The sequence below is a fragment of the Stenotrophomonas sp. YJH_SMC_106-19 genome, assembly GCF_059368375.1.
In genome coordinates, this window is the sequence record NZ_JCAFRQ010000009.1 from 1 (window position 1) to 43,517 (window position 43,517).

General features: G+C 67.1%; 42 protein-coding genes. 24 read left to right on the plus strand and 18 right to left on the minus strand.

The genetic code is table 11. The features are described from left to right. Positions 1–2,076, minus strand: a 2,076-nt coding sequence (locus AC5P5M_RS17875) for an autotransporter outer membrane beta-barrel domain-containing protein (protein ID WP_495206221.1), incomplete at its 3' end; no start/stop codon positions are given. A gap of 429 nt (positions 2,077–2,505) precedes the next feature. On the opposite strand from AC5P5M_RS17875, the gene AC5P5M_RS17880 reads away from it, so the two are divergent. From AC5P5M_RS17880 to treA, 4 genes are all read left to right on the plus strand, one after another. Next, a complete protein-coding gene (locus AC5P5M_RS17880) occupies positions 2,506–2,985 on the plus strand; it encodes an RNA polymerase sigma factor (protein WP_229765781.1) in 480 nt (159 codons plus the stop codon). Next, a complete protein-coding gene (locus tag AC5P5M_RS17885; protein ID WP_495206222.1) occupies positions 2,982–3,950 on the plus strand; it encodes a FecR family protein in 969 nt (322 codons plus the stop codon). The genes AC5P5M_RS17880 and AC5P5M_RS17885 overlap by 4 nt, the downstream gene beginning before the upstream one ends. A 14-nt stretch (positions 3,951–3,964) precedes the next feature. Continuing rightward, positions 3,965–6,754, plus strand: a complete 2,790-nt coding sequence (locus AC5P5M_RS17890; RefSeq protein ID WP_065181121.1) for a TonB-dependent receptor plug domain-containing protein — start codon at positions 3,965–3,967, stop codon at positions 6,752–6,754. A gap of 73 nt (positions 6,755–6,827) precedes the next feature. After that, entirely contained in the window at positions 6,828–8,447 is a 1,620-nt protein-coding gene (gene treA, locus AC5P5M_RS17895; protein WP_495206223.1) for an alpha,alpha-trehalase TreA, read from the plus strand. Here the strand turns inward: treA and AC5P5M_RS17900 are convergent, their stop codons facing one another. The 7 genes from AC5P5M_RS17900 to murJ form a co-directional block, all read right to left on the minus strand. Then, positions 8,448–9,113 (minus strand): lysoplasmalogenase, encoded by a 666-nt coding sequence (locus AC5P5M_RS17900; RefSeq protein ID WP_495206224.1) that lies wholly within the window; start codon positions 9,111–9,113, stop codon positions 8,448–8,450. After that, on the minus strand, positions 9,110–10,993 hold the full coding sequence (locus AC5P5M_RS17905) for a M61 family metallopeptidase (RefSeq protein ID WP_495206225.1): 1,884 nt from the start codon (positions 10,991–10,993) through the stop codon (positions 9,110–9,112). The genes AC5P5M_RS17900 and AC5P5M_RS17905 overlap by 4 nt, the downstream gene beginning before the upstream one ends. Positions 10,994–11,195: 202 nt before the next feature. Next, complete coding sequence (ispH, locus tag AC5P5M_RS17910; protein WP_495206226.1) at positions 11,196–12,146, minus strand: 4-hydroxy-3-methylbut-2-enyl diphosphate reductase; 951 nt, start codon at positions 12,144–12,146, stop codon at positions 11,196–11,198. A gap of 27 nt (positions 12,147–12,173) precedes the next feature. After that, entirely contained in the window at positions 12,174–12,698 is a 525-nt protein-coding gene (gene lspA, locus AC5P5M_RS17915; RefSeq protein WP_065174616.1) for a signal peptidase II, read from the minus strand. Next, positions 12,698–15,529 carry an isoleucine--tRNA ligase gene (gene ileS, locus AC5P5M_RS17920; RefSeq protein ID WP_065174615.1) on the minus strand — a complete coding sequence of 944 codons (2,832 nt, stop codon included), beginning with the start codon at positions 15,527–15,529 and terminating at the stop codon, positions 12,698–12,700. The genes lspA and ileS overlap by 1 nt, the downstream gene beginning before the upstream one ends. Next, the gene (locus AC5P5M_RS17925) at positions 15,526–16,473 is read right to left on the minus strand and encodes a bifunctional riboflavin kinase/FAD synthetase (protein WP_197600837.1); all 948 of its coding nucleotides are present in this window, start codon (positions 16,471–16,473) and stop codon (positions 15,526–15,528) included. The genes ileS and AC5P5M_RS17925 overlap by 4 nt, the downstream gene beginning before the upstream one ends. Positions 16,474–16,548: 75 nt before the next feature. Beyond that, a complete protein-coding gene (murJ, locus tag AC5P5M_RS17930) occupies positions 16,549–18,153 on the minus strand; it encodes a murein biosynthesis integral membrane protein MurJ (RefSeq protein ID WP_197572075.1) in 1,605 nt (534 codons plus the stop codon). A gap of 117 nt (positions 18,154–18,270) precedes the next feature. On the opposite strand from murJ, the gene rpsT reads away from it, so the two are divergent. Beyond that, the gene (gene rpsT / locus AC5P5M_RS17935) at positions 18,271–18,540 is read left to right on the plus strand and encodes a 30S ribosomal protein S20 (RefSeq protein ID WP_005408560.1); all 270 of its coding nucleotides are present in this window, start codon (positions 18,271–18,273) and stop codon (positions 18,538–18,540) included. A gap of 190 nt (positions 18,541–18,730) precedes the next feature. Here rpsT and cgtA read toward each other — a convergent pair whose 3' ends face one another. From cgtA to rplU, 3 genes are all read right to left on the minus strand, one after another. Then, positions 18,731–19,783 (minus strand): Obg family GTPase CgtA, encoded by a 1,053-nt coding sequence (gene cgtA / locus AC5P5M_RS17940; RefSeq protein ID WP_065181115.1) that lies wholly within the window; start codon positions 19,781–19,783, stop codon positions 18,731–18,733. A gap of 178 nt (positions 19,784–19,961) precedes the next feature. Continuing rightward, on the minus strand, positions 19,962–20,225 hold the full coding sequence (gene rpmA / locus AC5P5M_RS17945; protein ID WP_053516127.1) for a 50S ribosomal protein L27: 264 nt from the start codon (positions 20,223–20,225) through the stop codon (positions 19,962–19,964). An 18-nt stretch (positions 20,226–20,243) separates the two neighbouring features. Further along, complete coding sequence (rplU, locus tag AC5P5M_RS17950) at positions 20,244–20,552, minus strand: 50S ribosomal protein L21 (protein ID WP_006424709.1); 309 nt, start codon at positions 20,550–20,552, stop codon at positions 20,244–20,246. Positions 20,553–20,870: 318 nt separating this feature from the next. On the opposite strand from rplU, the gene uvrA reads away from it, so the two are divergent. Beyond that, complete coding sequence (gene uvrA, locus AC5P5M_RS17955; RefSeq protein WP_053516129.1) at positions 20,871–23,855, plus strand: excinuclease ABC subunit UvrA; 2,985 nt, start codon at positions 20,871–20,873, stop codon at positions 23,853–23,855. Next, positions 23,855–24,262 (plus strand): acyl-CoA thioesterase, encoded by a 408-nt coding sequence (locus AC5P5M_RS17960; RefSeq protein ID WP_053516131.1) that lies wholly within the window; start codon positions 23,855–23,857, stop codon positions 24,260–24,262. Before uvrA ends, AC5P5M_RS17960 begins: the two co-directional genes overlap by 1 nt. Before the next feature lie 105 nt (positions 24,263–24,367). Here the strand turns inward: AC5P5M_RS17960 and AC5P5M_RS17965 are convergent, their stop codons facing one another. Continuing rightward, positions 24,368–24,808: a copper chaperone PCu(A)C gene (locus AC5P5M_RS17965; protein ID WP_459062767.1), complete on the minus strand. Its 441-nt coding sequence runs from the start codon at positions 24,806–24,808 to the stop codon at positions 24,368–24,370. A gap of 34 nt (positions 24,809–24,842) precedes the next feature. Here AC5P5M_RS17965 and AC5P5M_RS17970 point away from each other — a divergent pair, with 34 nt between their 5' ends. From AC5P5M_RS17970 to AC5P5M_RS17985, 4 genes are all read left to right on the plus strand, one after another. Continuing rightward, positions 24,843–25,619 carry an enoyl-CoA hydratase/isomerase family protein gene (locus AC5P5M_RS17970; RefSeq protein WP_053516135.1) on the plus strand — a complete coding sequence of 259 codons (777 nt, stop codon included), beginning with the start codon at positions 24,843–24,845 and terminating at the stop codon, positions 25,617–25,619. Positions 25,620–25,706: 87 nt separating this feature from the next. Continuing rightward, the gene (tesB, locus tag AC5P5M_RS17975) at positions 25,707–26,627 is read left to right on the plus strand and encodes an acyl-CoA thioesterase II (RefSeq protein WP_414487809.1); all 921 of its coding nucleotides are present in this window, start codon (positions 25,707–25,709) and stop codon (positions 26,625–26,627) included. A 4-nt stretch (positions 26,628–26,631) separates the two neighbouring features. Continuing rightward, positions 26,632–27,123 carry a pathogenicity-like protein gene (locus AC5P5M_RS17980; RefSeq protein WP_495206227.1) on the plus strand — a complete coding sequence of 164 codons (492 nt, stop codon included), beginning with the start codon at positions 26,632–26,634 and terminating at the stop codon, positions 27,121–27,123. A 142-nt stretch (positions 27,124–27,265) separates the two neighbouring features. Beyond that, on the plus strand, positions 27,266–28,483 hold the full coding sequence (locus tag AC5P5M_RS17985; protein ID WP_065182362.1) for an RNA polymerase sigma factor: 1,218 nt from the start codon (positions 27,266–27,268) through the stop codon (positions 28,481–28,483). Positions 28,484–28,533: 50 nt separating this feature from the next. Here the strand turns inward: AC5P5M_RS17985 and AC5P5M_RS17990 are convergent, their stop codons facing one another. After that, positions 28,534–29,097: an EF-hand domain-containing protein gene (locus AC5P5M_RS17990; RefSeq protein WP_065182363.1), complete on the minus strand. Its 564-nt coding sequence runs from the start codon at positions 29,095–29,097 to the stop codon at positions 28,534–28,536. 155 nt (positions 29,098–29,252) lie between these two features. Between AC5P5M_RS17990 and AC5P5M_RS17995 the strand changes: the two genes are divergently transcribed. Further along, positions 29,253–30,008: an arginyltransferase gene (locus tag AC5P5M_RS17995; RefSeq protein ID WP_495206228.1), complete on the plus strand. Its 756-nt coding sequence runs from the start codon at positions 29,253–29,255 to the stop codon at positions 30,006–30,008. A 38-nt stretch (positions 30,009–30,046) separates the two neighbouring features. Beyond that, entirely contained in the window at positions 30,047–31,252 is a 1,206-nt protein-coding gene (locus tag AC5P5M_RS18000) for an endonuclease/exonuclease/phosphatase family protein (protein WP_495206229.1), read from the plus strand. A gap of 66 nt (positions 31,253–31,318) precedes the next feature. Here AC5P5M_RS18000 and purT read toward each other — a convergent pair whose 3' ends face one another. After that, on the minus strand, positions 31,319–32,506 hold the full coding sequence (gene purT, locus AC5P5M_RS18005; RefSeq protein ID WP_053516148.1) for a formate-dependent phosphoribosylglycinamide formyltransferase: 1,188 nt from the start codon (positions 32,504–32,506) through the stop codon (positions 31,319–31,321). A gap of 130 nt (positions 32,507–32,636) precedes the next feature. On the opposite strand from purT, the gene AC5P5M_RS18010 reads away from it, so the two are divergent. From AC5P5M_RS18010 to AC5P5M_RS18035, 6 genes are read left to right on the plus strand one after another with little or no spacing between them, the layout of a single operon-like run. Continuing rightward, the gene (locus AC5P5M_RS18010; protein WP_053516150.1) at positions 32,637–33,518 is read left to right on the plus strand and encodes an SPFH domain-containing protein; all 882 of its coding nucleotides are present in this window, start codon (positions 32,637–32,639) and stop codon (positions 33,516–33,518) included. Between the two features lie 45 nt (positions 33,519–33,563). Then, on the plus strand, positions 33,564–33,743 hold the full coding sequence (locus AC5P5M_RS18015) for a type II toxin-antitoxin system antitoxin (RefSeq protein ID WP_053516152.1): 180 nt from the start codon (positions 33,564–33,566) through the stop codon (positions 33,741–33,743). Continuing rightward, positions 33,740–33,919 carry a DUF4177 domain-containing protein gene (locus tag AC5P5M_RS18020; RefSeq protein WP_053516154.1) on the plus strand — a complete coding sequence of 60 codons (180 nt, stop codon included), beginning with the start codon at positions 33,740–33,742 and terminating at the stop codon, positions 33,917–33,919. The genes AC5P5M_RS18015 and AC5P5M_RS18020 overlap by 4 nt, the downstream gene beginning before the upstream one ends. Positions 33,920–33,921: 2 nt before the next feature. Next, positions 33,922–35,211 (plus strand): alpha/beta hydrolase, encoded by a 1,290-nt coding sequence (locus AC5P5M_RS18025; RefSeq protein ID WP_495206230.1) that lies wholly within the window; start codon positions 33,922–33,924, stop codon positions 35,209–35,211. After that, complete coding sequence (locus AC5P5M_RS18030; RefSeq protein WP_053516158.1) at positions 35,208–35,801, plus strand: PH domain-containing protein; 594 nt, start codon at positions 35,208–35,210, stop codon at positions 35,799–35,801. The genes AC5P5M_RS18025 and AC5P5M_RS18030 overlap by 4 nt, the downstream gene beginning before the upstream one ends. A 9-nt stretch (positions 35,802–35,810) precedes the next feature. After that, positions 35,811–36,620: a M15 family metallopeptidase gene (locus AC5P5M_RS18035; RefSeq protein ID WP_053516160.1), complete on the plus strand. Its 810-nt coding sequence runs from the start codon at positions 35,811–35,813 to the stop codon at positions 36,618–36,620. 19 nt (positions 36,621–36,639) lie between these two features. On the opposite strand, the gene AC5P5M_RS18040 is transcribed toward AC5P5M_RS18035, so the two are convergent. The 4 genes from AC5P5M_RS18040 to AC5P5M_RS18055 form a co-directional block, all read right to left on the minus strand. Next, complete coding sequence (locus AC5P5M_RS18040; protein WP_065182368.1) at positions 36,640–37,011, minus strand: DUF423 domain-containing protein; 372 nt, start codon at positions 37,009–37,011, stop codon at positions 36,640–36,642. Between the two features lie 108 nt (positions 37,012–37,119). Continuing rightward, a complete protein-coding gene (locus AC5P5M_RS18045) occupies positions 37,120–38,193 on the minus strand; it encodes a polyketide cyclase (protein WP_065182369.1) in 1,074 nt (357 codons plus the stop codon). A gap of 233 nt (positions 38,194–38,426) precedes the next feature. After that, positions 38,427–39,068: a response regulator gene (locus AC5P5M_RS18050; protein WP_053516165.1), complete on the minus strand. Its 642-nt coding sequence runs from the start codon at positions 39,066–39,068 to the stop codon at positions 38,427–38,429. After that, complete coding sequence (locus AC5P5M_RS18055; protein WP_053516166.1) at positions 39,068–40,270, minus strand: sensor histidine kinase; 1,203 nt, start codon at positions 40,268–40,270, stop codon at positions 39,068–39,070. The genes AC5P5M_RS18050 and AC5P5M_RS18055 overlap by 1 nt, the downstream gene beginning before the upstream one ends. Before the next feature lie 138 nt (positions 40,271–40,408). Between AC5P5M_RS18055 and AC5P5M_RS18060 the strand changes: the two genes are divergently transcribed. The 5 genes from AC5P5M_RS18060 to AC5P5M_RS18080 are packed head-to-tail and all read left to right on the plus strand — an operon-like array spanning position 40,409 to position 43,436. Next, entirely contained in the window at positions 40,409–41,005 is a 597-nt protein-coding gene (locus AC5P5M_RS18060; RefSeq protein WP_053516169.1) for a GNAT family N-acetyltransferase, read from the plus strand. Next, positions 40,951–41,799, plus strand: a complete 849-nt coding sequence (minC, locus tag AC5P5M_RS18065; protein ID WP_193396414.1) for a septum site-determining protein MinC — start codon at positions 40,951–40,953, stop codon at positions 41,797–41,799. Before AC5P5M_RS18060 ends, minC begins: the two co-directional genes overlap by 55 nt. 37 nt (positions 41,800–41,836) lie before the next feature. After that, complete coding sequence (gene minD / locus AC5P5M_RS18070) at positions 41,837–42,646, plus strand: septum site-determining protein MinD (RefSeq protein ID WP_053516174.1); 810 nt, start codon at positions 41,837–41,839, stop codon at positions 42,644–42,646. A 2-nt stretch (positions 42,647–42,648) separates the two neighbouring features. Beyond that, a complete protein-coding gene (minE, locus tag AC5P5M_RS18075; protein WP_053516176.1) occupies positions 42,649–42,909 on the plus strand; it encodes a cell division topological specificity factor MinE in 261 nt (86 codons plus the stop codon). A gap of 47 nt (positions 42,910–42,956) precedes the next feature. After that, entirely contained in the window at positions 42,957–43,436 is a 480-nt protein-coding gene (locus AC5P5M_RS18080) for a hypothetical protein (RefSeq protein ID WP_065182371.1), read from the plus strand. The last annotated feature ends 81 nt before the right edge of the window (positions 43,437–43,517 follow it).

The following is a 43,517-nucleotide window of genomic DNA, read 5'->3' on the forward strand; positions in this document are numbered from 1 at the left end:
ATGGCTGGCGAAGCCGCGTGCCCACAGACCGTGGCCACGCTGGCCATCACCGCTGGCCCCCGCACCTGCTGCCGTCGGCTCGACCAGATGCATTGCCAGCTGGTTGAACAGGGTGCCATGGCGCATGCCCGGCTGTGCCGACATCGACTGCGCGACCTGCGCGGCCAGGCCATCGGCATCGCCACCGGCACTGCGCATCGCCGCCTGATGCTGCTGGACCACGTTGCCGATGCTGCCCAGCAGGGCGTTGTCGGCCAGGCGCAGGGTGGCGTGCGCGTCGCCACGCAGCGCACCGGCCTGCTGCGCGACCACGTCGCGGTCGGCGAACTGCAGTACGCCCAGCAGCGGCTTCAGGCCACTGTCCTGGCGATCGGATGCAGCTCCCAGCACACGCCCCAGGTCATCACCGGACGGGCCGTTGGCGAACAGATCCCGCTGGTCGAAGCCCGGGTTGGCGGTCAGCCACAGACCATCGGCCGTCTGCCTGACATTGAAACTCAACAGCGAGTTGTGGCGCGGACGGAACACCTCACCGCCGCTGATGCTGGCGCTGTAGCCAGGGTCGCCCAGCCGCACGACCTCCTGGAAGCCGTCCTGGTAGATCGGGCCTTCAACCAGATCGCGACGGAAGTCCTTGCTGTAATAGCCCTGCGCCACGTTCAGTTCAAGGAAAGCGCCCTTGGAGATCACCAGCGCGCCATCGAGCACTTTGTTGGTGGACGGGTCGAAGAAATTACCCACGCGCACGCGACCACCGGCACTGCCGCCGCTCTCGGTCACGTCGAACAGCACTTTGCCGCCGGGCATGATGTTGACGTAGCCATGGGTGACCAGATCACCTCCGCGCGGCATCAGCGTGCCGAACACGCGCAGGCGGTTGAAGCCATCCTCGCGCCAGGACGGGCCGGTGCCACCCAGCAATGCAGTGCTGTCCATCGCGGTGCCCGCCACGTCGCCGTGGCCGACCAGCATGCCCGCACCGAGCACACGCACTTCCGGGGCACGCAGGGCGCCACCTTCCAGGGCGATGGTGCCATTGTCGACCAGCATGAAGTCCGCACCGGTGGTTGCGGACGAGCGCCAGACAGCGCCATTGGCAATCCGGATCACGCCCATCGAATCGTCCAGCGTGGACGCGTCCAGATCGCCCAGCCGAAGCTTGGACAGCAGCAGGGCCTGCACGCCGGGATCGCTCAGATAATCCTGCACCGAACCAGCGCCGATGCCCTGCGGACCCGTGCTGGAAAGGTTGTAGATGGTCAGTGCGTAGGAAAAGTACGCCGACGGCCGGTCGGTGCTCCAGCGCGCGAAGTCATCATCGACGAAGGTCTGCAGCTGGCGTCCCGACCGCAGGTAGCCCGGATTGATGTCACCGGTGACGTCCGCAGTGACATTCAACGTATCGCCCGGATCACGATAGCCGGTTGCGGTGATGATCCGGTTGCTGTGAATGTCCTGCCCAGGGAACGACTCCAGCGCGCTGCCGCTGCCATCCGGATCGAACGTGACCGACGTACCGGGGGTGCGCGCAGGATCGCGGAACACCAGCAGGCCGTTGGGCTTGACCACTTCGTACATCGCCTTGTGCAGCAGCCCAGCATCCATGCCGCCGCCATAGTTGCCGGTGTAGATCTGGGTCATGCGCGGCGACGGCTCGTAGATCACATTGCTGCCGTTGTTGGCCGCATGGATCTCCACCGAATCGACAATCGGCAGATCGCCGGCCAGATAGCGCTCCACGCCCCCGGACTGCATGATCGAGCAGGACGAGATGCAGTGGCCCGATACGATGGTGTTCAGGCCGGACGTGCGGATCACCCCCTGCAGCCACTCGCCGGCAATCAGCGCGCCACCGTTGGAGGTGCGCAGCACCACCTCCCGGATCGGCCGCCCCTCGGCCTGCGCCTTGGCCAGCAGCGCCGGCAGCGAAACGACGTCGGCGAAGGTGACGCCACCGCTGAGGAAGATGCGGTCTCCCTGCACGTGATAGTTCATTGCCATGGCGTCATCAGCCTTGACCATGACGCCAACACCAATCAGGCCGGCCAGGGCCAGACTCAACTTGGACTGCTTCATACCGTTCTCTCTCCCCCGCAACACGCGGACGAGAAGCTAAACGCCAGAGCGGGAGACCCTCCCCCACTGCATATCACGGAAAAAAATGAACATATTCAGATCCAGTTGGCAGTCAAAACTGTGGCTGAGTTAGCGCTCTTGAACGCCTTTACAGGAGAAATACAGCCTCCGGCAAATTTAAAAACGCAGAAAGGGCGGTAACACCCCCAGTGGCCATCCGGGTGAAAGGTGAACGAATTCATGATCCACACGTGCAGGCCGGCGGCTCTTCCCCATCCGGTCATCGTCGCGTAAAACTCGGTGACGCCCCCCCCTCATCGTTGCCCGAGGCCAGCCCTGTCCGCTTCGTCCCCCCTGATCCATCGCGCACCGGATCCGCCTGGGCCTCCGGACGCCTTCATCACGTTCGTAAGGGAAGAGCGCGCGCCGTTGTGCACTTTCCTGCGTACCCGTGGGGTGGGCCCGGAGGATGCGGAGGACATCGCCCAGGACTGCATGGAACGGTTGATCCGCTATCGCGCGCACGGCACCGAGGAGCTGCGCCTGCTGCTGTATCGTATCGCCCGCAACCGCCTGGCAGACCGCGGCCGCTCGCCGCAGGCGAGACCGCATCTGTCGCTGGCCGAGCGCGATGGCAGCGACGAGCCCTCCAGCACGTCAGCCGACCCGCTGCGCCAGGCCGAATCCGGGCAGATGCTCGCCCTGCTCCGGCAGGCCCTGTTCAAACTGCCGGAGCGCGCGCGCGAGGTGTACCTGCTCAACCGGATCACCGGGATGAGCTACACGCAGATCGCGCAGCACTGTGGCATCACCGCCAAGACCGTGGAAAAACACATCGCCCGTGCACTGCAGGGCCTGCGCCAGGAGCTGGGGCCACACCCGCTGCACAACGACAGGGACAACGAATGATCAGCACCCGGCACACGGAAGAGGCGGGAGTGTTCGAGCGCGCCAGCGCCTGGGTGGCGCGCCTGGAGGCACACGACTGCACGCCCGAGGAACGCGAGCGCTTCGAAGACTGGCTGGCGGAGGACACCCGCCACGTCAAGGCGTGGGTACAGGCCGAAACGCTCTATCAGCAGAGTGCGGGCCTGGCCCAGGATCCCTGGCTGCGCACGGCGGCGGCGCGCGCCGCGCATCCGGCCCGGCGCCGCTGGCTGCCCGGCGTCGCTGCTGCGGCGACGCTCTGTCTGGCCATCGGCATGGGCTGGATGGTCGCCACCGATGGCAATCCCACGCCCCGCATCTATGCCAACGACAGCCTTGCTCCCCGCCAACAGACGCTGGCCGATGGCAGCTCCGCCATCCTGGACGCAGGGACCACGTTGACCGTGCGCATGGGCTGGCGCCATCGGGAACTGGTCCTGGAGCAGGGTCGGCTGCAACTGCAGGTGGCACCGTCGCGCAAGGCCCTGCGCGTGCAGGCAGGCAACAGTTCGATCCGCGATATCGGAACCACCTTCCAGGTGGAGCGCCTGCGCGACGGCCATGTCGAGGTCGCCCTGCTGGAAGGCGCAGTGGAGGTCACCAGCGGCAGCGCGCAGCACACGCTGGCCCCGGGCCAGCAGCTGCAGGTACTGCCCTCTGGGCGGATCCAGCCGGGCCCTGCGCTCGCCTCGACCGAAGCGGCTGAGGCCTGGCTGCAGGGACGGCTGGTGTTCGATGCCACTCCCCTGGCGACCGTGGTCGAACGCATGAACCGCTACGGCCGCACGCAGATGGTGATCGCCGATCCGGAGATCGCCAGTCTCGCGGTCAGCGGCACCTTCCGTGCAGGCGACGCAGAGGAACTGCTGTCTGCGCTGGAGCTGGGATGGTCGGTTGCCGGCCAGGCGCGCCCGGATGGCGCGCTGGAACTGCGGCGTACCTACTGAGGAGAAAGGCGGTGATGGCAGGACCGGGCGCGCTGCAGTGGGGGCTGCTCCGGGGGCTGCTGTGGGTCATGTTCGGCGCTGCCAGCGCCGCGCCGGCCCACGCCGGCCAGCAACCCGCCAATGTCGACTACCACATCGCACCCGGCCCGCTGGCACCGGCACTGCAGCAATGGGCACGCCAGAGCGGCATCGCCCTGGTCTTCGACGCCCGCGAGCTGACGGGCCTGCACACCCCCGGCGCCGACGGCCGACAGGCACCGGCGATCGCTCTCAAGCAGCTGGTCTCCGGGATGCCGGTGAACATCCTGCGCACACCCTCGGGGGCGTTCGTCATCCGCCGCGTCGCTGCTTCTGCCGCGCCCCCTGCACGTGCCCCGACCGTGACGTCGCCCAAGCCGCCGCCGCCCGTCGCACTGGCCCCCGCGCAGGTGGAACTGGCACCGGTACACGTCACCGGCAGCCGCCTGCCGCGCACCTCCGTGCAGACGACGCTGCCGATGACGATCATCGATCGCGAAGACATCCTGCGCAGTGGTTACGGCAGCCTGTTCGACCTGTTGCGACACCTTCCCGGCATGAACGGCCACCCGGCGATGACCACGTCGCGCGGCGGCGATTCGCAGTATCTGCCGGTGGGCGCTGCAGCCACCACCAGCCTGGATGGCATGGGGCCGCGTGCGACCCTGTTCCTGGTCAACGGCCGGCGGCTGCCACGCTATCCGATGGTGTCGCTGGAACAGGGCGGGCTCACCGATCTGGGCGGCATTCCCCTGAGTTTCATCGAACGCATCGAGCTGGTGCGCGGAGGCGCGTCGGCCATCTATGGTGCCGACGCGATGTCCGGCGTGGTCAACATCATCCTGCGCGAACAGGCCGAAGGCCCGGAGGCGACGGTGCAATCGGGCATCAGCAGCCGCGGCGACGCGCAGCAGAATCGCCTGCAGATCGCCAACGGCGGCGTACGCGAAGGGGGAGACCGCTGGTTCGCCGGCCTGGACCTGCATCGCATCGAGCACGTGGCCGGCGATCGCCGTGCGTGGCATGCGGAAACGTCGTTGTATCCGATCGGCGCGTTCTACGACGGCGCGTACATCCCCGCCGAACTCTGCGAAGGTCCCTTGATGCAGCGTGAGGATGGCTGCTGGTTCGACAGCGCGCGGCCGCGCTCGCTGCAGCCCGCGTCGGATACTGCCTCGGCCTACCTGCGTTACCGGCACGAGCGTGGCGAAGGACGCTACGCCTATCTGGAAGCACGTGGCAGTCACAATCGGCAGCGTTTCGACCTGGGGCCGACCGCCGTTGCCATCGGCCTGTACGGCATCACGTTCAACAGCGTGCTGCGCGAGGCCGGAAGCGTGCGCCCGCACGTGCGCGCCAGCGATGCCGACATCACCCTGGGTATCGGTCGCGAGCAGCAGTCACGCAGCTGGGATGCGGGCATCAGCGCGCAACGCAGCCAGGTCACCCTGGTCACGCCGGGCACCGTGCGCACCGAACCGCTGCTGCACGCCGCCGAGACACTGGACTACCTTCCCGGCTTTACCTCGCTGCGTGCGGACAAAGCGCAACAGCTGTTCCCGTCGATCCGCAATCGTGGACGCACTGACCAGTGGCAAGGCTGGTGGGGCATGCAGCGGCAACTGATGCAGTTGCCTGGAGGGCCGGCCCAGCTGGCCACCGGCGTCGATCTGCGCTACGAAGCATGGGCCTCGTTACCCGATCCGTTGTTGATCCAGGGCGATCTGGCACTGGGCCTGCCCCAGCAGCAGCGACGCCTGTCACGTCGCAGCGGAGCCACCTATGCCGAGGTCGGCCTGCCGCTCAGCCGCTCGCTGCGCATGGACGTGGCCGCACGCTGGGACCGCGATGGTGATTACCTGGCGTTCTCGCCACGCGCGGGACTGCGCTGGAGTCCAACGCCCCACTGGTCGTTCCTGCTGACCAGCGGACAAGGCTACCGTGCGCCCAGCCTGTTCGAGCAGCGACGCCCCCCTGGCTACTTCGGCCTGGTCGCGCTGCCGGCCTCGCCGGGCCTGCCGCCCTGCGCACAGCCCGCGATCGACGGCAGCTGCCTGGTCAACGTGGAGGTCGCCGAGAACGACGCGCTGAAGGCGGAGCGTTCACGCAGCCATTCGCTGGCAGCCACGTGGACGCCCAACGACGTGTTCTCGCTGTCACTGACCCACAACATCGTCGAGCTGCGCAACGAGATCCTTGCCCTGCGGCCCACCGACGCGGCATGGAACCGCAGCACGTGGGAGCTGGATGACGAAGGGCGGCTGAGCAGTCTTCGCCTGTCATTCGACAACATCGGCCGCACGACGTCGCGCAATTGGGTAATGCGCGGCGAATACCGCGTCGACACCGATGACACCGGCCAGTGGCTTTTCTCACTGGACGCGCTGAAACAGCAGGCGCTGCGCCGCGAACGAGGGCAGGATGGCAGCGTGGATCTTCGCGGCCATGCCACGCCGGCAATGGCCGCGATCCTCACCGTGCAATGGCAGAACACGGCATGGGACGTGGCATTGCGCGGCAACCAGGTGGGACGCACGCGCGCCTGGCTGCCCGGTGCGGAATGCCCCGATGACCAGCGCGAGATGAACCATTGCATGAATCCACGGCAGCTGCGCTGGAACCTGCACATGGCGCGCAGGTTGGGGCCGCGGGTGATCGCCGCGCTGGACGTGCACAACGTGCTTGACCGGCAGCCGGTGAACTATCTGGTCGGCAACGGCGGACAGTTGCCGGGTTTGGATGATCCGCTGGGCCGCTATTTCCTGCTGACCCTGCAGTTCCGTTGAGGCCGCTGGCATCCACACGCGGGTGACACGGGCGGCACGCTAGGGTGGGCGCACGCCCACCGTGAGGTACGTCATGCGTCCTTCGATCCGCCCGGTCGTCTGCGTACTGGCCCTGTTGCTCAGTGCCGGCGCGGCACGCGCCGACTCGCCCGCTTCGACCCCTGCGCCACCGGACCAGGCCTGGCAGCCGCTTTTCCAGCAGGTCCAGCGCGCACATCTGTTCCCCGACCAGAAGACCTTTGCCGATGCTGTGCCGCGGCAGTCGCCGGCTGCACTGCTGGCTGACTGGCAGCGCGCGCAGCGAGAGCCTGGCTACACGCTGCAGGCCTTCGTCGACAGGGCCTTCGACCTGCCCGGTGGACCTGCGCCCTACGTCTCACCCGCCGGCCAGAGCCTGCGCGCGCATATCGAAGGCCTGTGGCCCGTGCTGACCCGGCAGTCCACGGCGGTCGATCCCCATGGCTCGCTGCTGCCGTTGCCGCACGCGTATGTGGTGCCCGGCGGGCGCTTCCGCGAGGTGTATTACTGGGACAGCTACTTCACGATGCTGGGACTGGCCCCCAGTGGCCGCTGGCCCCAGGTCCGCGCGATGGTCGACAACTTCGCGTGGCAGCTCGACCAGTACGGGCACATTCCCAACGGCAACCGCAGTTACTACCTGAGCCGCTCGCAGCCGCCGTTCTTCAGCCTGATGGTGACCCTGCTGGCCGCGCACGAAGGCGATCAGGCGTACCGCCGCTATCTGACACAGCTGCGCACCGAGCACGACTTCTGGATGCGGGGCGCCGATGGCCTTGCGCCGGGCCAGGCACGCGAGCGCGTGGTGCGCATGCCCAATGGCGACCTGCTCAACCGCTACTGGGATGCTCGCGCGGTGCCGCGTAGCGAATCGTGGACGGACGATCTGGCGACGGCGGCACAGGCACCGCAGCGGGCACCCTCACAGGTGTACCGCGACCTTCGCGCCGGCGCCGAATCCGGCTGGGATTTCAGCTCGCGATGGATGGACGACCCCAGTGCACTGTCCAGCATCCAGACCACGTCGATCGTTCCAGTCGACCTGAACAGTCTGCTGTACCACCTCGAGCAGACCATCGCCCGGGCCAGCCGCGTGGCCGGCGACCGCGCATCGGCCCGCGACTACTCGGCCCGGGCCGAGGCCCGACGCACGGCCATCAATCGCCTGCTGTGGGATGCGGCGCAGGGCTGGTATGCCGATCATGATCTGCGCAGCGGACAGCTGCGCCCTGCCCTGACCGCTGCCGCGCTGTATCCGTTGTGGTTGAAGATCGCCACCGATGAGCAGGCGCGACGCAGCGCCGACGCGGCCGAAGCACAATTGATGCGTGAGGGCGGCCTGCTGACCACCACCCTCGTCAGCGGCCAGCAGTGGGACGCGCCGAACGGGTGGGCACCGCTGCAGTGGGTGGCCGTCGATGGCCTGCAGCACTACGGTCAGGAGCGCCTGGCGCGGCAGCTGGGAGTGCGCTTCCTGCGCACCGTGCAGTCCGTCTACGATCGGCAAGGCAAGCTGGTGGAGAAGTACGTGGTCGATGGCTCCGCGGGCGGAGGGGGTGGCGGCGAGTATCCGCTGCAGGATGGCTTCGGCTGGAGCAACGGGGTGACACTGGCACTGCTGGATCGCCTGTGCCCGCGGCAGCGGACCTGCGAGAACGCGGGCGACGTCGAGTAGCTAGCGCACTGATCGTGCGATCGTGTACTGCGCCGCGTAGTAGGTGGACAGCACCAGCAGGCTTGCCAGCGGCAGGCCACCGGCGAAGCGGTCCCAGGCCAGCAGTGAATCGCTGGCGACGAACAGCAGGGCGCCGGCTGCCGCCCAGCGCGCACTGCCCGCTTCGACAGCGTCCGGTCGCGGGCGGGTCCACTGCCGCGCCAGCGCCAGGATCGCCATGCACGCCAGTACCACCACATAGGCCAGCACAGGGATGCGCATCGGCGGTGGCAGATGCGGCCATAGACCGGACACGTTGAGCGCGGCGAACACACCCAGAAGTCCCCCTGCGGCGACCAGGCCGCGACCCGCGCGCAGACCATCGCGGAACGCGACGATGTAGCAGAGGTGGGCCAGCAGGAACGCCAGCAGGCCGGGGACGAAGGCATCCATCGGCAGCATGAGCGCGATGTCGCCTGCGCACGAGAGCAGCATGCCCGCCAGCACCGCGCGCCGGTACGATGGCGATCCAGCAGGATGCACCTGCCATACCATCGCCGCGATCAGCAGGGTCGCTGCCGGCTTTGCCAGCCAGTGCAGCCAGCGGCCTTCGCTGGGCAGGAATGCACCGACGATGGCCAGCACCGCCAGCAGCAGGACCGCACTGCCGCCCAGGCGTGGTCTCATCGCGGCTTCCACAGCTCGGCCAGCTGATCCGGGCGGCCGGGAATGCGCTCCAGCACCGGATACTGCAGGCCACCGTGATAGTCGATCCGGATCGGCACGATGCGGTCGAGCTGCTTGACCAGCAGCGTGATCGGCGCCTTGTTGGTGGCGGCGACGGCAACCGCGTCCTTCAACCGCTCGCTGCTGTACTCGCGGTCACCGATGGCGATCACCTTCATGCCCGGCGCCAGGCCTGCGTTGAAGGCGGGACTGTCCCAGATCACGTCGCCGACCACACCGCTGTCCATCACCGTCGCACCGAGCGAGTACGCCAGCAGCGCCGCCTTGGCGCGTTTTTCCTGTGCCTTGTAGGCATCGTTCGGCGCGTCGCGGTAGACCAGCTTCCAGCCGGCCAGTTCCAGACCGCCGGTCAGCGACCCATGGCCGTCCAGGCGCTGCCGCAGGAAGCCGGCCCAGTCGTACGGAGCAATGGCGTTCAAGGTCGCCACCACGTCGTCGAACGTATACGGATTGACGTCCCAGTCACCGTTGCCTACACCAAAGAAGGCACGGGCAAAATCATCCAGGCTGCGCCGGTTGCCGGTCAGCGCGCGCAGCCTGCCCTCCACTTCCAGCCACAGCATCTGGCCGCCGGAGTAGTAGTCCTCGCTCATCTGGTAATTGCGATACGGCAGTGTGCGCCGCTGGGCGATGGTCGGGTCGTTGGTGGTGTCCTGCAGTGGCCGCCAGGCCAGTCCCGGGCGACCGCGATCATAGGTCGCCGCAACATTGGCCAGCATGTCGCGCGCCTGATCGGTGGACCACAACCCCGAGCGGGCGGCCAGCACCTGGCCCCAGAACTGCGTCTGGCCTTCGTACACCCACAGCAGGCTGTCACCCATCGGAACGTTGAAGTTGTCGGTTGCCAGGTCCGCGCCACGGCGATACTTGCCGTTCCAGGAATGCGTGTACTCGTGCGGCAGCAGGTCACGCATCCATGCCGAGTCATCCCACTCGGTGAAGTATCCCGGCGCAGCGCTGTTCTCGCTGGAGCGATGATGCTCCAGCCCGATGCCGCCCAGTCGGTCGGTCAATGCCAGCAGGAACTCGTAATGGTCGTAGTGGCGCGCGCCGTACAAGCGGTCAGCCTGCTGCACCAGGGCGCGGTGCGCCTTGATCTGTGCCTCGGTCGGCTTCAGCGACTTCGCTTCATCGGCGAACACGTTCAGGTGCACCGGCGCCTTGGAGCCCGGGTCCAGATCGATGCGCTGGTAATGCTCACCGGCGAACAGCGGCGAATCGACCAGATGGTCGAAAGTGATCGGCTTGAACACCACCGTGTCACCGTCGCGCCGGACTGTTTCGAGCGCGGTGGCATAGCTCCAGCCCTTCGGCAGGGTCACGCTGGCCTGGGCCTGCAGATGGCGTGCATCGACCCCGGCCGGATACAGCGCGTTGGCGTTCCATTGCAGGTTGAGCATTTCCGGCGTCATCACCACGCGGCCCTGGTTGCCGCCCTGCGAGGACAGGAAATCGAACTGCGCCACGATCTCGCTGACGCCCTCCGGCACATCGACCTTGAACGCATAGACGTTGTACTGGTCGCGCTGCCAGGCCAGCGGCCTGCCATTGGCCGTGACGCGCAGGCCAGCGAGCTTGTCGATCGGGCCGGTGGGCGAATGGTTGCCGGGAATCCACTGCGGGTACAGCAGGGTCATCGGGCCGGGTTTTGCCGGCACGGTGGCGGTCACCTTGAAGATGCGCCGGGCCAGATCGCGCGCGTCCACGTCGATGCGCAGCAGGCCGTGCGCAGCGGCATCGGCCGGCGGCGGGCTCTGCGCCAGCGCGGGTGTGGCCGCCAGCGCGAACAGCACGGACATCACCAGGGCACGGGTCTTCATCGGGCGGCTTCCAACAGCGGAGAATCCTCCGATGCTAGGCCTGTGTGGTGCGCGGCCCCATGGCCAAAGGTCATGGGCGGGCTGCCCATCCGCGCATGCCCAAAAGCGTGCGAACCAAGGTTCGCACCCACCTTGTGCTGGTTTGCACCCACCAGAGCGGTTTCAGTAGATCCACGCCATGCGTGGATGAGGCCTTTCCCGGTCAGTCGATCAGGCGCAGGCGCAGTTCCTTCGGCAGCGCGAACACCATCGATTCCGGCTCGCCATCAAGCTCGGACACACTGCCGGCGCCCAGTTCGGCCAGGCGCGCAAGCACGCCATCGACCAGCACCTGCGGTGCCGACGCACCGGCAGTGACGCCGATGTGCTGCTTGCCCTGCACCCAGGCCGGGTTGATCTCATGGGCGCCGTCGATCAGGCAGCTCTCGACGCCTTCGCGCCGTGCCAGCTCGCTCAGCCGGTTGGAATTGGAGCTGTTCGGGGACCCGACCACCAGCACCAGGTCGCAGCGCTTGGCCAGGTCACGTACCGCGTCCTGCCGGTTCTGCGTGGCGTAGCAGATATCGTCGTTCTTCGGCCCCTGCATGGCCGGGAAGCGCTCGCGCAGGGCGTCGATGATGCCGCGCGTATCGTCCACGGACAGCGTGGTCTGGGTGGTGTAGGCGAAGTTCTCGGGCTGGTTGATCTGCAGCGTGGCGACCTGCTCCACATCCTCCACCAGGTAGATCTGGCCGGTACCGGCTTCCTGGTTCCACTGCCCCATCGTGCCTTCCACTTCCGGATGGCCCGCGTGGCCGATCAGCACCACGTCGCGGCCCGCACGGCAATGGCGCGCCACTTCGAAGTGGACCTTGGTGACCAGCGGACAGGTGGCATCGAATACCTTCAGGCCACGACGCTCCGCTTCCAGGCGCACTGCCTGCGATACACCGTGGGCACTGAAGATGACGGTGTTGTTGTCCGGCACCTCGTCCAGTTCCTCGACGAAGATCGCACCGCGCTGCTTCAGATCATCGACCACGAAGCGGTTGTGCACCACCTCATGACGGACGTAGATGGGCGCGCCGAGCGTTTCGATCGCGCGCTTCACGATCTCGATCGCACGATCGACACCGGCACAGAAACCACGCGGGTTGGCGAGCAGCACATCCATCAGTTCAATCTCCCGGCAGCGGCCGGCTTACGGTTTCGGAGTGGCATTATCCGCCTTTTTGGCGGACCTGCCGTCGAACAGGCCGGTCAGGGCGATGCCGATGGCACCGACCACGATGGCCGAGTCGGCGATGTTGAACGCCGGCCAGGTATAGCTGCCAACGTACCACTGGATGAAATCGACGACATGACCGTGCACCTGGCGGTCGATCACGTTGCCGATCGCCCCGCCGATGATCAGCGCATAGGGAACGGCGGCCTTCCAGTTGCCACGGGCGGTGCCACGCAGCCACCATGCCATCAGGCCGCTGATGGCGATCGCCAGCGCCGTGAAGAAATACTTCTGCCAGCCACCGGCGTCGCTGAGGAAACTGAATGCGGCACCGGTGTTGTAGGTGCGATACCAGTTCCAGAAGCCATCGATGACCACCACCGGCTGGAACTCCGGCAGGCTCGACAGGACCCAGGCCTTGGACCACTGGTCCAGGCCGATGATGGCCGCCGACAGCAGCAGCCAGACCAGAGCGTTGGGATGCGGACGGGCGGCGCTCATCAGAACCAGCTCCGAACTTCGCCAGCGCCGTCGATGTTGCTCACGCAACGGCCGCACAGTTCCGGGTGATCGGCATGACTGCCGACGTCGGCGCGGTGATGCCAGCAGCGCACACACTTGGCCTTGGTGGTCGGCTGGGCACTGACGAACACCTCGTCGGTGGTTGCCGGACGCACCTGCACGTCACCGCTGATGAACAGGAAGCGCAGTTCGTCGGCCAGCGGCTGCCAGCGCGCCGCCTGCTCTTCGCTGGCGGCCACGGTGATCTCGGCCTCCAGGGCGGCGCCGATCGCGCCGTTGGCACGCATCGGCTCGAGCACCTTGGCCACCTGCTCGCGCACGGCCAGCAGCTGGTCGAAATCGGCAGCGTTGAGCTGGGCATCCGCCGGCAGCGGCGCCAGGCCCTCGTACCAGGTGGTGAACAGCACGTGGCCGGTGCGCGTGCCCGGCAGATAGCCCCACAGCTCGTCGGCGGTGAAGGTCAGGATCGGTGCCACCCAGCGGGTGAACGCCTCGGCGATGTGATACATCGCGCTCTGCGCCGAACGGCGACCGTGCGAGTCGGTCGGCATCGTGTACAGGCGGTCCTTGGTGACGTCCAGGTACAGCGAGCCCAGGTCCACGCTGCAGAAGTTCAGCAGCAGCTGCACGATCTCGGCCATGTTGTAGCCGTCGTAGGCCGCCTTGATCTTCTCCTGCAGTTCCCACGCGCGATGCACGATCCAGCGGTCCAGCGCGACCATCTGGTCGAGCGGGCGCAGGTCCCGGGCCGGATCGAAACCGTCCAGGTTGCCGAGCAGGAAGCGCGCGGTGTTGCGCAGGCGACGGTAGGCGTCGGCATTGCGCTTGAGGATTTCCTGCGACAGCGACATCTCGTTGCTGTAGTCGGCCGAGGCGATCCACAGGCGCAGGATGTCCGCGCCCAGCTTGTTCATGATGTCCTGCGGCTCGATGCCGTTGCCCAGCGACTTGGACATCTTGCGGCCGTGCTCGTCCACGGTGAAACCGTGGGTGAGGCACTGCTTGTAGGGCGCACGCCTGTCGATTGCCACGCCGGTCAGCAGCGACGACTGGAACCAGCCGCGGTGCTGGTCCGAGCCTTCCAGGTACAGGTCGGCCGGCTTGCCGAAGCCACGCGCGGCCAGCACGCCTTCATGGGTGACACCCGAGTCGAACCAGACGTCGAGGATGTCGGTGACCTTCTCGTAGTCGGCCGCTTCTGCGCCCAGCAGTTCGGTTGCATCCAGCGAGTACCACACGTCGATGCCCTCGGCTTCGACACGGTCGGCAACCTGCTGCATCAGCTCCACCGAGCGCGGGTGGATCTCGCCGGTCTGGCGATGGGTGAACAGTGCGATCGGCACGCCCCAGGTGCGCTGGCGCGAGATCGTCCAGTCCGGACGGCCATCGACCATGCTCTGGATGCGCGCCTTGCCCCAGGCCGGGAACCAGCCGACGGTGTCGATCGCGGCCAGCGCATCGCTGCGCAGGTTGGCCTTGTCCATCGAGATGAACCACTGCGGGGTGGCACGGAACACCACCGGCGTCTTGTGGCGCCAGCAGTGCGGATAGCTGTGGCGGATCGGGTGGAAGGCCAGCAGCGTGCCGTTGTCGCGCAGCACGCCGATGATGGCCTCCTGCGCCTTCCACAGGTGCTGGCCGGCCAGTACCACGTCACCGGCCGGCGGCGTCGATTCCAGGTACACGCCACGGCCATCGATCGGCGTCACCTGGCCGGCGTTGTACGTGTCGAGCAGGCCGTACTTCTGGCTGACCACGTAGTCTTCCTGGCCATGTCCAGGAGCGGTGTGCACCGCACCGGTACCGTCTTCGTCGGACACATGGTCGCCGTTGAGCAGCGGGATCGCGCGCCCGGCATAGAACGGATGCGACAGCAGCTGGTTTTCCAGTGCAGCGCCCGTGGTTTCACCGTGCAGTACCACCTCCTCGACGCCGTAGCGCTGGAGCGCACGTCCAGCCAGCGCAGCGGCAAGCACCAGCCAGCGGCGCTTGCCGTTGTGCGCCGGACCTTCGGCCAGCACGTAATGGATGTCCGCACCCAACGACACGGCCAGCGACGCCGGCAGCGTCCACGGCGTGGTGGTCCAGATCGGCACCGCCACGTCCACATCGGCCGGCACGCTCACGCCGAATGCCTGGCCGATGGCCTGCGGATCGCGCGCGGGGTATGCCACGTCGATCGCCGGCGATTCCTTTTCCTGGTATTCGATCTCGGCTTCGGCCAGCGCCGAACCGCAGTCGAAGCACCAGTACACCGGCTTGGCACCCCGCACCAGGTGGCCATTGGCCACCACCTTGGCCAGTGCGCGGATCTCGTTGGCCTCGAAGTCGAAGCTCAGGGTCTTGTACGGGTTGTCCCAGTCACCGGTCACGCCCAGACGCTTGAAGTCCACGCGCTGGATGTCGATCTGCTCCTCGGCGAACTCACGGCACTTCTGCCGGAATTCAACCGCATCGAGCTTCACGCCGACCTTGCCCCACTTCTTTTCCACCGCGATCTCGATCGGCAGGCCGTGGCAGTCCCAGCCGGGCACGTAGGGCGCATCGAAACCGGCCAGGTAGCGCGACTTGACGATGATGTCCTTCAGGATCTTGTTGACCGCGTGGCCCAGGTGGATGCGGCCGTTGGCATACGGCGGGCCGTCGTGCAGCACGAACAGCGGGCGGCCGGCGGCGTTGTCGCGCAACTGCTGGTAGAGCCCCTGCTCCTCCCACCGCGCCAGAATGCCCGGCTCGCGCTTGGGCAGGTCGCCGCGCATCGGGAAATCGGTGGCTGGCAGGTTCAGGGTGGTCTTGTAGTCCTGGCTCACGCAGTGGCTCGCAATCTATGTTCGGAAAGGATGGCGCGCGCCTGCTCGGCGTCGCGGTGCATCTGGTCGGTCAGTGCCGCCAGATCATTGAACTTCTCTTCGTCACGCAGCTTGGCGACGAATTCAACGTCGATGTGGCGACCGTACAGGTCACCCTGGAAATCGAACAGGTGGGCTTCCAGCAGCGGCTCCACGCCCTCCACCGTCGGCCGCGTGCCGAAGCTGGACACCGACGGCCAGGGCTGGTCGAACACACCGTGCACCCAGGTCGCGTAGATGCCCGACAACGCCGGGGTCTTGGGGAAACGCAGGTTGGCGGTCGGGAAGCCCAGCGTGCGGCCGAGCTGGCGACCACGCACCACGCGCCCGCTGATCGCGTAGGGGCGACCGAGCAGATCGCCGGCCCGGGCGAAATCGCCGGACTGCAGCAGCTGGCGGATGCGGGTACTGGAAATGCGCTCGCCGTGCAGGTCGACCGCCTCGATCTCGCCCGCGCTGAAGCCCAGCTCGCCACCCAGCTTCTGCAGCAGGGCCAGATCACCGCGGCGACGGTTGCCGAAGCAGAACTCCGGCCCGATCCACACTTCGCGGGCATTCAGTCGCCGCACCAGCAGCTGGCGGACGAAGGTTTCGGCCGGCATCGCCGCCATCGCTGCATCGAAGCGCAGCAGCCCCACCGCGTCGACCCCCAGCTCGCGCAGCATCTCGACCTTGCTGCGTGCCAGCGTCAAGCGCGGTGGTGGTGTGCCCTGGGCGAAGAACTCACGGGGCAACGGTTCGAACGCCACGGCCACCGCAGCCACGCCCAAGGCGCGCGCGCGCGCAACGGCATGCCGCACCAGTGCACGATGCCCCAGATGGAGGCCGTCGAATGCACCGATGCAGACCACGCTTCCGTTGGGGAGCAGCTCCCCGCCCTCGACGCTTCTGAACAGCCTGCTCATCAACTCCCGTTCCGGCCCACCCGGGGCCGCCGCTTCAATGGTGTAACCCTGAAGTATAGCCGCCGCAGGCGACGATCAATGCCCGCGCAGGTCGCGCGGGCGGAAGCCCATGGCCAGCATCGCCAACAGATAGGTCAGGCCACCGCCCCCCACCAGCAGGATCAGGCCGCCGATCCGGTGCCATTTGTCCATCCCGGTGAAGGCCGGCATCCAGTACAGCAGGGCCAGCAGCACGCCGACCATGCACGCGCACGCCACCAGCAGCCGCACGAGGTAGCTGCCCCAGCCCGGCAGGCGCTGGTAGACATCGGTCTTGCCCAGCCAGTACCACAGCAGGCCCAGGTTCAGGTAACTGGACAACGCACTGGCAATGCCCAGCGCCAGATGCAGGCCGGGCTGCTTGCCGATGGCCGTCATCACACCCTGCGCCTTCAGCGCGTCCGGCACCATCACCTGATACAGCACGGCCAGCAGGACGAAGTTGAACACCATGTTGGCCACCAGCGCGGCCACGCCGGCACGTACCGGGGTGCGGGTATCCTGGCGGGCATAGAAGGCCGGCAGGACCACCTTCAACAGGGCGAAGGCCGGCAGGCCGAAGCTCAGGCCATACACCGACAGCGCGGTCATGCGGGTGTCGAAGGCGGTGAACTGGCGGTACTGGAACAGCGTGGCGATCAGCGGTTCAGCCAGCAGCACCAGGCCCAGCATGGCCGGCACCGAGATCAGCAGGGTCATGCGCAGGCCCCAGTCGAGCGAGCGCGAGAAGCCCTCGCGGTCGGTGCTGACGTGGTGGCGGGCCAACGCCGGCAGGATCACCGTGCCCAGGGCCACGCCGAACACCCCCAGCGGCAACTCCAGGAAGCGGTCGGCCAGGGACAGCCAGGACTGCGAGCCATCCGTCAGCTTGGCCGCGATCAGGGTGTCCAGCAGCAGGTTGATCTGCGCCACCGAGGAACCGAACAGGGTCGGCACCATCAGGGTCAGCACCTTGCGCACACCCGGGTGGTTCCAGCCCCAGCGCGGCAGGGTCAGCAGATTGATGCCCTTGAGCGAGGGCAGCTGGAACAGCAACTGCAGGATACCGGCCGCCAGCACGGCCCAGCCCAGCGCCAGGATCTGCTTTTCCGGGGTGCCGCCGAGTTGCGGCGCCAACCACAGCGCGCCGGCGATCATGCACAGGTTGAGGATGACCGGGGTCAGCGCTGGCATCGCGAAGCGCTGGAAGCTGTTCAGCGCCCCGCCGGCCAGCGCGGTGAGCGAGACGAACAACAGGAACGGGAAGGTCAGGCGGAACAGATCGACCAGCAGGGTCTGTTTGACCGGGTCGGTATCAGCGCCACTTGAGAACACCACCGCCAGCTGGGGAGCGAAGATCAACGCCAGCGCGGTGACCACCAGCAGCGTCCCGCCCAAGGTGCCCGCCACGCGTGACATCAGTTCGCGCAGTTCGGTGTGGCTGCGGGTCTCCTTCACCTCGGTGAACACCGGCACGAAGGCGGTGGCGAAGGAGCCTTCGGCGAACAGGCGGCGCAGGAAATTGGGTACCCTGAACGCCACCCAGAACGCATCGGTGACCGCATTGGTGCCGAACGTGGTGGTGATCACCTGGTCCCGGACAAGTCCGAGCACCCGCGAGACCATGGTCATGCTGCTGAACGACAGCAGGCCCCGCAACATCTTCGGTGAACTCACTCAACGTCCCTCTTGACAATCGACTTGACGTACATTTCCCGCGCCATCATACTAGCCAGCTTGCTGTTCCCATAACACCGATTTTTTCAGGAAACCACCACCGTGGCCAATATCAAGTCCGCCAAGAAGCGCGCCAAGCAGACCGTCGTGCGCAACGCGCGCAACGTGGCTCAGCGCTCGATGCTGCGCACCGCTGTCAAGAAAGTGATCAAGGCGCTGGACGCCAACGATGCCGCCGGCGCCGAAGCCGCCTTCGCCGTTGCCCAGCCGATCCTGGATCGCTTCAGCGCGCGTGGCCTGATCCACAAGAACAAGGCTGCTCGCCACAAGAGCCGCCTGAACGACCGCATCAAGGCCCTCAAGGCCGCCTGATCCGGTTGCCGCCGGGGCTGCCGTCCCGGCGACACGCAAAAGCCCGGCTTCGGCCGGGCTTTTTGTTGCCTGCACTCCGGGCCCTGCCCGCTTTCCGTAGAGCCGAGCCCATGCTCGGCTGCTGCCTGCATCGCAACCAACAAAAAAACCCGGCCGAAGCCGGGCTTTTCTGGCGGGAGCCACAACGCCCTTACTGCGCGTTGCGGGCCTCCAGCTCCTCTTCCTTCTGCCGATCGAAGAAGGCCATGATCCGGCTCATGATCGGGAAGGTACCTTCGCGCCCCAGGGCGGACACCAGGAACCAGGGCTCCTTCCAGCCCAGCTCGGCCACGATCTGTTCGGCCGCCGCCTTGGCCTCGTCCTCGAACATCAGGTCAGCCTTGTTCAGCACCAGCCAGCGCGGCTTTTGCAGCAGTTCCGGATCGTGCTTTTCCAGCTCGCGCTCGATCGCGCGCACCTGCTCGACCGGGGAGATGCCTTCCACGCCACCCTCCATCGGCGAGATGTCCACCAGGTGCAGCAGCAGGCGGGTGCGCTGCAGGTGGCGCAGGAACTGCGCGCCCAGGCCGGCACCGTCGGCCGCGCCCTCGATCAGGCCCGGAATGTCGGCAATCACGAAGCTGCGGTAGTTCTCGACCTTCACCACGCCCAGATTCGGGTACAGCGTGGTGAACGGGTAGTCGGCCACCTTCGGCGTCGCCGCCGAGACAGCGCGGATCAGGGTGCTCTTGCCGGCATTGGGGAAGCCCAGCAGACCGACGTCGGCCAGCAGCTTCAGTTCCAGCTTCAGCGTGCGCTCTTCGCCCGGCTCGCCCGGCAGCGCCTGGCGCGGCGAACGGTTGGTCGAGCTCTTGAAGTGCATGTTGCCCAGGCCGCCCCTGCCGCCCTTGGCCACCAGCAGGCGGTCGTTGTGCTGGGTCAGGTCGCCGATGATTTCATCGGTGGCGACGTTGATGACCACGGTGCCGACCGGCACGGTGATGGTCAGATCTTCGCCACCCTTGCCGTAGGCCTGCCGGCCCATGCCGTTCTCGCCGCGCTGCGCCCTGAAGATGCGGTCATGGCGGAAGTCGACCAGGGTGTTCAGGTTTTCGTCGGCGCGGATGTACACGCTGCCGCCCGCACCGCCGTCGCCGCCGTCCGGGCCGCCGAGCGGAATGAACTTCTCGCGACGGAAGCCAATGCAGCCGTTGCCGCCGTTGCCGGCGAACACTTCGATTTCTGCTTCGTCTACCAGTTTCATTGTTTCGATGCCTGCGATGGGCGCGGCCAACCTGCCGTCGCCTTGAATGTAATGCCAGCCGATGGCGGGCAACCCGGCGCAGCCGGTCTTGCTTTTACTCTAACGAAAAGCCCCGCCGAAGCGGGGCTCTTCATGCAGCATTCCCATGCCGGGGCACGGGTGCCGGCGGATGCCTGGATCAGGCTTCGGCCGAGACGATGCTGACGGTGCGACGCTTCTTCGGACCCTTGACCGAGAACTCCACCTTGCCGTCCACGAGGGCGAACAGGGTGTGGTCACGGCCCAGGCCGACGCCGGAACCCGGGTGGAACTGGGTGCCGCGCTGGCGCACGATGATGTTGCCTGCTTCGATGGCCTGGCCGCCGAAGATCTTGACGCCGAGGTACTTCGGGTTGGAGTCGCGACCGTTGCGCGAGGAGCCTACGCCCTTTTTATGTGCCATGACTGCTTCTCCTGATGCTTAGCCGGCGATGCCGGTGATCTCGATTTCGGTGTAGTACTGACGGTGACCCTGGCGCTTCATGTGGTGCTTGCGGCGACGGAACTTGATGATCCGGACCTTGTCAGCACGACCCTGGGACAGAACCTTGGCGGTGACGGCGGCGCCCTTCAGCGCATCGCCCAGCTTCACGCCATCGCTGTCGCCCAGCATCAGGATGTTGTCGAACTTGATCTCGCTGCCGACTTCGACTTCGAGCTTTTCAACGCGGAGCTTTTCGCCCTGCGCCACGCGGTATTGCTTACCGCCGGTGACCAGTACTGCGTACATGACCAGGCCTTCCTCTGTAGTTATTGTGGTCTGAGCTGCCGCCATCGAGGGCGGACAGGAGCGGAATTGTACGCAGATCAACGGCCGCGGGTCAAGTCAACCCCTGAACGGGCTGGGGGGCCCGGCCGGAACGGGGTCGGATCCCTTTTCACAACGTGAGAAGGGGATCTGACCCCCACCTGTCGGCCTGTCTCAGAAGGTGAGACACCGGGCTGGCATTGTCGCCCATTGCCCCCATCTGGTCACCTCGGTAGGCTGACCGATTGCCGTTCCCTGCTGGCCCGGCACCCAGCCAACGCCCCCACAACCGGATTCCCCATGGCGATGGATTTCATCCGCATCCGCGGCGCGCGGACGCACAACCTGAAGAACCTCGACCTCGACCTGCCCCGCGACAAGCTGATCGTGATCACCGGCCTGTCCGGCTCGGGCAAGTCGTCGCTGGCTTTCGACACGATCTACGCCGAAGGCCAGCGTCGCTACGTCGAGTCGCTGTCGGCCTACGCCCGGCAGTTCCTGAGCGTGATGGAGAAGCCGGACCTGGACCACATCGAGGGCCTGTCTCCGGCGATCTCGATCGAGCAGAAGTCGACGTCGCACAACCCGCGCTCGACGGTCGGCACGATCACCGAGATCTACGACTACCTGCGCCTGCTGTACGCCCGCGTCGGCACGCCGCGCTGCCCCGACCACGGCTATCCGCTGGAAGCGCAGACGGTCAGCCAGATGGTCGACCAGGTGCTGACGCTGGACCCGGAACAGCGCTACATGCTGCTGGCCCCGGTGATCCGCGATCGCAAGGGCGAACACGCGCAGGTATTCGACCAGCTGCGCGCACAGGGCTTCGTGCGCGTGCGCGTGGATGGCGAGCTGCATGAGATCGACGCGGTGCCGCCGCTGGCGCTGCGCCAGAAGCACACCATCGAGGCGGTGATCGACCGCTTCCGCCCGCGCGAGGACATCAAGCAGCGCCTGGCCGAGAGCTTCGAGACCGCGCTGAAACTCGGCGACGGCATGGCCTCGGTGCAGAGCCTGGACAACACCGCCAGCGCGCCGACCCTGTTCTCCTCCAAATACTCCTGCCCGGTCTGCGATTACTCGCTGCCGGAGCTGGAACCGCGCCTGTTCTCGTTCAACGCGCCGATGGGCGCCTGCCCCGGTTGTGATGGCCTGGGCATGGCCGAATTCTTCGATCCCTCGCGCGTGGTCGTGCATCCCGAGCTGTCCCTGGCCGCCGGCGCAGTACGTGGCTGGGACCGTCGCAATGCGTACTATTTCCAGCTGATCGCCTCGCTGGCACGTCACTACAAGTTCGACGTCGATGCCGCCTGGAACTCGCTGCCGGCCAAGGTGCAGCAGGCCGTGCTGTATGGCAGCGGCGAGGACGCAATCACGTTCACCTACTTCACCGAAGCCGGCGGCCGCACCCAGCGCAAGCACCGCTTCGAGGGCATCATTCCCAACCTGGAACGCCGCTACAAGGAAACCGAGTCGGCGGCCGTGCAGGAAGAGCTCGGCAAGTACATCAGCGAGCGCGCCTGCCCCGAGTGCAACGGTGCCCGCCTGAACAAGGCTGCGCGCAACGTGTTCGTGGCCGACCGGCCGCTGCCGGACCTGGTGGTGCTGCCGATCGACGAAGCCCTGAAGTTCTTCAGCGAACTGAGCCTGCCGGGCTGGCGTGGCGAGATCGCCTCGAAGATCGTCAAGGAGATCGGCGAACGCCTGGGCTTCCTGGTCGACGTGGGCCTGGACTACCTCACTCTGGAGCGCAAGGCCGATACCCTCTCCGGTGGCGAGGCACAGCGCATCCGCCTGGCCAGCCAGATCGGTGCCGGCCTGGTCGGCGTGATGTACGTGCTCGACGAGCCGTCGATCGGCCTGCACCAGCGCGACAACGAACGCCTGCTGGGCACCCTCACCCGCCTGCGCGACCTCGGCAACACGGTGATCGTGGTCGAGCATGACGAAGATGCGATCCGCCTGGCCGACTACGTGCTGGACATCGGCCCGGGCGCGGGCGTGCACGGTGGCGAGATCGTCGGCCAGGGCACCCTGCAGGACATCCTGGATGCACCCCGTTCGCTGACGGGCCAGTACCTGTCCGGCAAGCGCTCGATCGAGATCCCGGCGCGCCGGCACCGGCCGAATCCGAAGATGACCCTGCATCTGCGCGGCGCCAGCGGCAACAACCTGAAGGGGGTGGACCTGTCGATTCCCTCGGGCCTGCTGACCTGCGTGACCGGCGTGTCCGGCTCGGGCAAGTCGACGCTGATCAATGACACCCTGTTCTCGCTGGCCGCCAACGAGATCAACGGCTCCTCGCACCCGGTCGCCCCGTACAAGGAGATCGATGGCCTGGACCTGTTCGACAAGGTCGTGGACATCGACCAGTCGCCGATCGGCCGCACCCCGCGCTCGAACCCGGCCACCTACACCGGCCTGTTCACCCCGCTGCGCGAGCTGTTCGCACAGGTGCCCGAAGCGCGTGCGCGTGGTTATTCACCAGGTCGTTTCAGCTTCAACGTGCGCGGCGGACGCTGCGAGGCGTGCCAGGGTGATGGCCTGATCAAGGTCGAGATGCACTTCCTGCCGGACGTGTATGTGCCCTGCGATGTCTGCCACGGCAAGCGCTACAACCGCGAAACGCTGGAGATCCTGTACAAGGGCTTCAACATCAACGACGTGCTGGAAATGACCGTCGAAGATGCGCTGAAGCTGTTCGAGCCCGTGCCGTCGATCGCGCGCAAGCTGGAAACGCTGGTGGATGTCGGCCTGAGCTACATCAAGCTGGGACAGAGCGCGACCACGCTGTCCGGTGGTGAAGCGCAGCGCGTGAAGCTGTCCAAGGAGCTGTCGCGCCGCGATACCGGCCGCACCCTGTACATCCTCGATGAACCGACCACCGGCCTGCACTTCCACGACATCGAAGCGCTGCTGGGCGTGCTGCACAAGCTGCGCGACGAAGGCAACACGGTGGTGGTGATCGAGCACAACCTCGATGTGATCAAGACCGCCGACTGGATCGTCGACCTGGGGCCGGAAGGCGGCCACCGGGGTGGCACCATCCTGGTCACCGGCACGCCGGAAGACGTGGCCGCCTGCCCGCAGTCGTACACCGGGCAGTTCCTGGCACGCATGCTGCCGTCCACCAGTGCGCGCCCGGAGCAGCCGGCCGCCGTGGCCAACAAGCCCGACGCCCGGCCGCCGCGCAAGGTGAAGCCGGAGAAGGTGGCGAAGAAGGCCGTGGCCGCCAAGAGCACCGGCAAGGCCAGCAAGAGCACGACCAAGAAGAAGGACGCCTGATGAGCAGCGAACACAAGATCCTGGCCCGCATCCCGATCAGCGTGCGCTGGCGCGACATGGACAGCATGGGCCATGTGAACAACGCCAAGTACATCTCCTACCTGGAGGAAGCGCGCGTGCGCTGGATGCTGGGCGTGGAAGGCGTGTCGATGACCGACCGCATCGCGCCGGTGGTGGCCGCGACCAACGTCAACTACCGGCTGCCGATCGTGTGGCCCAACGACATCCTGGTCGAACTGTTCGTCGAGCGCCTGGGCAACAGCAGCGTCACCATCGGTCATCGCATCGTCGACCAGCAGGACGAGTCGAAGCTGTACTCCGATGGCAACGTGGTGGTGGTCTGGATGGATACCCAGACCGGCAAAAGCGCGCCGCTGCCGGACGCGATCCGCAGCGCATCGAGCTGATGCACTGCGGGTGGGTGCCGACCCGGGTCGGCCCCACCCCGCCGGGCATGGCCCGGCGCTACCGACGCCGGTCCGACCCTGATGCCCGGCGGAACGGGCGCTGCATCATGGAGCGGCCTTGCGTACCGTCAGCGTTGCGCTGGCGGTGCCACCGCCCTCCAGCTGCAACTGCAACGGCACGACCTGCCCTTCCTTCAAAGCTCCCTCGCCTTCCATCAGCATCAGGTGCAGGCCACCGGGCTTGAGCTCGGTGCGCGCCCCGGCTGCAATCGGCAGCCGTTCGACTTCGCGCATCCGGCTAACACCGTCGACCACGGTGGTCTCGTGCAGTGACACGTCGCCGAAGGCCCTGCTGCCCGCGCCCACCACCGTCACCGGCGCTGCGCAGCGGTTCACGATCGTCCCGTAACCCGCCGTCATCGGCATGGCCGGGTTCGGCGGCAGGCGCACCCAGCCCTGCTCCACCGTCACACAACGTGATTCCGCCGCCGCTGATGCGGACGCACACAGAAGCAACAGTACGCCAACGAATGGTTTGGTTATCATCGCCCACGTTCCTTCTTCGCAACGAGACCGCAGCATGACGACGCTCATCGAGGTGATCAACCATGGTCCCATCCGCGAACTGCGCCTGGCGCGGCCGCCGGTCAATGCGCTGGACACCGACCTGTGCCGACAGCTGATCCACGCCGTCGAGCAGGCCATGGCCGACGATGCGCACGGCATCGTGCTGTCCGGCAGCGAGCGCGTGTTCACCGGCGGCATGGACGTGCCACACCTGCTCTCCCACGGCGATGACAAGCACAAGCTGCTGGATACCTGGAATGCCTTCTTCGGCGCGGTACGTACGCTGGCCGAGAGCCGCATCCCGGTGGTCGCCGCGATCACCGGCCACGCCCCTGCCGGCGGTTGCGTGCTCGCCCTGTGCTGCGATTACCGGGTGATGGCGCGCAGCGCCGACCCGGCACGCCCGTATGCCATCGGACTGAACGAGGTGCAGGTCGGCCTGATCGCACCGGAAGGCATCCAGCGCCTGCTGCGCCGTACCGTCGGCGTGCACCGCGCGGGGGTGCTGCTCACCACCGGTGCCCTGGTGCCGGCCGAGCAGGCGCTGCAGATCGGCCTGGTCGACGAACTGGCCGAGGGCGATCTGGTGGTCGCCCGCGCCGTGGCCTGGCTGCAGAACCTGCTCAGGCAGCCGCGGCAGCCGATGCTGCTGACCCGCGCCGTGGCCCGCAATGACCTGCACGAAGCGCTGCACCCGGACCTGATCCAGCTGGACCGGTTCGTAGAGGCCTGGTTCGCCCCGGACGCACAGAATGCCCTGCAGGCGCTGGTGGCGCGGCTGGGCAAGTAACGGTCTCCGCGCTCTGGGGTCAGCCCCCTTCTGCAATGCGAAAGGGATCCGACCCCGGACCGGTATAATCAAGGCCTCTTCATTGTTGTGGCCGCCCCCTTGAACGACACGCCCGAACCCGTCGTCTCCGAGCTGATCGACCTGCTCACCCTGGAGCGGCTGGAGGACAACCTGTTCCGCGGACAAAGCCGCGACATCGGCACCAAGTACGTGTTCGGCGGGCAGGTGCTGGGCCAGGCGCTGGCCGCCGCCCAGGCCACGGTCGACAACGGGCGCCATGTGCATTCGCTGCACGCGTATTTCCTGCGGGCCGGCAACATCGACCATCCGATCGTCTACGACGTGGACCGCACCCGCGATGGCGGCAGCTTCTCCGTGCGCCGGGTGACCGCGATCCAGCATGGCAAGGTGATCTTCTTCTGTGCTGCCTCGTTCCAGCAGGCGGAGACCGGTGCCGAGCACCAGCACAAGATGCCCGAAGTGCCTCAACCGGAAGACATCGAGCCGAACCGCCCGTTGCCGGCCGAAGTGCTGGAGCGGCTGCCGATCAAAGTGCAGCGCTGGCTCTCGCGCGGTGGCCCGTTCGAGTTCCGCCACGTCTATCCCCGCGACGAACTGAATCCGCCCAAGCGCCCGCCCTATCACCAGGTCTGGATGCGGTTGAGCGAACCGGTCGGCGATGCCCCCGAGCTGCACCAGGCGCTGCTGGCCTACGCGTCCGACTTCCATCTGCTGGGCACGGCGACCTTCCCGCACGGTATCAGCTACTACCATCCGCACGTGCAGATGGCCTCGCTCGACCACGCGATCTGGTTCCACCGCCCGTTCCGCGCCGACGACTGGCTGCTCTATTCGCTGGACAGCCCCAGTGCGCAGGATTCGCGCGGCCTCGCCCGCGGCCAGTTCTTCACCCGTAATGGCGTGCTGGTGGCCAGCACGGCGCAGGAGGGCCTGATCCGCGTGGTTCCCGACCAGACTGCAGCGGCCGCCGTGCCGGCCAAGGACTGATCCGATGCGTCAGATCTTCAGCAGCCAGCGTGTGGAAACCGTCGAGGGCGTGGCCGAGCTCCTGCGCAGCCATGGCATCGAAGTGAAGGTGACCAATGGTCGCTCGTACAAGACCCGGCGGCGCGGCCAGTTCAGCTATACCGACCTGGGCAATACGCAGGGCTATCCAGCGGTCTGGATCGTGCGCGCCGACGACCAGCCACGTGCGCGCGACATCCTGCGCGATGCACGCCTGCTCGATACCACCCGCCGCGACCATCCCACGGCCGAGTTCGCGTTCCGCGACACGCCGGATGCCGGCAGCGGCGGGCGCAGCTGGGCCTGGCGGATCCGCATCGCACTGCTGGTGGTGATCGCTGGCGTGGCGCTGGTGATCGGCCTGCGCCACCGCGGTGGCCCGGCCCCCGCAGCACCCGCCCCCGCCCCACAGACGCAACCCCAGCAGCCCGCGCCGGAACAGGAAGAAGAGCGGGTCCGCATCCGGCCCGCGAACTGACGCGCCGGCAGCGCCGGGCCATCCCCGGCCACCGCAGCGGCCAGAAACCCCGCCGGGCATGACCCGGCCCTACCGGCAGGCGGGCCGGTCACATCGGGCGCGCAGCTCCGTCTTGGGACACAATCCAGCAGGAGCTGCCGCCATGACGACTTTCGCTGCAACGATCGACGAGACGCTTGAACGCGAGCTGCCGGCGGCCAGCAGTGGCTGCCAGCACGCCTATGGGCGCATCGTGCTCGCCTGCCAGAACACCGTGACCGCCATCGCCCTGGCCATCACCGGCGATCGCCAGGCCAGCGAGGACATCGCGCAGGAAGCGTTCGTGAAGGGCTGGCAGCAGCTGCACCAGCTGCGCAGTTCCACCAGCTTCCTGCCCTGGCTGCGGCAGATCACCCGCAACCTCGCGCGCGACTGGCTGCGTGCACAGCGCGGCAGGCCCCTGAGCGGCGAGGCCGCCGAAGTTGCGCTGGGCATGGCGGCCGACCCCTCGCCGACTGCCGCCGACCGCCTGCAGCGACTGGAAGAGGAGGTTGCCGCCGAGGACATCATCTCGGCGCTGCCCACCGACAGCCGCGAAGTCCTGCTGCTTTACTACCGGGAAGGTCAGCGCTCGCAGCAGGTGGCGGACCTGCTGGGCCTGAGTGATGCGGCGGTGCGCAAGCGCCTGTCGCGGGCCCGCGCGCAGGTCCGCGAGGGACTGCTGCAGCGCTTCGGCGAATTCGCGCGCAGCAGCGCACCCAGCGCTGCCTTCGCAACCACCGTGGTCTCGATGGTGCTGATCGCTGCGCCCGGCACGGCCAGTGCCGCGATCCTGCTCGGCACCGGTGTGGGCATTGGCGGCAGCAAGCTGGGGTTGGGCGGCGCCAGCGCAGCCGGCGGTACCGCGATGGGATCGCTGACAGCGGCGCTGGGGCACCTGCATCTGGTCCCGGCCCACAACTGGGCAGCGATCGCCGGTGCCGTGCTGGGCGGCGTGCTGGGCAGCTACCTGGGCGGTCGCTTCCTGCTGTCCTACGCCGAAACGGAACCGGAGCGGACCCAGGTCCGGCGCTTCGTCCATCTCAACACCTGGACCGTGATGGCCTGCTGCCTGTCCATACTGCTGGTCGTGCTGCTGCAGACGCCGGTATGGGTACACCTGGTGGTCATGGCCATCGGCCTGGGTGCGGTCAACTACCAGTGCCTGGGACCGCTGCAGCGCCTGATGCGGCCCTTGATCGTGCGCGACGCAGCGCGGCGCGGGCGGCAGGGCATCAACTGGAAGTACGAAGCGATGTACGGCCGCAGCGCCATCATCGCGATGAACCTGCTGGTGATCGCCCTGGTGGCCTATACGCTGCTCGACAGCGGTCGCCTGTAACGGACGACGCCGGCAGTCTGCCGGCGTCGTCGTTGAACGTTGCGCCGTGATCAGCGCTGCGGCTTCGGTGCGGCGCCGTCACGCGGCCCCCCGTGGCGCGGGCCGCCATGCATCGGGCCCTTCGCCGCATCGAATTCGGCCTTGCTCAACTGGCCGTCCTTGTTGGTGTCGGCAGCGGCGAACCAGGCGTCGCGATGCTGCTTCATGCGCAGCTCGCGATCCGCCTTGTCCAGATAGCCGTCCTTGTTGAGATCGAGCTGATCGAAACGTGCCGCCAGGCGCGGATCGGCCTTGGCCTCTTCGCGGCTGATGCGGCCGTCCTTGTCGGTGTCCAGCCTGGCCCAGCGCTCGCCGCCATGGCCGCCACGACGACCATGCTGCCAGCGCGGCATTTCATCGCGCGACAGCCTGCCGTCCTTGTTGCGGTCCAGTTCGTCGAACTTGGCCGCCAGACGTGGGTTGGCCGCGGCCTCGCTGCGGTCGATGACACCGTCGCCGTTGGTGTCCAGCTTGGCCGGACGCTGTGCCGGTGCGGTCGGGGGAGTCGCCGCCAGCGCGACACCGGAGGCGGACGTGGCAAGCAGCAGGGCCAGCAGCAGGGGGGTACGGATCATGAGGTCACTCCTGGGGATGAGGTTGCGTCGGGGTGATCACTTCACCCTCGAATGACAACAACGCCCGGCCGCGACGGCGGTTGACGCAACCGCCAGTTCCGTTCATCCGGCGGACAGTCGCGTTCATTGCGACACGCTGGGGCTATGCTGTGGCCATGGCGATCCACGGCGACAGAGACGACGAACTGCGGCTGTTCCAGACCGGCGAGCACCCCTGCGGGTACTGGCCGGACCGGGTGGCGCGCGACCTGGTGATGGATCCCCACGACCGTCGCCTGGGCGGCCTGTATCCACTCGCACTCAGCTGGGGCTTCCGCCGCAGCGGCGACCTGGTCTATCGGCCCCACTGCGCGCAGTGCCATGCCTGCGTGGCGGTACGGATTCCGGTGGCCCGGTTCGCGCCGGACCGCAGCCAGCGTCGCTGCGCCACCCGCAACGCCGACCTGGAGGTGCGGATCACCGCCGCCACTGCGCGCGAGGATCTGTTTGCCCTCTACCACCGCTATCTGGTGCACCGCCACGCCAACGGCGGCATGGACGATCATGGCCCGCACGAGTTCGAGCAGTTCCTGATCGGCAGCTGGTCGCACACCCGCTTCCTGGAGATGCGCCTGCCGGGCCACGATGACCGGCCCAGCCAGCTGCTCGGAGTGGCCGTCACCGATGTCACCGAGCACGGCCTTTCGGCGGTCTATACCTTCTTCGATCCAGACCACGCAGCGCGGGGACTGGGCACGTTCGCCATCCTGCAGCAGATCGAATGGGCGCGTCGCGAAGGACTGCCGCACGTCTATCTGGGCTACTGGATCCGTGAACACCAGAAAATGGACTACAAGCGCCGCTTCCGTCCGCTGGAGGCCTACGATGGCCGTCGCTGGCACGATTTCGACCTCGATCTGGACGGCCGCTGACAAACCGCTGACACCGGGCGGGGTGCACAATAGGCGGCATGAACACCCAACCCCTGATTCTTGCCCTGGCCCTGCTGTGTGGCGCTGCGGCCCCTGCTCTTGCCAGGACCCCTGCGATGACCGAAACACCGTCCGCATCGCTGCGCCTGGCCACCTACAACACGTCGCTGTACTCCGATGAGGCCGGCGGCCTGATCAGGGAGCTTGAAGGCGACAGCGCGCATGCGCGCAAGATTGCCGCCGTGCTGCAGCAGGTGCGCCCGGACCTGGTGCTGCTGAACGAATTCGATTTCGACGACGCCCATCGCGCCGCCGACCTGTTCCAGAAGCGCTACCTGGAAGTGGCGCAGCCGGGCGGCGGCGCGCCGCTGCACTTCGCCTACCGCTACCTGGCCCCGGTCAACACCGGCGTGCCCAGTGGCCTGGACCTGGACAACAACGGCGTGGTCGGCGGCGAAGGTCGCAGCCGTGGCAACGATGCCTGGGGCTACGGCCTGCACCCGGGCCAGTACGGCATGCTGGTGCTGTCGCGCTACCCGATCGATGAAGCCAGGGTACGCAGCTTCCAGCTGCTGAAGTGGAGCACGATGCCGGGCGCGATCCGTGCGGTCGATCCGCGCAGCGGGCAGAGCTTCTACAGCGACGCCGTGTGGTCGCAGCTGCGCCTGTCGTCGAAGTCGCACTGGGATGTACCGGTGCAGACCCCGGCAGGCGTGGTGCATGCGCTGGTCTCGCACCCGACGCCGCCGGTGTTCGACGGCCCGGAAAAGCGCAACGCGGCGCGCAACCACGACGAACTGCGCCTGTGGCAGGAGTATCTCACCGCGGGTGACAAGTCCTGGCTGTGCGACGACAAGGGCCAGTGCGGAGGTCTGGCGCAGGATGCACGCTTCGTGATCCTCGGCGATCTCAACAACGACCCGGTCGACGGCGATGGCCGCCACGAGGCGATCGTCGAACTGATCGAGAACGCACGCGTATTGCGCTACCCCACCCCGCGCAGCGCGGGGGGTGAGGAAACCAGCCTCGCCTATGCCGCCAAGGGCATCGTGCGCAAGGGTGCGCCTTTCTACGCCACCGGCGACTTTGGCCCGAAGTCCGGCACCCTGCGACTGGATTACGTGCTGCCTTCCACCGGGTTCCAGTACGTGGGCAGCGGCGTGTTCTGGCCAGCCAGCAACAGCCCTGAAGCGAAGATTGCCGACGGCAGCGACCACCACCTGGTGTGGGTGGATGTGAAGTGACCCCAGGCGCCAGGCGCGCTGCTCTGCCTTGCAGAAAGCCGCCGGGCGCGGCCCGGCGCTACCGGCTTACGGGCGCAGCTCGACGCCGATGGCGTCGGCGGCATCACGGGCGATCGAGCGCGCCTCGTCGATGGTGTCGGCGCGCGCCAGGGTGACGCCGACACGGCGCTGACCGTGCACGCTCGGCTTGCCGAACAGGCGCACGGCCGTATCCGGCACCTGCAGTGCGGCCGCGACGTTGTTGAAGTACGGCACGCCTTCGCCCTGCGCCAGCAATGCACAGGATGCCGACGGACCACTCTGGCGGATCACCGGAACCGGCAGGCCCAGGATGGCGCGTGCGTGCAGCGCGAACTCGCTCAGTTCCTGCGATACCAGCGTCACCAGGCCAGTGTCGTGCGGGCGCGGGGACACTTCGCTGAACCACACTTCATCGCCCTTCACGAACAGCTCCACGCCGAACAGGCCCCAGCCACCCAGGTCATCGGTGATCGCACGCGAGATCTCCTCCGCGCGCGCCAGCGCCTTGTCCGACATCGGCTGCGGCTGCCAGCTCTCGCGGTAATCGCCGTCCTTCTGCAGATGACCGATCGGCGCGCAGAACGAGGTGCCTGCCGCGTGGCGCACGGTCAGCAGAGTGATCTCGTAGTCGAAATCGATGAATCCCTCGACGATGCAGCGGCCGGCGCCCGCGCGGCCGCCGGTCTGCGCATACTCCCAGGCCGGCGCGATGTCCGCTTCGCTGCGCAGCGTGCTCTGTCCCTTGCCCGAGGAGGACATCACCGGCTTGACCACGCACGGCAGGCCGATGGCGGCCACGGCGGCGCGGTACTCCGCCTCGGTATCGACAAAGCGGTAGGGCGAGGTTGGCAGGCCCAGCGTCTCGGCGGCCAGGCGGCGGATGCCCTCACGGTCCATGGTCAGGCGTGCGGCACGCGCGGTGGGGATCACCCGCAGGCCCTGCTCCTGTTCCAGCTGTACCAGCGTCTCGGTGTGGATCGCCTCGATCTCCGGCACCACCAGGTGGGGCTGTTCCTGGGCGATCAGCGCGCGCAGCGCCATCGCGTCCAGCATGTCGATCACGTGCGAACGATGCGCGACCTGCATGGCGGGCGCATCGGCGTAGCGGTCGGCGGCGATCACCTCCACGCCCAGCCGCTGCAGCTCGATGGCCACTTCCTTGCCGAGTTCGCCCGAGCCCAGCAGCAGCACACGGGTGGCGGAGGGCGAGAGGGGGGTTCCGAGCTTGGCCATGGAGGGGTCCGGCAGTGATGTGAAGGCGGGTGGGCATTCTAGCCGGTCCAGCGGCGGTTCCCGACGAACGGTAGTCGCCATCTGATATCAATTTGATATCGTCGCCTCGAACCCTCAAGGACGTACTGCCATGAAAGAGAAGTCGCTGTCCTCCCTCAACGGCCTGGGCACTCTGGCGGGCGCATTGCTCGTCGCCGTCTTCGGCGGTGTGCTGTTCGTGCTGGGCATCGCCGCCAAGGCGTCGACCGGCTCCCCCAACCTGCTGATGATGCTGGTTGGCGCGCTGGTCGCGGTGGTGGCGCTGTTCGCGCTGGCGGGCCTGTACACCGTGCAGCCGAACCAGGCCGCGGTGGTGAGCCTGTTCGGCAAGTACGTCGGCACCGTGAAAGACAATGGCCTGCGCTGGAACAACCCCTTCTACAGCAAGCGCCACGTCAGCCAGCGCGTGCGCAATTTCGAAAGCGGCAAGCTGAAGGTCAACGAGCTCGATGGCAGCCCGATCGAGATCGCCGCAGTGATCGTCTGGCAGGTGGTCGATGCCTCCGAAGCGGTCTACAACGTGGACGACTACGAGAGCTTCGTGCACATCCAGTCCGAATCGGCGCTGCGCGCGATGGCCACCAGCTATCCCTACGACCAGCATGAAGAGGGCCAGCTGGCGCTGCGCAGCCACGCCAGCGAGATCTCCCAGCACCTGAAGAACGAGTTGGCCGAGCGCCTGGCCGACGCCGGCGTGCAGGTGATCGACGCACGCATCAGCCACCTGGCCTATGCTGCCGAAATCGCCCAGGCCATGCTGCAGCGCCAGCAGGCCAACGCGGTGATCGCGGCACGCACGCGCATCGTTGCCGGTGCGGTCGGCATGGTCGAGATGGCCCTGGGCGAACTGCAGAAGAACGGCGTGGTGCAGCTGGACGAGGAACGCAAGGCGCACATGGTCAGCAACCTGTTGACCGTGCTGTGTTCGGACCGGGGCACGCAGCCGATCGTCAACGCCGGTTCGCTGTACTGAATCACCCTCGCAACGGGGCGCCCCACCGCCCCGCCAGGAGCATCCATGAGCGAGAAGAAAGCCTATCCACTGCGCATCAACGCCGACGTCCTGGCCGCGGCGCAGCGCTGGGCCGACGACGAACTGCGCAGCCTCAACGCGCAGATCGAGTACCTGCTGCGCGACGCGCTGCGCAAGGCCGGCAGGCTGCCGCATCCCAAGCCACCTCAGGAGGAGAAGGAATGAGCAAGCGCTGGACGTACCAGACCCTGGAAGTGCCCTCGACGCTGATGGGCAGCATGAAGACCGAAGCCGTGCAGGAGGCGTTGAACAAGCAGGGCCAGCTTGGCTGGGAGCTGGTCAACATCGTGATCCCCGCGCCGATGAGCGCAGCGGTGCTGGTCTTCAAGAAGGAGCTCTGACCATGAAGACCCGCCGTTCGCTGTTCGCCCTTTCACTGGCGCTGCTGAGCGGTGGCGCATTCGCCGCCGAACCGCGGCAGGTTGCCGCCCGCTTGCTGGACCACCTGCAGGCCGGCCGCATCGCCGATGCAGAGGCGATGCTGACCCCGCAGATGGCCCGTGCCGTTCCCGCCGAGAAGCTCGACAGCGTGTGGCGGTCCCTGGGCGAACTGCAGCAGCGGGGCCAGGCCCGCAGCAGCGAGCAGCAGGGCCTGCACCTGGTGGAAGTGCCGCTGCAGTTCACCGGTGGCGCGGTGATCGCGCAGGTGGCCGTGGATGCACAGGACAAGGTCGCCGGCCTGCTGCTGCGCCCCGCCCCCGCGGCCAAGGCACCGCCGCCGCCGGCCGATGCGACCTACAGCGAAGTTGATTTCAGTGTGCCGCAGACACGCGGTGCGCTGCCCGGCACGCTGGCGCTGCCCAAGGGCAAAGGCCCGTTCCCGGCAGTGGTGCTGGTGCACGGCTCGGGCCCGCAGGACCGTGACGAAACCATCGGCGGCAACCGTCCCTTCCTCGATATCGCCCGTGGCCTCGCCGCGCACGGAATCGCGGTACTGCGCTACGACAAGCGCACTCTCGCCCGGCCCCAGGATTTCCAGAGCGGCACCTTCACTGTCGATGACGAATCCACCGACGATGCGGTGGCGGCACTGGAGGCCGTCGCCAGCGACCCGCGCATCGACGGCCGCCGCGTGTTCGTGCTCGGCCACAGCCAGGGCGGCATGCTTGCGCCACGCATCGCCAGCCGCTGGCCACAGGCGCGTGGCGCCATCCTGTGGGCCGCTCCCGCGCGCACGCTGCTGGACCTGCTGCCGGAACAGAACCGCTACCTGCTGAGCCTGGACGGCGACATCAGCGCGGCCGGTCAGGCGCTGCTGGACAAACTGGACAGCCAGATCGCCGCAGCACGTGGCAGCACGCCGGTACCCGCCAGCGAACTGCCACTCGGCGTTCCGCAGTCCTTCTGGAAGAGCATCGAAGCCGTAGATGCCCGCGCCGATGCACAGCGGCTGCGCGCACCGCTGCTGATGCTGCATGGCGGGCGCGATTTCCAGGTTCCCGATGCCGACTGGGCACTCTGGCAGAAGGCCCTCGCCCGGCGCGACGATGTGCAGTGGCGGACCTATCCGGCGCTGAACCACATCGGCATCGCTGGCAGCGGCCCGAGTTCGTTGAAGGAGTACACCCGGCCCGGCCATGTCGATGCGGGGTTGATCGATGACATCGCCCGATGGGTGGAGGCACAACGATGAGCCCCAATGAAGCCCGTCCGTTCGAGCTGGCTGGCAGTTCACCCCTGCGCGTGCTGTGGGTGCTGTTGCCGGTGCTGGCCGTGCTGGTCATCAGCGTGTACGTGCAGTTCAGCCGCACGCGTGCGCCTGCACCATGGATGGAAGTCACCCTGTCGCCGCCGTTCTTCCTGATGAACGGCAGCGCGGCATGGAGCATCGCCGTGCTGGTGCTGATCGGCGTGGGCCTGGGCACTTCGTTCTTCCGCCGCCGCGTGGAGCTGGTGGGTGGCGTGCTGGATGTGCGCTCGACGCTGTACCGGCGGCGTACACCGGTGCGCGACATGCTGCTGGACCAGGCCGAGGTGGTGGACCTGGCGCAGGACCGCCGCTATGGCATCCGCTTCAAGACCAACGGCTACTCGATGCCCGGCTTCTATTCCGGGCATATGCGGCTGCAGGGCGGCGGCAAGGGCTTCGCCCTGGTCACCGACCGTCACCGCACGCTGGCGATCCCGGTGCGCGGCGGCAGCACCCTGCTGCTGAGCATGGAACGCCCACAGGCATTGCTTGACGCCCTGCGCAAGGTGGCCGCAGCCGCGCCACGGCAGTAAGCTGCGGACATGCATCGCCGACCGCTGCTGCTGCTGAACACCGAGGCCATCGAACTGTGGCCGGCCGATCTGCTGCGCGCGCGCAGCAACCTCGATGCACGCCTGCTGGCGCGGGCCCGCTGGGTGCTGCGGCGCAAGCGCGATGGCCGCTATCTGGCCGCCGTGCTGGCGCAGGGCGTTCATTCGCTGGTGCCGCGCCTACCGCACGAGCCTGGCGTGGAGGAGGCGCTGGCACTGCTGGATGCCCGCGCGTCACGCCCTTTCGCTGCGGCACTGGAGCAGCGATGGCTGCCCCTGGCGGGCTTGCAGCAACGCCTGCAGCACCTTGGCCTGGATGCGCAGGGTTACGCGGATGACACCGGGCTGCCGCTGGAAGCCGAGCCGTGCCTGCTGCATTTCGCCGGCCGCGATCGCTTTTCGCGGCCCCTGTGGTTGCGCCGCGACGCGGCGCAGGGGTGGCGGCGGATGCGCCTGCACGCGGCCCGCGATGGCGTTGCCCTGGATGCCATTTCCGGCTTCCGCAGCCATGCGTACCAGTTGGGAATCTTCGAGCGGAAGCGCGGCCGCGGCCTGAGCGTGGCGGAGATCCTGAAGGTCAACGCCGCGCCGGGCTTCAGCGAACATCACAGCGGGCACGCACTGGATATCGGCACCCCGGGCGATGCACCTGCAGAGGAATCGTTCGAGCGTACCGACGCGTTCGCGTGGCTGCAGGCGCACGCCCGCGGGCATGGATTCCACCTGAGCTACCCGCGCGGCAACCCGCACGGGATCGTCTACGAGCCCTGGCACTGGTGCTGGAGACCGGCCAACGGCTGAGCCCCTCCCCGCACTGCCCTCACCGCCGCAGGGCGTCGATCGCCAGCAGCACCCATCCCACCATCAGGCTGGTGCCGCCCACAGGCGCCAGCCGGGTAGGCCACTGCCAGAGCGCGCTGCCCACCAGGCTGCCGGAGAACAGCACGACGCCCAGCAGCAGCACGTACAGCGCCAGATGTGCGATCACGCCCTGCGCGCGCCGTCCCACCGCAACCAGCACGGCACCATGGGCGAACGCATACAGCGCCGCCATGTTCAGATGCTGCTGCGCCTGCGGATCGGACACGCCATGCGAGGCATAGGCCGACAGGCCGATCGAAGCGGCCGCCAACAGCGCACCGATGCAGGCCAGCAGCGAGGGCTTACGCGCACGTCGTTCCAGATTGAACATGACTGCTCCTTGCGCGGCGCCCGCCCGGCGGCGGACGCGGGATGAAAAAAAACGCGCCGCAGGAAGCGGCGCGTTTTCGTGTCCAACACTACATGGGTCAGCCAGCGCTTACTTGACGGCCCAGTAGATGTCGTAGGTGCCTTCCTGGGTGAACGACTTGTCCACGCCGTCCTTCCACGATTCGTACGGACGGTCGATGACTTCGTTGCCCGAGGTCACTGCCCACGCACGCAGGCCGTTGCGGGCCACGTCCAGGCCGGCCATGTGACCGGTGTAGGCCGCATGCGCCGAACGATGCGGGGCGACATGCAGGTACTTGACCGGGGCACCACCGTCGATCTTGACGGTCAGCTCCTCACCGGTGGCACCTTCGGTACCCTTCTTCTTCACCGGCTGTGCGATGTCGAAGGCGTACTTCTCGGCACCGAAATCGGTGGTGATGATGCGGAACGGACCGGCGGCTTCAAGGCCATTGGCCTCCATCACGCGCTTGATCCACTCCTGGTTGTCCTTGATGGACTTGGTGATGGTGTCCTGGCCGCGGTCGACGTTGCCGGCGTTGACGACCAGCAGGTCTTCGGCCGGCACCTGCACGATACCCAGATCGGTCAGCGGCGCTTCCGGAGTGCGGTAGTCGACGTTCGGCACGGTGGCCAGCATGTTCGCCATGCGCGACAGGCCCAGCTTGATGTCGTCGCCGATCTGGCGGCTGACATACAGGCCGGCGTAGCGACCGAACAGGTCGAAGCCGTACTTCACCGAGTAGTCCTGGGTGATCTTGACGTTGCGACCACCCTTGCCGGTCGGCTCCAGATTGAAGGTGGTGACCTTGTCGTGACCCTTGGTCGGGTCTTCGATGGCGATCACAACACGCTTGTTCTCTTCGGCCTCGGTCACCTTCCAGGAACCGTTGCCCAGGTCCTTGGAGGAGAAGTCGAGGGTGGCACCGACGCCGGAGGCCGGGCCGGACAGCTTCAGTTCAACGGCGGGATCGCGCAGTACCAGCGGGTTCCAGTCCTTGAAGCGGCGCAGGCTGCTGACCGTGTCGTACACGATCGTCATCTTGCGGTTGGTCTCGATGCTTTCGGTGATGTGGCGCTCGCCCGGCAGACATACGCCAATGATGACGAACAGGCCAGCCACGATCCCCAAGGCGATCAGGAACTCGATAATACGGGTCATTCAGGAGTCTCCGGGGCCGATCCCACGGCCGGGTTGATTGAAGCGAAGCGCCAATCCTAGCAGGCTTCGCGGGCATTGTTTATCGCGATTGGCGCACCGGTTTCCCTGCCGGCTGCGTATTTGTATGGACAAAGGATTGGCAGGGTAGCGCATCCGGCCGCCCCGCATGTAGGGGGCAGCCCGTCCCGGGGCCCGGGAATGCCGGCCAAACCTTTGCCGCAAAAGGCTTTTCGTCAGACCAGCTGCAGTTCGAACGCCTTCAGGACGGCCCGCGTACGGTCGCGCACGCCCAGCTTGGACAGGATGTTGGACACATGGTTCTTGATGGTGCCCTCGGCCACGCCCAGCGAATTGGCGATCTCCTTGTTGGAGAAGCCGCTGGCCATCAGCCGCAGGATCTCCGTCTCGCGGTCGGTCAGCGGGTCCGGCCGGTCCAGGCTGACGAAATCATTGCGCATGTGTTCCAGCCCGGACAGCAGCCGCTGGGTCACTGCCGGCTGCACCAGCGATCCGCCGTCAGCCACGGTGCGGATGGCGCCCACCAGCTGGTCCAGGGTCACGTCCTTGAGCAGGTAGCCCTTGGCACCGGCCTTCAGGCCTGCCAGCACCAGCTGGTCGTCGTCGAAGGTGGTCAGGATGATGGTCGGCGGCAGCTGTTCCAGCCGCGACAGGACCTGCAGCGCCTCCAGCCCGGACATCACCGGCATGCGCATGTCCATCAGGACCACATCCGGACGGACCTGGGGCACCAGTTCGACCGCCTGCCGGCCGTCGCCGGCCTCAGCCACCACCTCGATGCCGTCGTCCAGCGCCAGCAGCGAGCGGATTCCCTGCCGCACCAGGGTTTGGTCGTCGACCAGGCAGACGCGAATCATCAACGCACTCCTTCAGGAACCTTGGTAAGGGCGGCCACCAGCACGGTTGCCGGCACCGTCGCACGCAGGCAGAAGCCTTCGCCGGGGCGGGTTTCCACCTGCAGCTGGCCCCCGCATTGTTGCAGGCGCTCGCGCATCCCGCGCAAGCCATTGCCCACATTGACCATTTCCGCACCGACACCGTCGTCGCGCGCCTCGACCACCACCCGGTCCGGCGCCTCACGGTACACCCGGATCCACAGATGGCGGGCCCCGGAGTGGCGCACCGTATTGGTGATGATCTCCTGGGTGCAGCGCAGCAGCACGTGGGCCCGCTGCGGATCCTCCACGTTCAGGGGGTCCTCGATGTCCAGCTGGATGTCCAGCGAGGGCACGTTCTCGGTCAGCGGACGCAGCGCGGCAGCCAGGTCGATGGCGCTGGTCTCGCGCAGCTGGCTGACCACTTCGCGCACATTGCCCAGCAGCAGCTTGGCCAGCGTGTGCGAGCGTTTCACGTGGTCCAGCGCCTTGCCTTCGGCGAGATGGCCGGCCACTTCCAGGTTCAAGGTCAGCGCGGTCAACTGATGCCCCAGCAGGTCATGCAGCTCGCGCGAGATGCGGGTGCGCTCGTTGACCCGTGCGCTCTCGGCCAGCAGGGCGCGGGTCGCCCTCAGCTCCGCATTCAGCCGGCGCTGCTCGTCGCGGGCGTCGGTCTGCTGCCGTGCGACCAGGCTGGTCACGAACATGAACATGGAGAAGCCGCCATACAGCAGCGACTGCATGAGTGCCTCGAACAACGGCATGTCGAGAATCAGATAGTAGACCGGCAGCACCGCCAGCTGGCTGAGCAGCAACCAGATCACGCCACTGCGCACGGGCAGCATCCACGGGATCACCCCGGCGGCCACCATCATCAGGATGCTGCCCAGGCCCGAACCGCTCAGGTAGCTGACGCCCAGGGCCGAGCCGGTCAGTACCACCAGCACCACCCGGTCGTACCACGCGGCCTGGCTGCTGTCGCGCAGGCCACGGGTCAGCCAGAAGTAGCCGGCGCCGAAGAACAGGTAGGCGGCAAACAGCCACAGGGACCAGCTGTCGATGCCGCTGCCGCCGTGCCGCAGCATCGACTCGTACTGGGAATACACCACGGGCAGGCCGACCATGACCCAGGTGAACAGGCCGGCCAGGCGCAGGACTCGGATTTGGCTGAGATATCCCAACATGGAGGCATCTTAGGCTGAACCAGCGCTCCTGCCCCCGGGCAGAAGTCATGGCGACGGGCGTGCCCCCGCCAGCCACCCATGCAATAATCGTGCGCAGGGTCCGTTGCAGGACCAACCGCGTTACCCCACGGAGTCACAATGTCGATTGTCATCCGCGACGTGCGCGAGCACGAGCTCGATTCCGTCCTGGCTTTGAACAACAACGCTGGCCTGGCCATCCTTCCGCTGGATGCCGCACGCCTGCGCCTGTTCTATGAAACCGCTGAGTACTTCCGCGTCGCCGAGCGCGACGGCAACCTGGCCGGGTTCCTGATCGGCTTCGGCAGCGACAGCCAGCACGACAGCAGCAACTTCGCCTGGTTCAAGCAGCAGCTGGACACCCCGTTCTTCTATATCGACCGCATCGTGGTCGCCAGCCGCCGCCGCGGTGGTGGCGTCGGCCGGGCGTTCTACGCCGATGCGCAGAGCTTCGCCGAGCTGCGCTACCCGCAGATGACCTGCGAAGTCTTCCTCGACCATGGTGCCGATGCCGCCCTGCTGTTCCACGGCAGCTTCGGCTTCCGCGAGCTGGGCCAGAACACCATGCCGCAGGTCGATGTGCGCGCCAGCATGCTGGCCAAGGAACTGTGCAGCTACCCGTGGGTACAGGAGACCTACGGCGGCAAGCTGCCGGATGTGGCATGGACACGCGACCGGCAGCTGCCGGCGCAGGCACAGCGGCCGACGGGGACCTGAGCGTGGCGGTGAATTTCGATTACGAACAGGCAGGTGAACTGAAGATCGGCCAGGTCGGCATCGCCAACCTGCGCGTGCGGACCCTCGATGTCGAACGACTCGTGCAGGAAATGCGCGAACGGGTGACCCGCGCCCCGAAACTGTTCGGCCGTGCCGCGGTGATCCTGGACTTCGGCGGCCTCAGCCAGGTACCGGACGTGGCCACCGCCCAGGCGCTGGTCGATGGCCTGCGCAGCGCCGGCGTGCTGCCGGTGGCGCTGGCCTATGGCACCAGTGCGGTCGACCAGCTCTCGCAGCAGCTCGGCCTGCCGCTGCTGGCCAAGTTCCGCGCCCAGTACGAGCGTGTCGAGACCGAGCCGGCCCCGCCGCCTGCGCCTGCACCGGAGCCGCGCCGCGCCGCCCGCGCTGAGCCGAAGCCGGCCCCGGCCGCTCCGGTGGCCAGGGTGGCCGAGGGCACGGCACCGCAACCGGGCCGCATGCAGCTCGGCAATGTACGTTCCGGCCAGCAGCTGTACGCGGAGAACTGCGACCTGACGGTCATGGCGACCGTCGGCGCCGGTGCCGAGGTCATCGCCGACGGCAGCATCCATATCTACGGCACCCTGCGCGGCCGCGCGCTGGCGGGTGCCCAGGGCAACACCGCGGCACGCATCTTCTGCCGTGATTTCCATGCGGAACTGGTGGCCATTGCCGGCCACTACAAGGTACTGGACGATGTCCCGGACAACCTGCGCGGCAAGGCCGTGCAGGTGTGGCTGGAACAGGACCAGGTCAAGATCGCTGCGCTGGACTGACGCAGCCCCAACATCATGCAGAACCAGGAGAAGTCCTTTGGCTGAAATCATCGTAGTCACCTCCGGCAAGGGCGGCGTCGGCAAGACCACTACCAGCGCGAGCCTGGCCTGCGGCCTGGCACGGCGCGGCAAGAAGGTGGCGGTGATCGACTTCGACGTCGGCCTGCGCAACCTCGACCTGATCATGGGCTGCGAACGCCGCGTGGTGTACGACTTCGTCAACGTCGTGCACGGCGAAGCCACCCTCAAGCAGGCCCTGATCAAGGACAAGCGCTTCGACAACCTGTACGTGCTGGCTGCCTCGCAGACCCGCGACAAGGACGCGCTGACCCAGGAGGGCGTGGGCAAGGTGCTGAAGGACCTGGCCGCCGACGGTTTCGACTTCGTGATCTGCGACTCCCCGGCCGGTATCGAGAAGGGTGCCTTCCTGGCGATGTACTTCGCCGACCGCGCGGTGGTGGTGGTGAACCCGGAAGTGTCCTCGGTGCGCGACTCCGACCGCATCATCGGCCTGCTGGATTCGAAGACACACAAGGCCGAATCCGGCCAGGACGTGCCGGCCTTCCTGCTGCTGACCCGCTACAGCCCGTCGCGCGTGGAAACCGGCGAGATGCTGAGCATCGTCGACGTGGAGGAAGTGCTGGGCCTGAAGGCGATCGGCGTGATCCCCGAATCGGGTGACGTGCTGAACGCCTCCAACAAGGGCGAGCCGGTGATCCTCGACGGCGAATCGATCGCTGGCCAGGCGTATGACGATGCGGTGAGCCGCATCCTGGGCGAGGAGCGGCCGATGCGCTTCACCACCGTGGAGAAGAAGGGCTTCTTCAGCAAGCTGTTCGGAGGGTAAGCATGGGCCTGTTTGATTTCCTCAAAGCGAAGAAGACCACCGCCGAAACCGCCAAGAACCGCCTGCAGATCATCATCGCGCAGGAGCGCAGCCATCGCGGTGGCCCGGACTACCTGCCGCTGCTGCAGCGCGAGCTGCTGGAAGTGATCAAGAAGTACGTCAACATCGACGTCGACGCGGTGAAGGTCGACCTGGTCAAGGATGGCCAGCACGACGTGCTGGACATCTCCGTGGCGCTGCCGGAAGGCCCGGAAAAGCCCTGACCCCCTGCCCCGCCCGTGCCTGCATGGGCGGGGCTGCATGATTCCGCATGACTGACACGACAACCGCCGTGGACATCACCTGCGTGGGCGATATCGCCTTCGCCGATGCACAGCGCCTGCTTGCCGCGCATGGGCTGGAGCTGCACCACGTCGCCGCCGGCGAGCCGATTCCCGGCAGCTACTGGGGCGAACCTGAAGCAGGCATCATCGCCAGCAACGTGTATGTGCGCGACGACACGCCCGTGCATTCGATGCTGCACGAGGCCTGCCATCTGATCGTGCTGCCGCCGGAGCGGCGCGCGCAGGTGCATACCGATGCCACTGATTCGGTCGCCGAGGAAGATGCCACGTGCTACCTGCAGATCGTGCTGGCCGCGCAGCTGCCCGGTGTCGGCAGCGCACGGCTGATGGCCGACATGGATGCGTGGGGGTATACGTACCGGTTGGGATCGACGAGAGCGTGGTTCGAGCAGGACGCCGAAGACGCGAAGGCGTGGTTGATCGAACGCGGGTTGCCAGTGGCGTAAGGCCGCGGGCGCGGTTGGCCACGGGCGCGTGGCGACGCGCCGAACTCTGCGGCGCCCCTCTTTTCACTCGGCGCGGTTCGA

Coding starts and splice junctions, on each gene's coding strand:
- AC5P5M_RS17885 (WP_495206222.1), top strand. CDS start 2,982: ATGATCAGCACCCGGCACACGGAAGAGGCGGGAGTGTTCGAGCGCGCC.
- AC5P5M_RS17890 (WP_065181121.1), top strand. CDS start 3,965: ATGGCAGGACCGGGCGCGCTGCAGTGGGGGCTGCTCCGGGGGCTGCTG.
- treA (WP_495206223.1), top strand. CDS start 6,828: ATGCGTCCTTCGATCCGCCCGGTCGTCTGCGTACTGGCCCTGTTGCTC.
- AC5P5M_RS17900 (WP_495206224.1), bottom strand. CDS start 9,113: ATGAGACCACGCCTGGGCGGCAGTGCGGTCCTGCTGCTGGCGGTGCTG.
- AC5P5M_RS17905 (WP_495206225.1), bottom strand. CDS start 10,993: ATGAAGACCCGTGCCCTGGTGATGTCCGTGCTGTTCGCGCTGGCGGCC.
- ispH (WP_495206226.1), bottom strand. CDS start 12,146: ATGGATGTGCTGCTCGCCAACCCGCGTGGTTTCTGTGCCGGTGTCGAT.
- lspA (WP_065174616.1), bottom strand. CDS start 12,698: ATGAGCGCCGCCCGTCCGCATCCCAACGCTCTGGTCTGGCTGCTGCTG.
- AC5P5M_RS17925 (WP_197600837.1), bottom strand. CDS start 16,473: ATGAGCAGGCTGTTCAGAAGCGTCGAGGGCGGGGAGCTGCTCCCCAAC.
- murJ (WP_197572075.1), bottom strand. CDS start 18,153: ATGTTGCGGGGCCTGCTGTCGTTCAGCAGCATGACCATGGTCTCGCGG.
- cgtA (WP_065181115.1), bottom strand. CDS start 19,783: ATGAAACTGGTAGACGAAGCAGAAATCGAAGTGTTCGCCGGCAACGGC.
- rpmA (WP_053516127.1), bottom strand. CDS start 20,225: ATGGCACATAAAAAGGGCGTAGGCTCCTCGCGCAACGGTCGCGACTCC.
- rplU (WP_006424709.1), bottom strand. CDS start 20,552: ATGTACGCAGTACTGGTCACCGGCGGTAAGCAATACCGCGTGGCGCAG.
- uvrA (WP_053516129.1), top strand. CDS start 20,871: ATGGCGATGGATTTCATCCGCATCCGCGGCGCGCGGACGCACAACCTG.
- AC5P5M_RS17960 (WP_053516131.1), top strand. CDS start 23,855: ATGAGCAGCGAACACAAGATCCTGGCCCGCATCCCGATCAGCGTGCGC.
- AC5P5M_RS17965 (WP_459062767.1), bottom strand. CDS start 24,808: ATGATAACCAAACCATTCGTTGGCGTACTGTTGCTTCTGTGTGCGTCC.
- AC5P5M_RS17970 (WP_053516135.1), top strand. CDS start 24,843: ATGACGACGCTCATCGAGGTGATCAACCATGGTCCCATCCGCGAACTG.
- AC5P5M_RS17980 (WP_495206227.1), top strand. CDS start 26,632: ATGCGTCAGATCTTCAGCAGCCAGCGTGTGGAAACCGTCGAGGGCGTG.
- AC5P5M_RS17985 (WP_065182362.1), top strand. CDS start 27,266: ATGACGACTTTCGCTGCAACGATCGACGAGACGCTTGAACGCGAGCTG.
- AC5P5M_RS17990 (WP_065182363.1), bottom strand. CDS start 29,097: ATGATCCGTACCCCCCTGCTGCTGGCCCTGCTGCTTGCCACGTCCGCC.
- AC5P5M_RS17995 (WP_495206228.1), top strand. CDS start 29,253: ATGGCGATCCACGGCGACAGAGACGACGAACTGCGGCTGTTCCAGACC.
- AC5P5M_RS18000 (WP_495206229.1), top strand. CDS start 30,047: ATGAACACCCAACCCCTGATTCTTGCCCTGGCCCTGCTGTGTGGCGCT.
- purT (WP_053516148.1), bottom strand. CDS start 32,506: ATGGCCAAGCTCGGAACCCCCCTCTCGCCCTCCGCCACCCGTGTGCTG.
- AC5P5M_RS18010 (WP_053516150.1), top strand. CDS start 32,637: ATGAAAGAGAAGTCGCTGTCCTCCCTCAACGGCCTGGGCACTCTGGCG.
- AC5P5M_RS18015 (WP_053516152.1), top strand. CDS start 33,564: ATGAGCGAGAAGAAAGCCTATCCACTGCGCATCAACGCCGACGTCCTG.
- AC5P5M_RS18020 (WP_053516154.1), top strand. CDS start 33,740: ATGAGCAAGCGCTGGACGTACCAGACCCTGGAAGTGCCCTCGACGCTG.
- AC5P5M_RS18025 (WP_495206230.1), top strand. CDS start 33,922: ATGAAGACCCGCCGTTCGCTGTTCGCCCTTTCACTGGCGCTGCTGAGC.
- AC5P5M_RS18030 (WP_053516158.1), top strand. CDS start 35,208: ATGAGCCCCAATGAAGCCCGTCCGTTCGAGCTGGCTGGCAGTTCACCC.
- AC5P5M_RS18035 (WP_053516160.1), top strand. CDS start 35,811: ATGCATCGCCGACCGCTGCTGCTGCTGAACACCGAGGCCATCGAACTG.
- AC5P5M_RS18040 (WP_065182368.1), bottom strand. CDS start 37,011: ATGTTCAATCTGGAACGACGTGCGCGTAAGCCCTCGCTGCTGGCCTGC.
- AC5P5M_RS18045 (WP_065182369.1), bottom strand. CDS start 38,193: ATGACCCGTATTATCGAGTTCCTGATCGCCTTGGGGATCGTGGCTGGC.
- AC5P5M_RS18050 (WP_053516165.1), bottom strand. CDS start 39,068: ATGATTCGCGTCTGCCTGGTCGACGACCAAACCCTGGTGCGGCAGGGA.
- AC5P5M_RS18055 (WP_053516166.1), bottom strand. CDS start 40,270: ATGTTGGGATATCTCAGCCAAATCCGAGTCCTGCGCCTGGCCGGCCTG.
- AC5P5M_RS18060 (WP_053516169.1), top strand. CDS start 40,409: ATGTCGATTGTCATCCGCGACGTGCGCGAGCACGAGCTCGATTCCGTC.
- minC (WP_193396414.1), top strand. CDS start 40,951: ATGGACACGCGACCGGCAGCTGCCGGCGCAGGCACAGCGGCCGACGGG.
- minE (WP_053516176.1), top strand. CDS start 42,649: ATGGGCCTGTTTGATTTCCTCAAAGCGAAGAAGACCACCGCCGAAACC.
- AC5P5M_RS18080 (WP_065182371.1), top strand. CDS start 42,957: ATGACTGACACGACAACCGCCGTGGACATCACCTGCGTGGGCGATATC.